Consider the following 57,437-nt stretch of genomic DNA (forward strand, 5'->3'; position numbering starts at 1 on the left):
AAGGAGTTTTACGTTCCGACTGCGTTGGAAGTGGTGCGCATTATAAGGGGATTCGAAACGGCGTCAACACCTATTTTCAAGAAAATCAGATATTTAGCCAAAACCCCAAAAAGCAAAGCGGGGAGGCCTGTCGGCCTCCCCGCTTCTTATATAGCTACGCAAGCGTAATCGTCACTCTGCCTTCAGCGTCACCCGAGCGAAGGCTTTCTTGCCAGCCTGACAAACGTGGGTGGCCCCGATTGCGAACATGAAGTCTCGCTCGACCACAGCGCCATCTACCTTCACCGCGCCACCGCTGAGCAGATCGCGCGCCTGCGCCGAGTTCTTCACCAGACCTGCACGATTCAGCACGGCAGCAATCGGCAGGCTTTCAGCGGCAACCACCTCGACCTCCGGCAGGTCTTCAGGAAGCTCACCCTCCTTCATGCGATTACCCGCCGCACGGTGCGCGTTGGCAGCAGCCTCCTCACCATGGAAGCGGGCAACGATCTCTTCCGCCAGCTTGATCTTGATGTCACGCGGGTTCGCACCATTGGCCACGTCAGCACGGAACTGGTCGATCTCTTCCATCGAGCGGAAGCTCAGCAGCTCGAAGTAACGCCACATCAGCGTATCCGGGATCGATACCAGCTTGCTGTACATCACCCCCGGCGCTTCCTGGATGCCGACATAGTTACCGAGCGACTTGGACATCTTCTTCACGCCATCCAGCCCTTCGAGCAGCGGCATGGTCACAATGTTCTGCGCCTCCTGGCCGTAGGCGCGCTGCAACTCGCGCCCCATCAGCAGGTTGAACTTCTGGTCGGTACCGCCAAGCTCGACGTCCGCCTTGAGCGCCACCGAGTCATAACCTTGCACGAGCGGGTAAAGAAACTCGTGGATGGCGATCGGCTGGTTGGTGGTATAGCGCTTGTCGAAATCATCACGCTCCAGCATGCGCGCCACGGTGTACTGCGATGCCAGGCGAATGAAGTCGGCCGGAGTCAGCTTGTCCATCCAGGTGGAGTTGAACGCCACCTCGGTCTTGGCCGGGTCGAGGATCTTGAACACCTGCTGCTTATACGTCTCGGCATTCTCCAGCACCTGCTCGCGCGTCAGCGGCGGGCGGGTGGCACTCTTACCGCTCGGATCGCCGATCATGCCGGTGAAGTCACCAATCAGGAAGATCACCTGGTGCCCCAGCTCCTGGAACTGGCGCAGCTTGTTGATCAGCACCGTGTGCCCCAGATGCAGATCGGGCGCCGTCGGGTCGAAGCCTGCCTTGATACGCAGAGGCTGGCCGCGCTTGAGCTTCTCAACCAGTTCCGACTCGACCAACACTTCTTCCGCACCGCGCTTGATAAGCGCCAGCTGCTCTTCAACCGACTTCATAGACAGACCCGCAAGGCTCAGATTCAAGGGGAGCCAACCATACAAGATCGGCCATCAAATACAAGTTTCGCAATGGAATGTGACCCGACAGGCGCCTTGCAGCGTCTACGCGCCCTTGCGCGAAAATGGATTTGGTTATATTTTATACAGTTATTTCATCTTCATCATGTCATTCATCTTTTCCATTTCACATTTTCAAAGTCTTTTTACCTATGACCAACGAAACGCCTAAAGCGCCTCCGCTTTATCCGAAAAGCCATCTGTTGGCCGCTAGCGGTATCGCCGCCCTGCTCAGCCTGGCCTTGCTGGTATTCCCTTCCAGTGAGGTGGAAGCCAAGAAAACCACCCTCAGCCTGGAGCTCGAAAGCCCGGCCGATCAACTCAAAGACCGCTCCGATGCAGCCGCGACGGACCAAGCCGAAGGTGATCAAGCTTCACCCTTCGCGCAGATCGAAGGTGCCGAGCCGGCCACCGAACAGGCGGACAGCCAAACGCAACCAGATGCCAAGCAGCCCGGCCACCGCGAAGTGACCGTCGCCAGCGGCGACACCCTGTCCACGCTGTTTGCCGAAGTCGGTCTGGCCCCCAGCGTCGTGCACGACGTGCTCGCCAGCAGCAAGCAGGCCAAGCAGTTCAGCCAGCTCAAGCACGGCCAGGTGCTGCAGTTCGAACTCGACAAGGATGGCCAACTGACCAGCCTGCAGAGCAAGGTCAGCAACCTTGAGACCATTCGCCTGAGCAAGACCGACAAGGGCTACAGCTTCGACCGCGAGATCAGCAAGCCCACTGTGCGCACTGCATATGCTCACGGCGTGATCAAGAGCTCGTTGTCGGCCTCCGCGCAGCGCGCCGGCCTGTCCCACAGCCTGACCATGGATATGGCCCGCGTGCTGGGCTACGACATCGACTTCGCTCAGGACATTCGCCAGGGCGACGAATTCGACGTGGTGTACGAACAGAAGGTCATGGACGGCAAGGTGGTCGGCACCGGCAACATTCTCTCTGCCCGCTTCACCAATCGCGGCAAGACCTACACGGCCGTGCGTTACACCAACAAGCAGGGCAATACCAGTTACTACACCGCCGACGGCAATAGTCTGCGCAAGGCCTTCATCCGCACACCGGTGGACTTCGCCCGCATCAGCTCGCGCTTCTCTGCTGGCCGCAAGCACCCCATTCTCAACAAGATCCGCGCCCACAAAGGTGTGGACTACGCTGCACCTCGCGGCACCCCGATCAAAGCCGCCGGCGATGGCCGCATCGAGCTGGCCGGCCGCCGTGGTGGCTATGGAAACACCGTGATCATTGCCCATGGTAACCGCTATAAAACCTTGTACGGCCACATGCAGGGCTTCGCCAAAGGCATCAAGACCGGCACCACCGTGAAGCAGGGCCAGATCATCGGCTATATCGGCACCACCGGCTTGTCCACCGGCCCACACCTGCACTACGAGTTCCAGGTCAACGGCGTGCATGTCGATCCGCTGAGCCAGAAGGTGCCAATGGCCGACCCGATTGCAAAAGCCGAACGTCAGCGTTTCCTGCAGCAGAGCAAACCGCTGATCGCACGCATGGATCAGGAAAAGGCCACGCTTCTCGCCGCGAACAAGCGCTGAAACCATGGCGCTCTATCTGGGGGTGATGTCCGGCACCAGCCTCGATGGTCTCGATATCGCCCTGATCGAACAGGGCGAGCAGCCCAGCCTGCTCGCCACCCACTACCTGCCGATGCCCAGCGAGCTCCGTCAGCGCCTGTTGAGCCTGTGCGCCAGCGGTCCTGACGAAATTGCCCGTGCGGCGTTGGCAGAAAACCACTGGGCTACCCTAGCCGCCGAAGGTATTCGGACACTCCTTGCAACCCAAGGTCTGGACTCGGGCGCCATTCGTGCCATTGGCAGTCACGGCCAAACCATCCGCCACGAGCCCGCCCAGGGCTTCACCGTCCAGATCGGCAACCCCGCCCTGCTCGCCGAGCTGACCGGCATCAGCGTGGTGGCCGACTTCCGTCGCCGCGACGTCGCCGCAGGTGGACAAGGCGCTCCCCTTGTACCCGCTTTCCACGAGACCTTGTTCGGTCATCTGGGGCAGCGCTTGGCGGTGCTCAATGTAGGTGGATTCAGCAACCTCAGTCTGATCGCCTGCGATGCGCCAGTGCATGGCTTCGATTGCGGCCCGGGCAATGTGCTGATGGATGCCTGGATCGAGCAGCAGCGCGGCCTGCGCTATGACGCCGACGGCGCTTGGGCGGCAACTGGGCAGGTGATCGATGAATTGCTCGCCGCGATGCTGGGCGACCCATTCTTTTCCGGCGCCGGGCCCAAGAGTACTGGCCGCGAGGTGTTCAATCTGCCCTGGCTGCAGAGTCACCTGTCCCGCCTGCCCAGCTATCGTGATGAGGACGTCCAGGCCACGCTGCTCGAGCTGACCGCACGCAGCATCATCGAATCCTTACGCAACGCTCAGCAGGACACCGAGGCGTTGTTGGTCTGCGGTGGCGGTGCGCGCAACGGCACCTTGATGGCCCGCCTGGCTGCGTTGCTGCCCGACGCTCAGGTTGCCAGCACCGCCGCCCATGGCGTGGACCCGGACTGGGTCGAAGGCATGGCGTTTGCCTGGCTCGCACATTGCTGCCTTGAAGGCATCCCCGCTAACCGCCCGAGCGTCACCGCCGCCAGAGGGTTGCGCATTCTCGGCGCGATCTACCCTGCCTAACCCAGCCGCCACAATGCAAAACGCCGCGCAAATGCGCGGCGTTTTGCTACCTGCTGTTCTCAGATCGAGAACGAGGAACCGCAACCGCAAGTGGTGGTGGCGTTCGGGTTCTTGATCACGAAACGCGACCCTTCCAGACCTTCCTGATAATCCACCTCGGCGCCAGCCAGGTACTGGAAGCTCATGGGGTCGACCACCAGCGATACGCCTTCGCGCTCGACGATGGTGTCGTCTTCGGCCACGTCCTCATCGAAGGTGAAGCCATACTGGAAGCCCGAGCAGCCGCCGCCTGTCACGAATACACGCAACTTCAGACGATCATTGCCTTCCTCGGTGACCAGGGTCTTCACCTTTTGTGCAGCCCCTTGGGTGAATTCAAGAACCGTGGGGGTGAAGGTTTCGACGCTCATGCTGATTCTCCCGGCGTTGGTGCCGCCATAAAACTCGATGACGCGCATTATCCGCTTCCCCGAGAAAAATGGTCAAGAATTGTGCGGCTTTAGTCTGTGCCAAGAAAAAGGCCCGCACGGGGCGGGCCTTGGTGACCACCAGACAATTACGGCAGCAGGCCGGCGTGGGAAAGGCCCATGCGTTCGTCCAGACCGAACAGGATGTTGAGGTTCTGCACCGCCTGCCCGGATGCACCCTTGACGAGGTTGTCGATGACCGACAGGACCACCACCAGGTCGCCGCCCTGCGGGCGATGCACGGCAATACGGCAAACGTTGGCACCGCGCACACTGCGGGTTTCCGGATGGCTGCCAGCGGGCATCACATCGACGAACGGTTCGTCAGCGTAGCGCTTCTCGAACAATGCCTGCAGGTCGACCGAGGTGTCGGCGACCGTCGCGTACAGAGTGGCATGGATACCACGAATCATGGGGGTCAGGTGTGGCACGAAGGTCAGGCCGATGTCCTTGCCTGCAGCCAGGCGCAGGCCCTGGCTGATCTCCGGCAGGTGGCGGTGGCCCTTGACGGCATAGGCCTTCATGCTCTCGCCTGCTTCACAGAACAGCGAACCGACGGCTGCGCCCCGACCTGCACCACTGACACCCGACTTGCAGTCGGCGATCAGGCGCGAAGCATCCGCCAGCCCAGCTTCGAGCAAAGGCAGGAAGCCCAGCTGGGTAGCGGTGGGGTAGCAACCCGGCACGGCAATCAGGCGCGCCTGGCGAATTTTTTCGCGGTTCACCTCCGGCAGACCATACACGGCATCCTTGAGCAACTCCGGTGCACCATGGGGCTGACCGTACCATTTGCCCCACTCGGTGGCATCCTGCAGACGGAAATCTGCCGACAGGTCGATCACCTTGGTGCCCGCCGCCAGCAACTCGCCGGCCAAAGCGTGGGCGACACCGTGCGGGGTGGCGAAGAACACCACGTCGCAGGCCGCCAGGGTCTTGCTGTCCGGGACGCTGAAGGCCAGGCCGTCGTAGTGGCCGCGCAGGTTCGGGTACATGTCGGCTACCGCCACGCCCGCCTCGGAGCGCGAGGTGATGACCGCAACTTCTGCCTGCGGATGCTGTGCCAGCAGACGCAACAGTTCGACACCGGTGTAACCCGTGCCGCCGACGATACCGACCTTGATCATGACGCTTGCCCCTTTTTGACGAACCCACTGGAAAGCGCACGATAATAGGGGGCCGTGGCTCCTGTAACAACTCTTCAGGTGTCCCTTGGCACGCTTGACCACTACTATCTGACGACCGTGAATCCTGAAGGAACTCCCTCCATGCTCTATCTGTGGATAAAAGCCCTGCACATCGTCAGTGTCGTCTGCTGGTTCGCCGGCCTGTTCTACCTGCCGCGCCTGTTCGTCTACCACGCACAGAGCGAGGACAAGGTCAGCCAGGAGCGCTTCATGGTCATGGAGCGCAAGTTGCTGCGTGGCATCATGAATCCGGCCATGGTCGCCACTTATGTGTTCGGCGCCTGGATGCTCTACCTCACTCCTGGCTGGCTGAGTCAGGGCTGGCTGCACGCCAAGTTGACCCTGGTGATCCTGCTGACCGGCTATCACCACATGTGCAGTGCCCAGCGCAAACGCTTCGCCGCCGGCACCAATACCCGCAGTCACGTGTACTACCGCTGGTTCAACGAGGTGCCGGTAGTGTTCCTGCTGGCAATCGTCATCCTGGTGGTGGTCAAACCGTTCTAGCCCCTGCGAAGGCTGAAACGAAAGGCAACACTTCGGTCTGTCACGCGCTGTACACTACCTGCCCTCATCCGCCGCCAGGAGCCTTGCATGACCCGTTACGCCATGATCACCGGTGCTTCCAGCGGCTTGGGCCTGGCACTGGCGGAAGCCTTGGCGCGGCGCGGGCGCAACCTGATCCTGGTGGCACGCCATCGGGAAACCCTGGAGCCGGTGGCCATCGAGCTCAGCCAACGCTTCGGCGTAGAAGTGCTGCTGCGCGCCTGCGACCTCAGTCAACCGCTGCGGCTTTCCGGATTCGTACTGGAGCTTGAGGAAGGCGAGCGGCGCATCGACTTGCTGGTCAATTGCGCGGGGCAGCGCACCTATGGGCCGTTCCTGGCCCATGAGTGGGCTGATGAGCAGGACTTGCTGGAGGTCGATATCCTGGCCCTGAGCCGCCTATGCCACGCCATCGGCAACCTGATGGCGATCCAGGGGGGCGGGCAGATTCTCAACGTCGCCGGTCTCGCCGCCGTGGCGCCGGGTCCCTGGATGGCCACCTATGCGGCCAGCAAAGCTTATGTGATGAGTTTCTCCCAGGCCTTGCGCGAAGAGCTCAAGCGCACAGGCATCAAGGTCTCGGTACTGTGCCCCGGCCCGGTGCGCTCGGCACGGCGACCGATCCCACGGCTCGATGGCGGCAGCCGCTGCCTGAGCCCCGAGGAAGTCGCACTGCACGCTGTGCGCGCACTGGACCGCAACCGTGCGGTGATCATCCCCGGCCGGCGTAACCGCTGGCTGGCGTTCGCTCCGCGCCTGCTGCCGGCGTGGCTGGTGCGCAAGCTGGCCGGCGTCATCCATCGCCGCTATTGCCCGGTTGGAATGGAATAGCCACTGGGCGAGCGGCACCGGGCTGAGTACACTCGGCCCGGACCCTCACCATGGAGCAAGTGCTGTGGACGATTTATTCATCAAGATCATCAACCGGGAAATCCCGGCGAAGATCATCTACGAGGACGACCAGGTTCTGGCCTTCCACGACATCGCCCCCCAGGCGCCGGTGCACTTTCTGGTCATCCCGAAAAAGCACATCCGCACCCTCAACGACCTGACCGAAGACGACAAGGGGCTGGCGGGCCACATCCTGTTCACCGCCCAACGCCTGGCCAAGGAACTCGGCTGCGAGGACGGTTTCCGTGTGGTCATGAACTGCAACGAACAAGGTGGGCAAACCGTCTACCACATTCACATGCATGTGCTCGGCCAACGTCAAATGCACTGGCCGCCGGGCTGATCCAGAGCAGGCGACCCCGCATCGATTGCGTTAAACTGTCGGGCACATTCTTGCGGAGGTGCCCGATGGCTACCGAACGTCACTACTCGCCGCTCGACCGCTTGTTGCTGCAGGCCGATACCGCCATGCGCACCTTGCTGCCCTTCAGCGGCCAACCTTCCCGCCCTTCCCCCGCCGTCATCCAGCCGGACACCGATTTGGACGAGGCGCAGGCCCGTCATATTGCCGGTCTGATGCGCATCAACCATACCGGCGAAGTCTGTGCCCAGGCGCTGTATCAGGGCCAGGCCCTGACCGCCAAGCTGCCCGAGGTGCGCAAAGCCATGGAGCATGCCGCCGAAGAAGAAATCGACCACCTGGCCTGGTGCGAGCAGCGTATCCGTCAGCTCAACAGCCACCCGAGCGTGCTCAATCCGCTGTTTTACGGTATGTCGTTCGGTATCGGTGCCTTGGCCGGACTGGTCAGCGACAAGGTCAGCCTGGGCTTCGTCGCCGCCACCGAACACCAGGTGTGCAAACACCTGGACGAGCACCTCGAGCAGATCCCGCACGAGGACGAGAAGTCCCGGGCGATCCTCGAGCAGATGCGAGTGGACGAAGAGCAACACGCCGAGTCGGCCCTCGAAGCCGGTGGATACCGTTTTCCGGCCCCAGTGCGCTTTGGCATGAGCCTGCTGGCCAAGGTCATGACCAAGAGCACTTACCGCATCTGAGGACGTCATGACGGATCGCTTCGACGCCAAGGACCTGGCGCGCGCGGTGCAGGCCGGGATTCTCCAGCCCGGCCAGGATCATGCCCTGCTCGCGTTCCTGCGCCAACAACCGGCGGCACGTGGCAGCCTGCAACTGGCCCACGCCGCTTTCTACTTCGGCGCCTTGCTGATCATGGGTGCCATGGGCTGGCTGCTCACCGAAGCCTGGATGCGCGTCGGCGACTGGGCACTGCTGGCGATCGCCGTACTCTATATCTTCTTACTCACAGGCTTCGCCCTGAACCTGCAGCGGCGCGGCCAGGCCGTCGCCGCTGGCGTACTGGCGGCCGTAGCCGTCAGCATCGTGCCGCTGGCCGTGTTCGCGGTCGAACGGCTGCTGGGCTGGTGGCCACTGGAAGATGCACAGTCGAGCTACCACGATTACTACGCTTACATCCGTGGCGCCTGGCTGCTGATGGAGGCGGCGACCGTGGTGGCCGGGCTGCTCATGCTGAGACTGGTTCCCTATCCGTTCATCGCCATGCCGATCGCCGTGGCCTTGTGGTTCATGTCGATGGACTTGAGTGAGTGGATCTACGGCGCGCCTTTCACCTGGGAGCAGCGGCGCACGGTGTCATTGTGGTTTGGCCTGGGCCTGCTGGCCGTCATGCTGCTGGTGGATGGCCGCACGCGCCAGGACTATGCGCACTGGGGCTATCTGGCCGGGTTGATGGCGTTCTGGGGTGGCTTGACCTTGATGGACAGCGACAGCGAGTTGGGCAAAGCCTTCTACTGCCTGATCAACCTCGGCTTGATGGCGATGGCCATCGTGTTGCGCCGCCCGGTATTCATGGTCTTCGGCGCGTTAGGGATCGCTGCGTACCTGGGCTACCTGGCTTACGAGGTATTCGCCGACTCGCTGTTGTTCCCCGTGGTGCTGACCTTGATCGGCCTGGGGGTGATCGGTCTTGGACTGGCATATCAGAAACGCCGCGACCACCTGAGTCGCTCGGCCCGAGAGCGCCTGCCCCGGTGGTTGCTGACGGCACTACCGGCGTTACGCGACTGAGCACCGTCTGGGCGACGAGGCCGCCCAGGCGTGTTGAGTTCAACCCAGTTCGACGATCTCGTAGCCGTGGGTGATTTCCACCCCGGCGCGCTCGAGCATGATCGACGCCGAGCAGTACTTCTCCGCCGACAGTTCCACTGCGCGCTTGACCTGGGCTTCTTTGAGCCCGCGCCCTTTCACCACGAAATTCATGTGGATCTTGGTGAATACCTTCGGATCCTCGCTGGCACGCTCCGCTTCGAGGAAGGCCTCGCAGCTTTCCACCGCCTGGCGCGACTTCTTCAGGATACTGACGACGTCGAAACTGCTGCAGCCACCCAGGCCGAGCAGCAGCATTTCCATCGGACGCACGCCCAGGTTACGACCACCGGATTCGGGTGGGCCATCCATCACGACGACATGGCCGCTCCCCGACTCGCCGAGGAACATCGCTTCGCCGGCCCACTGGATGCGTGCCTTCATCTATCCATACTCCTGAAATTCGGAAAAGGGTGTCAGCTTACGGCTTGTGCAGCCGTCGGAAAAGCTCAAGACGCTGCGCTTTTGTGCTTAAACACCCACAGTGTCTGATAAGCTGGCGCCAATCGACTGGCGCGTTCCTGCCAGATAGCTGCTAACAAGACTCCCCGTCGCATCGAACAGGATTTCGTGATGGTTGCCTCTGCCCTTCCCGCCAAGATCAAGAATATCGACAAGCTGCTGGTGCACTGCCAGCGTCGGCGCTATGTCGCCAAGAGCAACATCATCTGCGCCGGTGACCGGGCCGATACATTGTCGTTCATCCTCAAGGGTTCGGTGACCATCCTCATCGAGGACGACGAAGGTCATGAAATGATCATCGCCTACCTCAACAGCGGCGACTTCTTCGGCGAACTGGGCTTGTTCGAGCCAGCCGGCAGCGACCAGCAGCGTAGCGCCTGGGTACGCGCCAAGACCGAGTGCGAAGTGGCCGAGATCAGCTACGACAAGTTTCGCGAACTGGCGCGCCAGGACCCGGAGATTCTCTACGCACTTGGCAGCCAGATGGCCCAGCGCCTGCGCAACACCACGCGCAAGGTCGGCGATCTGGCGTTCTTCGATGTCACTGGCCGCGTCGCCCGCTGCTTGCTCGACCTGTGCAAGCAGCCCGATGCCATGACTCACCCCGACGGCATGCAGATCAAGATCACCCGTCAGGAAATCGGCCGTATCGTTGGCTGTTCGCGGGAAATGGTCGGTCGCGTCCTCAAGGATCTCGAGGAGCGCAGCCTGGTGCAGGTCAAGGGCAAGACCATGGTGGTCTACGGCACCCGCTAATCCCTGGGCAGCGCCGCCAATACCTCGCCGTAGGCGCGGGACAAACGCTCGAACCACGGTACTTGGGGCGCCACCTCATGCAGGGCAATATGGCTGTCGGCGCGGCATCGCTGTTCAAGGCCACAGCATTCGTTGAAGCGATTGACCGCCGCCACCATCGACTCACGCTCGTTGTCCAGCAACAACGCGCCATGCACCAGCACCACCGGACGCTTGCCTCCCAGACCCTGACGCCAGCGCTGAGCCGTACCCACCAGCTTGCGACCATTGAGATTGACGTTGTAGCGGCCATCGCAGAAAGCACCGTCGATCTCACCTACCGACGCCACCCCACCCCATTCGCGCAATACATCGCACAGCGGCAGACACAGCCGTTCGTAGGCGTTCTCGATACGACCATGGTCCCCTTCGCTGCGTGGTGCCACATACACCAGTGCCACGTTCACCGTCGCATGCGACTGAGGCACCGGTTCGCCACCGGTTTCGCGCAGCAGGACCGGCCAGCCGGCGATTGCCAACTCCGCGCAGGCGGTTTCGAAGTTGTCCAGGCGGCTCATACGCCGGGGCATGACCAGGGCATGGTCGATGGGACGCCAGAACAGCACGCCGGCTTCGCGTTCGCCACGGCAGACGGCGGCGAGCAGCTCCTGTTCGGCGTGCAAGCCTTGTTCGACGGTCAGGGCCAGGGGTTGATCGGTCATTGATTGGGCCACCTATGATGTTGGCGCCACCGGCCACTTTCGCGGGCAAGCCCGCTCCTACAGGGACGGTGCTGGAATCCAGAGGTATGAAAAAGCCGGCACAAGGCCGGCTTCGGTTCGATCAGTCCAAGGACTGAACGGTCTTCTTCACCAGTTCCGGGAAGAACAACCGCTGCAGTTCCAGCCCCGGCTGTTCGGCCCGCATGAACGCCTCACCGACCAGGAACGAGTAAACGTCATTGATTGCCATCAGCTCGACATCGGCGCGGTTGAGAATACCGCTTTCGGTGATGGCCAAACGGTCGCGCGGGATACGAGGCAGCAGATCGAGGGTGGTTTCCAGGCTGACGTCGAAGGTGTGCAGGTTGCGGTTGTTGACTCCGACCAATGGCGTGTCGAGGGTCTTCAAGGCCCGCTCCAGCTCATCGCCATCGTGCACTTCGACCAGCACGTCGAGGCCGACGTCCTTGGCCGTGGCGGCCAGCTCGGCCATTTTCACATCGTCCAGGGCCGAAACGATCAGCAACACGCAGTCGGCGCCCAAGGCCCGGGCCTCGACGATCTGGTAGGGGTCGACCATGAAGTCCTTGCGGATCACCGGCAGCGCAACCGCAGCGCGCGCCTGCTGCAGGTACTCGTCAGCACCCTGGAAGTAGTCCACATCGGTCAACACCGACAGGCAGGTCGCCCCGCCTTTTTCGTAACTGACGGCAATCTCCGCGGGTACGAAGTTCTCGCGAATGACACCCTTGCTCGGCGACGCCTTCTTGATCTCGGCGATGACCGCAGGCTGCTTGCGCTTGGCCTGTTCGATCAGGGCATTGGCGAAGCCTCGTGGCGCATCGGCCGCTTTGGCCAGACGCTCCAGCTCGGCCAGGCTGACCCGTGCACTGCGCTCGGCCACTTCCTGGAACTTGCGGGCAATGATCCTCTCCAGCACCGTCGGTACACTCATGCTTCGTTCTCCACCTTGAATACCGCGGTAAATGCACCCAGCTCCTGCAGCTTTTCCCAGGCCAACCCGGTGTGCAACACGTCGTGCGCCAGTTCGACACCCCCCTTGAGGCTCATCGCGTGGTCAGCGGCGTACAACGCAGCACCGGCATTGAGCACGATCATTTCGGCGGCTTTCTGGCCATTCTCGGTCTTGCGTCGGCCCAACGCATCGCGAATCAACTCCAGCGACGCCTGCGGGCCCTCGACCGCCAGGCCGTGCAGGCTCTGGCTCTTGATGCCGAGATCTTCCGGCTCGACCCAGTACTCGAGGATCTCACCGTTCTTCAGTTCGGCTACATAGGTCGGCGCGGCCAGGCTGAACTCGTCCAGACCATCCTTGGAGTGCACCACCAGCACGTGCTTGCTGCCCAGGCGCTGCAGCACCTCCGCCAGAGGCCGGCACAGCGCCTGGGTGAACACGCCGACCACCTGATGTTTCACACCGGCCGGGTTCGTAAGCGGGCCGAGCATGTTGAACAGGGTACGCAGGCCCAGGTCACGGCGCGGGCCTGCGGCATGTTTCATCGCCGAGTGATGGCTCTGGGCGAACATGAAGCCGATACCCAGGCTGTCGATGCAGCGGGCGACCTGGGTTGGCGTCAGGTTCAGGTAGATACCGGCGGCTTCCAGCAGGTCGGCGCTGCCGCTTTTGCCGGACACCGCACGGTTGCCATGCTTGGCCACGGTGCAACCGGCAGCGGCGAGGACGAACGATGAAGCGGTGGAGACATTGAAGATGTTGGCGCCATCGCCACCGGTGCCGACGATGTCGACCACCCCATCGAGGGTGTTCAGCTCGACCTTGTCGGCCAGCTCACGCATCACCGACACCGCACCGACGATCTCATCGATGCTCTCGCTCTTCATGCGCATACCCATCAGGAAGGCGCCGATCTGCGCCTCGCTGCACTGGCCGGTCATGATCTGACGCATGACATCGCGCATTTCCTCGGTAGACAGGTCCAGGTGGCCGACGATTCGACTCAACGCGGTCTTGATATCCATGTTCGATCCTTAGCGGAGGCCGCCGGTCTGTTTGAGGAAATTGGCGAACAGCTCGTGGCCCTGTTCGGTGAGGATCGATTCTGGGTGGAACTGCACCCCTTCGATGTTCAAGGTCTTGTGACGCAGGCCCATGATCTCGTCGACCGAGCCGTCTTCCAGGGCTGTCCAGGCGGTGACTTCCAGGCAGTCGGGCAGGGTCTCGCGCTTGACCACCAGCGAATGATAGCGGGTCACGGTCAGCGGGTTGTTCAGGCCGCTGAAGACACCCAGGTCGCGGTGATGCACCGGACTGGTCTTGCCATGCATCACCTGGCGGGCACGGACCACGTCACCACCGAAGGCCTGGCCGATGGACTGATGGCCCAGGCACACACCCAGAATCGGCAACTTGCCGGCGAAGTGCAGGATGGCTTCGATGGAAACGCCCGCTTCGCTCGGCGTGCACGGGCCCGGCGAGACGACGATGCGCTCGGGATTAAGGGCTTCGATTTGGGCGATGGTCATTTCGTCGTTGCGAATGACCTTGACCTCGGCACCCAGCTCGCCCAGGTACTGGACGACGTTGTAAGTGAATGAGTCGTAATTGTCGATCATCAGTAACATCGGGTTAAACCTCTTGAATCTACTGACTTCAGAATTCGAACCTTCCTGCACCCGCCACAGGCGCGGCTTTGCCACAAAAGCGTGGTAGACAGAAAGGCAAACGGGGGCGGGCCGGACGGGCCGGCAGGGGATAAAGTCAGGCGCGCCAACGCCAACGGGCGTGGGCCTTGATTACGCGCATCAAGAGTTTACTGACGATCAACACAGGATAGGTCTCGCTCATACGTCGTGGCACAGTAGCCTACCGGGGCGGCGGGCGCAATATGCCTGCAAACACGGGGAAACGAATGGACTTGGGAGGGATGCACGGCGATTTGTTAAGGTCGATCGGGCAGTCCTTCATAAAAACAAAGAAAAGGATGTTCTCCGATGCGAAAAGCCCCGTTTTTGCGCTTTACCCTCGCCTCATTGGCCTTGGCCTGCAGCCAGGTATTCGCCGCACCCTCGCCCTACTCCACGCTGATCGTGTTTGGCGACAGCCTCAGCGACGCCGGGCAGTTTCCCAACGTGCTAGGCAGCTCACCGGCCATGCGATTCACCAACCGCGATGCCAATGGCAACTATGCGCCGGTGTCGCCGATGATCCTGGGTGGGCGACTGGGGGTAAGTCCGAATGACTTGAACCCTTCCACCTCAGTGGCCATTCAGCCCGACGGCAACAACTGGGCAGTAGGCGGTTACACCACTCAGCAGATCCTGGATTCGATCACCGATACCTCCAAGACGGTCATCCCGCCAGGGCGCCTCGGTGCCGGGCTGGTACTGCGTGAAAAACCGGGCTACCTGGCCAATAGCCTGCGTGCTGATCCGAACGCACTGTACTATCTGACCGGCGGCGGCAATGCCTTTCTGCAAGGCCTGGTGAATAGCCCAGCCGACGCTGTGGCCGCAGGTGCCCGTCTGGCCGCCAGCGCCCAGGCCCTGCAGCAAGGCGGCGCCCGCTATATCATGGTCTGGCTGCTGCCCGACCTTGGCCAAACGCCCAATTTCAGCGGTACACCACAGCAGAATCCGCTGTCGTTGCTGTCCGGTGCGTTCAACCAGTCGTTGCTCGGCCAATTGGGGCAGATCGATGCCGAAATCATCCCACTGAACATCCCTTTGCTGCTGAGCGAAGCGCTGGCCAGCCCGAGCCAGTTCGGCCTGGCCAGCGACCAGAACCAGGTCGGTAGCTGTTACAGCGGCGAAGGCTGCGTGGAAAACCCGGTGTATGGCATCAACGGCCCCACGCCTGACCCGACCAAACTGCTGTTCAACGACTCGGTGCACCCAACCATCGCTGGCCAGCAACTGATCGCCGATTACGCTTATTCGATCATCGCGGCCCCCTGGGAACTGACCCTGCTACCCGAAATGGCCCACGCCAGCCTGCGCGCCCACCAGGACGAACTGCGCAACCAGTGGCAAACCCCCTGGCAAGCGGTTGGCCAATGGCAGGCCTTCGTCGCCACCGGCGCCCAGGACCTGGACTTCGACGGCCAGCGCAGCGCAGCCAGCGGCGATGGCCGTGGCTACAACCTGACCCTGGGCGGCAGCTACCGCTTGAACGATGCCTGGCGCGTAGGCCTGGCCGGTGGCGCCTACCGACAGAAGTTGGAAGCCGGCGAAAATGACTCGGACTACAAGCTGAACAGTTACTTGGCCAGCGCATTCGCCCAATACCGCCAGGACCGCTGGTGGGCCGATGCCGCACTGACGGCTGGGCACTTGGACTACAGCAACCTCAAACGCACCTTTGCTCTGGGCGTGAATGAGCGCAGCGAAAAGGGCGATACCGATGGCGAGGCCTGGGCGATGTCGGGACGACTGGGCTACAACCTGGCGAGCGAAGGCAGCACTTGGCAGTTGGCACCGTTCATCAGCGCCGACTATGCACGGGTGAAGGTCGACGGCTATGACGAGAAAAGCGCGCGCTCTACGGCGCTAGGCTTCGATGACCAGGAGCGTACCTCACGCCGCCTGGGGGTAGGGTTGCTGGGCAGTGTGCAGGTGCTGCCGAGTACCCGGCTGTTCGCCGAGATCGCGCAGGAACATGAGTTCGAGGATGACCAGCAGGATGTGACGATGCACCTGACAAGCTTGCCGGCGAATGACTTCACTCTGACCGGCTACACGCCACACAGCGACTTGACCCGGGCAAGCCTGGGGGTGAGCCATGAAGTGGTAGCGGGGGTGCACTTGCGCGGGAATTATAACTGGCGCAAGAGCGATGAGTTGACGCAGCAAGGGGTGAGTTTGGGGGTTAGTGTCGACTTCTGAATTGCGGGGCTGCAAAGCAGCCCCAATCCATTTATTTGGCCGAAGTCTGCTCAGCCAGCGCCACAGCCCGGAACATCGCCCGACGTTTGTTGATGGTCTCTTCCCACTCCGCTGCGGGCACCGAATCGGCGACGATGCCGCCACCGGCCTGCACGTGCAGTTCGCCGTCCTTGATAACCGCGGTACGGATGGCAATCGCCGTGTCCATGTTGCCGTTCCAGGCGAAATAACCGACTGCGCCCCCGTAAACGCCGCGCTTGACTGGCTCGAGCTCGTCGATGATCTCCATGGCGCGAATCTTCGGAGCCCCCGACAAAGTGCCGGCCGGCAGGATCGCCCGCAGGGCGTCCATGGCGGTCAGGCCTTCGCGCAGTTGGCCAGTGACGTTGGAAACGATGTGCATCACGTTCGAGTAACGCTCGATGACCATCTTCTCGGTCAGGCGCACGCTACCGGTGGACGAGACCCGGCCAACGTCGTTGCGACCCAGGTCGATCAGCATCAGGTGCTCGGCGATCTCCTTGTCGTCCGACAGCAGGTCGTCCTCCAACGCCCGGTCTGCTTCCTCGTTGGCGCCGCGCGGGCGGGTGCCGGCGATCGGGCGCACGGTGACCAGGTTGTCTTCCACCCGTACCAGCACCTCCGGCGAGCTGCCGACCACATGGAAGTCGCCGAAGTTGAAGAAGTACATGTAGGGTGTGGGGTTGAAGCAGCGCAGTGCCCGATACAGGTCGATCGGCGCAGCCTTGAAGTCGATCGACATACGTTGCGACGGCACCACCTGCATGCAGTCGCCGGCCAGGATGTATTCCTTGATACGCCCTACCGCATTCTCGTAATCGTCGCGGGTATAGCTGGAGCGGAATTCCGGCTCGGCGGCCATCGGGCCGCTCAGGTCCAGGCCACGGCGCGGGGTGATCGGCTGGCGGAGTTTCTCCAGCAGGCCCTGCAGGCGCGCTTGACCGTTCTCGAAGGCCTGCTCCTCGGCGGGATCGACGAGGACGATGGCGTGCATCTTACCGGCCAGATTATCGAACACCACCACCGCGTCGGAAACCATCAACAGGATGTCCGGCACGCCCAAAGGGTCCGGATTCGGGCTGGCGCCCAAGCGTTTTTCCACGTAGCGCACACAGTCATAGCCGAAGTAACCGACCAAACCGCCGTTGAAGCGTGGCAAGCCAGGAATATCTGCGACCTCGTAGCGATCTTTGAAGGTTTCGACGAACGCGAGCGGGTCCTCGACGTCGTGGCTTTCCACCTCGACGCCATCCTGCAGGATGCTGACGTGATAGCCGTGGACACGCATCACGGTGCGCGACGGCAGGCCGATCATCGAATAACGCCCCCACTTCTCGCCGCCCTGGACGGACTCGAGGAGATAGGAATTGGCTTGATCGGCCAGCTTCAGGTAGATCGACAGCGGGGTATCGAAGTCGGCCAGGGTTTCGCAGGCCAGGGGAATGCGGTTATAGCCGGCAGCGGCCAGGCGCAGGAATTCTTCGCGGGTCATGGGTAGCCTCGTGGCAAGCAGCAATAGAGTCGGGCAAGCGGACGGGCCGGCGGGCGCCGGCGGGCAAAAGTCAGGCGCGCCAGCGCCAACGGGCCAGGGCCTTGATGACTTTCATCCAGAACTTGCCAGTTACCGCCACGGTGGACTCTCTGTCTTGTGAGGCTTGAAGATCCGCCAACGTTATCCCAGTGGCGGCATCTAAGCAACCAGGCAACAGCGCCCGCAGATCGTCGACCACCAGGCTCGGCGCTTCGTCGCTGATCGGCCGGCCATGGTTATAGCCGTAGCTCAGGCCCACACACTGTACGCCTGCGGCTTTGGCAGCCAGTACATCGCTGCGCGAATCGCCGACGAACAGCGATTGTGTGGGGCTCACGCCGGCCATCTGCATGACGAACAACAATGCAGCGGGATCGGGTTTTTTTTGTGGCAGCGTGTCTCCGCCAATGATCCAGCGGAAATAGCGACCAAGCTTCATCTGATCGAGCAGCGGGCCGACGAATCGTTCCGGCTTGTTGGTGATCAGCGCCATCTCTACGCCTCGCTTGCGCAGCCACGCCAAGGTGTCCTTGACCCCAGGGTAGACCTGGGTCAGTTCGTGGCTCTCGGCATAGGCCTCCATGAACAAGGCCAGGCCCTGTTCAGCCAGGGCATCGTCCACATCATCATGCTCGATGGCGCCGGCCAGGGCTCGGCGCACCAGGACCTGGGCGCCATTGCCTACCCAATGGCGCACGGCCTCGAGGCCAGCAGGCGGTCGCCCCAGTTCGAGCAGCATGCGGTCCACGGCGGCGGCAAGGTCCGGTACCGAGTCGATCAGGGTACCGTCCAGATCGAACATCACCAGCCTGGGCAGCGTCCCCGGGAACAGCTGCTCGAAGCCGCTCATGGGCGGGCCTGGGCCAGTTCGGCGCGCATCTTGGCGATCACCTCCTGGTAGTCCGGGGCGTTGAAGATGGCCGAGCCGGCGACGAAGGTGTCGGCACCGGCGGCGGCGATCTCACGGATATTGTTGACGTTGACGCCACCGTCGATCTCCAGACGGATGTCGCGCCCGCTGGCGTCGATCAGAGCCCGCGCCTCGCGCAGCTTGTCGAGAGTCCCGGGGATGAATTTCTGTCCACCGAAGCCAGGGTTGACGCTCATCAGCAGGACCATGTCGACCTTGTCCATCACGTACTTCAGCGCATCCAGACTGGTTGCCGGGTTGAATACCAGGCCGGCCTTGCAGCCGCCGTCGCGGATCAACTGCAGCGAGCGGTCGATGTGCTGCGAGGCTTCCGGGTGAAAGGTGATGTAGGTGGCACCGGCTTCGATGAAATCGCCGATGATGCGATCAACCGGACTGACCATCAGGTGCACATCGATCGGTGCGGTGACGCCGTACTTGCGCAGCGCGCTGCAGACCATCGGACCAATGGTCAGGTTGGGTACGTAGTGGTTGTCCATCACGTCGAAGTGCACGATGTCGGCGCCGGCGGCCAGCACCTTGTCGACGTCCTCACCCAAGCGGGCGAAGTCGGCAGAGAGAATGGAGGGGGCAATAGCGTAGGGCTGCATGGCGCACCTGTTGGGCAAGAATCACGGTGGCGCGCATTGTAACTCAGGGAAACCGATCAGGGCTGATTGGCATCAATGGGTGTCTACCAACGGACGATACCTGCCCCGCCAAGGGGCTGGGGCAGGCAGCAGGTCGTCACCCCGGCTGCTGGGTGCGCAACTTCTCGCTACGCCCGCGCAACCACTCCAGGGTCAGCAACAACACCACCGAGAACGCGATCAGCAAGGTCGCGGCTGCGGCAATCGTCGGGCTCAGGTTCTCGCGAATGCCGCTGAACATCTGCCGCGGCAGGGTCGCCTGCTCCGGGCCGGCGAGGAACAGCGTCACCACCACCTCATCGAAGGAAGTGGCGAAGGCGAACAGCGCACCGGAAATCACCCCAGGCGCGATCAATGGCAACGTCACCCGACGGAAGGTCAGCAGCGGTGAAGCGCCCAGGCTTGCCGCGGCTCGCACCAGGTTGTAATTGAAGCCCTGCAGGGTGGCCGAGACGGTGATGATGACGAACGGCACGCCCAGCACCGCATGCACCAGAATCAACGAGATGAAACTGTTGCCCAGCCCCAGCGGGGCGAAGAACAGGTAGCTGGCAACGCCAATGATCACCACCGGCACCACCATCGGCGAAATGACCAGCGCCATCACCAGCGACTTGCCGGGAAAATCGCCTCGGGTCAGGCCGATCGCCGCGAGCGTACCGAACACCATGGCCAACGCAGTGGCCGCCGGGGCGACGATGATGCTGTTCCTCAGCGCCCGCATCCATTCGGCCGAGGCGAAGAAGTCGTGGTACCACTGCATCGAAAAGCCCTGCAGCGGATAGACCAGGAAGCTGCCGCCATTGAACGACAACGGCACGATGACCAGGACCGGCAATACCAGGAATAGCAGGATCAGGCCGCAGAGGATGCGCAGGCTGTAATACCAGACTCGCTCCACAGGCGACATGTATGGGCTCAGCATGACGAGGCTCCTCAGCTCAGGCGCAGGCGGCTGGCGCCGACCAGCCAGCTATAGATCAGGTACAGCAGCACGGTGGCCAACAGCAACAGGCCGCCCAGCGCAGTGGCCATGCCCCAGTTGATGCTGGTGTTGGTGTAGAAAGCCACGAAGTAACTGACCATCTGGTCGTTCGGGCTGCCCAGCAGCGCCGGCGTGATGTAGTAGCCGATGGCCAGGATGAACACCAGCAGGCATCCGGCACCGACCCCGGCGTAAGTCTGCGGGAAGTACACCCGCCAGAAGCTGGCGAAGGGATGGCAGCCCAGGGAAATCGCCGCACGCATATAGGTGGGCGAAATGCCCTTCATCACGCTGTACAGCGGCAGGATCATGAACGGCAGGAGAATGTGCACCATCGAGATGTACACCCCGGTACGGTTGAACACCAGTTCCAGCGGCTGGTCGATGATGCCCAACGCCATCAGCGCACTGTTGATCAGGCCGCCCGACTGCAGCAGCACGATCCACGCGGCGACCCGCACAAGGATGGAGGTCCAGAACGGCAACAGCACGAGGATCATCAGCAGGTTGCTCTGCCGGGTCGGCAAGTTGGCCAGCAGGTAGGCCAATGGGTAGGCCAGGACCAGGCAGATGACGGTGATCACCACGCCCATCCACAAGGTCCGGGTGAAGATATCCAGGTAGATGGCCTGGTCGGGCGTGGCCTTGGCCAACTCGCCCAGGTCGTCGATGCGGTGGTCGAGCGCGGCCAGCAGGTAGAACGGCGTGACTTGGCTGGTATTACGACGAATCGCCTGCCAGTAGGCAGGATCTCCCCAGCGCTCGTCGAAGGCCTGCAAGGCATCCTTGTAGGAAGCGGGCTCGCTTTTGAATGGCAACGCCCGCGCGGTCTTGGCCAGCAGGCTGCGGTAGCCGGCAAGCTCCATGTTCAGGCGCTTGGAAAGATCGCCCAGGGTCTGGTTCTTGCGCGACTCGGCAAGGTCCTGGCCGAGCGCCCGGTAGGCCGCTTCATCAGGCAGCCCTTTGCCATCCCACTGCGACACCACCTCGACAGTGCGCGGCAGACCAGCGACCACCTCGGGATTGCCGACGCTCTTGTACAACAGCGCGGCGATCGGCACCAGAAACACCAGCAGGAGAAACAGCGCCAACGGCGCGATCAACGCCTGCGCCTTCCAGCGGTTGACCCGCTCGGCGTGCTTGAGGCGCTGCTTGAGGCTAGGACCTGCGCCTTCATTAAGTGGCACTGAAATGGCCATGGCGAACTCCGTGAACAAGGTAACGAGGGGCGCCAGCCCGCTGGCCGACGCCCTGACCAGACGCCTTACTTCTTGGCCGCCCAGGCGTTGAAGCGTTGCTCCAGCTGCTCGCTGTTGTCGGCCCAGAAGGCGACGTCGATCTGCACCTGGTTGGCGATGTTCTCAGGCGTGGTCGGCATGTCCTTCTTCACCTCGTCCGAGAGTTTGTCTACCGCCTTGGTGTTGGCCGGGCCATAGGCGATGTTCTCGGAATAGGTCTTTTGCTGCTCAGGCTGCACGCTGAAGGCGATGAACTTCTTCGCTTCTTCCACATCCTTGGCGCCTTTCGGAATGGCCCAGGCGTCGAAGTCGTAGATGCCGCCGTTCCACACCACCTTGAGGTTGCTCTCCTTCTGTACGGCAGCGATGCGGCCGTTGTAGGCAGAGCTCATGACCACGTCACCCGAAGCCAGGTACTGCGGCGGCTGGGCACCGGCTTCCCACCACTGGATGCTCGGCTTGAGTTCGTCGAGTTTCTTGAAGGCGCGATCCACGCCTTCCTTGGTGGCCAGTACCTGGTAGACGTCCTTGGGCGCGACGCCGTCGGCCATCAGAGCGAACTCCAGGGTGTACTTCGCGCCCTTGCGCAGGCCACGCTTGCCCGGGAATTTCTTGGTATCCCAGAAATCGGCCCAGCTGGTAGGCGCGGTCTTGAGTTTGTCGGCGTTGTAAGCCAGGACCGTCGACCAAACGAAGAAGCCTACGCCGCATGGCTGGATGGCGCCCTTGACGTAGTCGGCTTCATTGCCGAACAACGACGGATCGAGCTCCTCGAACATGCCCTCGTCACAGCCTCGGGCCAGTTCCGGCGACTCGACCTCGACCAGGTTCCAGGACACGCTCTTGGTGTCGACCATGGCCTTGACCTTGGCCATTTCACCGTTGTACTCCCCGGCGATGATCTTGCCTTTGCCTGCCTTTTCCCAGGGTTCGTAGAACGCCTTGACCTGGGCCGCCTTGTTGGCACCGCCGAAGGACACCACGGTGAGTTCCGCCGCCAGGGTCTGGCCGGCTACGCACAGCCCCAGAGCCAGGGCGGTCATCTTCAACTGCTTGCGCATTATTATTCTCTCCACAGTACAGGGTTGGTGAAGCGGTCCATCAATGAGCGTCAGCCATCGGGTCCAACGCACGAGCATGCTCGATTGCCCAGCCCAGCGGCACCACATCGCCCACAGCCAGGTCCGGGTCGAGTTCGGCGATCGGCTGCTTGACGAAGAAATCGGCCTTGCCGCAGACCTCCAGGCGGACCCGCACGTGGTCGCCCAAATAGATGAACTCGGCGACCCGACCGGAGAAGCGGTTGACGCACCGCTCGCTGTGGCCATTGAGGCGTACGCGTTCGGGGCGGATCGACAATGTCACCGGCTCGCCGGCCTGACCGACATTCACCGCCAGCGCCTCGACGCGCTCCCCACGCGCCAACTGGACTTGGCAGCGCTCGCCGTCACTGGCCAGCAGAATGCCGTTGATGCGGTTGTTCTCACCGATGAAGTTGGCGACGAAGGTATTGCAGGGCTCTTCGTAGAGGGTCCGGGGGTCGGCGATCTGCTGGATCTGGCCTTGGTGGAACACCGCCACCCGGTCGGACATGGTCAACGCCTCGCCCTGATCGTGGGTCACGTAGACCACGGTCACGCCCAGACGCTGATGAATGTGCTTGATCTCCATCTGCATGTGTTCGCGCAACTGCTTGTCGAGCGCGCCGAGCGGTTCGTCCATCAGCACCAGCTGCGGTTCGAAGACCAGGGCCCGGGCCAGTGCCACCCGCTGCTGCTGCCCACCCGAAAGCTGCCCGGGGTAACGCTGGGCGAAGGCATCGAGCTGGACCATGCCGAGCACGCGCTTGACCCGCTCGCTGATATCGGGCTTGCTCAGGTTGCGCACACTCAATGGAAAAGCCAGGTTCTCGGCCACGGTCATATGCGGGAACAACGCGTAGTTCTGGAACACCATGCCGATGTCGCGCTTGTGCGGCGGCACGTTGTTGATCGAGCGACCTGCCAGCTGGATTTCACCCGCCGTTGGCGTTTCGAAGCCGGCGAGCATCATCAAGCTGGTGGTCTTGCCCGAACCGGACGGCCCGAGCAAGGTCAGGAACTCGCCTTTGCGGATGTCCAGGTTGAGGTTCTTGACGATCAGCGATTCGCCGTCGTAGCTCTTCTGCACCCCTCGGAAGCTGACCAGCGTCTCGCCGCTGACGGCGTTCGAATTCGCCTCGCTCATGCCTGCACCTTTTTCTTGGATGACTGCGTGGGCCACAGCGTAGAAGAGCCGCGCGTGCCCGGAAATCGGGGCTACTGAGAGAATCTCATCATCCTGATGGAGATTTCACTGTAGGGATCGCCCTACAGGCATGTCGTATTCAGATCAGCTTGTGGGCCATGGCGTACTTCACCAATTCGGCCAGCGAGTTGACTCGCAGCTTCTGCATCAGGCGCGCCTTGTGGGTGCTGATGGTCTTGCTCGACAGCGCCAGTTGCTGAGCGATGTCGTTGACGTTGGCGCCCCGGGCCAAGCGCTCGAATACCGAGAACTCGCGCTCCGACAAGAGCGTATGCAGGGGTCGCGTTTCGGTAAGGCCCACCTCGAAGACCATCCGGTCGGCCAGGGCCGGATCGATGTAACGCCCGCCACCGGCCACCCGGCGAATGGCGGTGAGCAGCAACGCCGGATCGCTATCCTTGGTGGCATAGCCGGCGGCACCCGCCTTGAGCGCTCGAGCGGCCATCTGTGCTTCGTCGTGCATCGACAGCATGAGGATCGCCGGCGCCTCGGCCAGGGCACGAATCCGTGGGATCGCCTCGAGGCCATTGACCCCCGGCATCGAAATATCCAGCAGTACCACCTCGCACGGCGTGTGACGCAGGGCCTCGAGCAGCTGCTCGCCATTGCCCGCTTCGCCGACCACCTGCATGTCCTTGGCCAGGCTGATCAGTTGCTTGATGCCTTCACGGACGATGGTGTGGTCTTCGGCCACCAGCACTCGAATCACGCTCGCTCTCCTGTTTCCAACGGAATCGTCACGCTCAGGCTGGTGCCCTCGCCGGGTTTGCTGTCCAACGTCATGCTGCCTCCGAGCATCAACACCCGCTCGCGCACGCCCACCAGGCCGAACGACGAAGGTCGCGCCTGGTCGCGGCAGAAACCGATGCCATCGTCGCTGATCGCCATGCGCAGCTGAGCACGCTCATGCACCAGTTCGATCTCCACGCTATGCGCCTGGGCATGGCGCATGACGTTGGTCAGCGCCTCCTGGAGAATGCGAAACAGGCCAATGGCCTTGGCATCGCTCAATGCTGGCAGATTATCCGGCACTTGCACCAGACAGGGGATCTGCGTGCGCGACTCGAAACGCCGCGCCTGCCACTCGATGGCCGAGGCGATGCCCGCGTCGAGAATCGGCGGACGCAATGCGCTGGCCACATCCCGGGCGAGCTGGAACAACTGCGCGATCAGTCGCTTCATGCTCGCCATGCGCTCGCCCAATCCAGGATCCAGGTCGGCATAGGCCAGCTCGCACATCGACACCTCGAGCTTGAGCACAGTGAGCATCTGGCCCAGCTCATCGTGCACTTCACGGGCGATGCGTGCCTTCTCCTCCTCGCGCACGCTTTCCAGGTGCGCCGACAGCTCGCGCAACTGTTCCTGCGAGCGCGCCAACTGCAGTTCGGCACGCTTGCCCTGGGTGATGTCCCAGACGATGCCATCCCAGACCACCCGGCCGTTGGCCAGACGCCGCGTACTGGCCTTGATGTCGGCCCAGCGTTGCTCGCCGTGGCGGGTGAGGATGCGCCCTTGCCAGGACCAGTCCTGCTCGCTGGCCAGGGCCAGGTCCTGGACCCGGTGATAGTCGGCACGGTCGTCAGGATGGACCAGATTGCGCAGGCCCATCTGCGGATGCTGAATCTCACTGGGCAGGTAGCCGACCAGCGCCTCGCTGCCCTCACTGATGTAGGGAAACTCCAGGTCGCCTTCGGCAGGGTCGCGCTCCAGCCTGAACACCAGCCCCGGGACGTTGGCAGCGATGCCCTTGAGCCGAGCCTCGCTCTCGCGCAGTGCCGCCATTGCCCGTTGGCGCTCGGTAACGTCGGTGAGGTACACCACCAGGTATTCGGCGTCGCGAAAGCGCAGAAAACTCAGCGACAACGCCACCGGCATCAGAGTGCCATCGGCCCGCAGGCAGTGGGTCTCGAACTCTGCCAGGGTGGGGTCGCCGCCACGCGCGCCCTTCCACAGTTCCAGCCAGCGATCCATGGTCAGCTGTGGCTCGAAGTTCACCAACGGGCGCTCCAGCAGCTCGTCCTCGGCATACCCCAGCATGTGCTGGACGGCCCGGTTGGCATAGCGGACATGGCTGTCCCAGTTGACCCAGAGAATGCCCACCGTACTCTGGTCGCTGGCAAATTGACTCAGGCGCAAAGCCTCTTCGCGGACCTGCCGCTCGGCGAGGTGCTCGCGCGCCGCCAGCAGGTCACGCTCCAGGCGCTGTTGCTGGCGACGCTGCCAGATCAAGGTGGCAATGGCGCACAACAGCGCCATGCCGAACAGCCAGGCAAGGTTTTGCCAAAACCCTGGCGACTCGCTCAAACGTGTGTAGCGCGGCTGCAACCACCGACTGTGTAGCTGTTCCAGTGCCTTTGCCGGCATGGCCTGCAGACCTTTTTCCAAAACCTCGGCCAACATCGGCCAATCGCGCCGGGAGCCGATCCGCAGCAGTTGCGGCAAGCCGATGTCGCCCACCACCACCAACTCGCCGAACTCGCTCTCGCGGGACAAGCGGCTGAGCTGCGCCTCGTCGAGCACGGCGTAGCTGACCTGGCCACCGATCACCCATTGCAGCGCCTCGCGCTCGCCGGGAACCCCTTGCAGGTTGAGATGGCCGTAGTTGGCGCGCAGATAGTCGGCAAGAGCGCTGGGCATGCGCACCGCCACCCGCTCATCGGCGCCGAGCTTCTCCAACTCCACCGCCGTCTGGCTGGTGCCGCGCAACCCCACCAGCAGTTGCGGCACACGCATGTAGGGGTCGCTGAAAGACCACAGGCGCAGGCTGGCGGGCGTCTGGGTCAGGCCGGGAGCGAAATCGATCTGGCCGGCCTGCAGAGCCTGTTCGAGACTGGCCTGATCGGCGAATGTGCGCCAGGTGAGGTCCAACCGCAGCGCCTGAGCAAGTTCGTTGACCAGCTCCACGTTGGCCCCGTAAAGCTGCTGCAAGCGCCGGTCGAACTGGGCATACGGCGCTTGCAGGACGACACCGACACGCAGGTTGCGGTGATCCTCGAGCCATTGCTGCTGCGCAGGCTCGAGCACCACCACCGAGGACACTTCCGGGATGGCCCAGGCCATCAAGGGCAGCCACAGGCAGCCGATAAGCAACAGGCGACGCACTCGCTTCATCTACACGCTCGTCCTGGCAAGGACGGCCATGCAGCATGGCCGTCGCGGGCAAATACTATTAGGCTGCCGGTATCATTCTGGCCTTGGGTTGATTCATGTCCACACTTTATCGCACGACGCTGGCAATGTGCTGCCTGGCCTCGTTCTTTCCACTTGCGGCCCACGCCGCCGACGCCGAACCCGCACAACCGGCAGCCGAGGCCGCTACCGCCGTGACCCGTGCCCCCCTGCTGGAGCGCAGTCGGGAAGATGCCTTGGCACTGGAGGCCAGCGTGCCGAAGGCCGAACAACAGACTCTGCAGGCAGGTGATGAACGTTTCCTGGCTTTATGGAAACCCGCCAACGATGCCGACCCGCAGGGTGCGGTGATCATCGTGCCCGGTGCCGGCGAGAGCGCCGACTGGCCCGACGTCGTCGGCCCGTTGCGGCGCAAATTCCCCGATATCGGCTGGCACAGTCTGAGTGTCAGCCTGCCGGACCTGTTGGCCGACCGCCCTCAGGCAAGGGTCGAGACCAAGCCAACCCCATCCAAGGAGCAGGGCCAGGGCGAAAGTGCGCCGGCCAAGGACACTCCGGACGACGCCAACGCCAACGTCGCCCAGGCGACCGCCGCCGATGCCGACACCGCCGAGGCCACCGATGCAGAGGAGGCCACCGAGCACAATGACCCAGCCGATGCCGAGCGCATCTTCGCCCGCCTCGACGCAGCAGTCGCCTACGCCCAGCAGCAGAACTCGCGCAGCATCGTGCTGATCGGCCATGGTAGTGGTGCCTACTGGGCCGCACGTTACCTGAGCGAGAAGCAGCCCCCGCAGGTGCAAAAGCTGGTGATGGTGGCCGCACAAACCCCGGCCAGGGTCGAGCAGGACCTCGAGGCCCTGGCGCCGACGCTCAAGGTACCGACCGCCGATTTCTATTTCGCGACGCGCAGCGCGGACCGCAACGCTGCCAGGTTGCGCTTGCAGGCCAGCAAGCGGCAGAAGGACAGCCAGTACAAACAACTGTCGCTGATCGCCATGCCGGGAAATCCCAAGTCCGAGCAGGAACAACTGTTCCGCCGGGTCAGGGGGTGGATCATGCCGCAGGATTAGCCCTGTAGCAGCCTCTGCAGGCTGGCGCGCGAAGGGGGATCACAGCCCCCGACGCTTGCGGACCAGGGCATAGGCCTGGTGCAGCTCGCGCGTGCGCTCGGTCGCCTCGCGCACCTGCACCTCACTGGCCTCGCTACCGGCGAGTTTGTCCGGGTGATGTTTGCTCACCAAACGCCGATACGCCTGCTTGACCCGATCACCTTCGGTATCGGCCTCGACGCCCAGCAGCCGTAGCGCTGCGGCGTAGGTCATCACGCCACTGCTGGCCGCAGCCTGGCGCGGCTCGTACTCCAGCGACATCGCCTGCACCTGGCGCCGACTCAGTCCCAGCTTCTGCCCCCAGTCCAGCAACAGGTCGCGCTCATGCTGTCCGGCTTTGCCGTCGGCCCAGGCCATCCGCCAACAGGCGCGTAGGGTGCCCTCGGCAGCATGGGGCTGCAGGCGAATACGGCGCAAGTGGCTGGCCAGTCGATCCTTGCCGGCCTTGCCACGGTTGAATGCGGCAATCGCACGCAGGCGCGCCGCATCGGCCATGTGCAGGCGTTGCATCTCCTGGCGGGCCTGCTGGATATGCTGCTCGAGCACCCGCCCATCGCTCTTGGCCAGACGCCCAAGCAGCACGAAGAGCAACTCCTCGTCGCGCAGGGCCGGGCGCCCGCCCAGACGCTCGCGCATGTCGTCCCAGCCCTGCACGCGCAGGCGCCGATCCATGGCCTGGCCGAGCAATCCGCCCAATAGCGCCCCAGGGATGCTGGCGACCGCGAAACCGGCGCCCAATCCGATCACCGTGCCTGGCCACCACATTTCAGGCGCGCTCGCCGATCAGCCGCTCGACTTCCGCCAGACGCTCCTGGGTGCCGACATCGACCCAGCGGCCCTGGTAGTGCTCGCCGCTCACCTGGCCTGCGGCCATCGCCTGGCGCAGCAGTGGCGCCAGCTTGAAGGCGCCAGGCCGGCAACCCTCGAACAAGGCCGGGTGCAGCACCGAGAGACCACTGAACGTCAGGGTGCCGGGGGCATCGTCACCATCGACTACCTGGGCACCTTGCAGACGGAAATCGCCGCGCCCGTGATGGCCGGGGTTGTCGACCAGCACCAGGTGCGCCAAGCCTTGCAAGGGAGCACGCAGGCGGCCAAGGTCGTAGTCGGTCCAGACATCGCCGTTGACCAGCAGGAACGGCGCCTCACCAAGCAACGGCAAGGCCTTGAAGATCCCACCGCCGGTTTCCAGCGGTTCGCCTTCCGGCGAGTAGCGGATACTCAGGCCGAAACGGCTGCCATCACCCAGATGGTCTTCGATCTGCTGACCAAGCCAGGCATGGTTGATCACCACCTCGGTGAAGCCTGCAGCGGCCAGCGCACGCAGGTGGTACTCGATCAAAGGCTGGCCGGCGACCGGCAATAGGGGTTTTGGCGTGTGCAGGGTCAGCGGACGCATCCGCTCACCTTTACCTGCTGCCAGGATCATCGCCTTCATGAATGCGCCTCGGCCTTCAGTTCGGCAATCAGCTCGCCCAGTTCGGACAATTGTCCACGGCGGCCGATCACCTCATCTATATAGGCGAAGAAGCGCGGCACGTCGGCCAGATAACGCGGCTTGCCATCACGGTGGCAGATGCGCGCAAAGATACCAATCACCTTGAGGTGGCGCTGTACGCCCATCAGGTCGCTGGCGAGGTGGAATGCATCGAAATCGGCCTGGACCGGAATGCCTGCGGCGCGGGCCTGCTCCCAATAGTCACGCAACCAACCCTCGACACGGGCCTGGGGCCAGCTGAGGAAGGCATCCTTGAACAGACAGGTGATGTCGTAAGTGACAGGGCCGTAAACGGCGTCCTGAAAATCCAGCACACCAGGGTTTGGGGCACTCTGCATCAAGTTGCGCGGCATGTAGTCACGGTGCACCAGCACCTTGGGCTGGGCCAGGGCACTGTCGATCAGCAACTGGCTGACTCGCTGCCAACGCGCTTGCTGGGCTGGCGTGAGCTCACGGCCCAACTCCCGCGCCACGTACCACTGCGGGAACAGCTCGACCTCGCGGCGCAGCAACGCGTCGTCGTAACTTGGCAGCGGCGCAGTCATCGGCAGGCGCTGGAATTTCAGCAGCGCCGCGATGGCATCGCTGAACAGGCTGTCGGCGTTGTCGGCATCAATGATGTCCAGATAGGTCTGGTGCCCCAGATCACCGAGCAGCAGGAAGCCACGCTCAAGGTCCTGCGCATGGATGACCGGCACGTGCACACCAGCGCTGGCCAGCAAATGATCGATTTCGACGAAAGGTCGGCAGTTCTCTTGGGGAGGCGGCGCATCCATGATCACGAACGTGCGTTCCTCGCCCTGCCAGCGAAAGTAACGACGGAAGCTCGCGTCGCTGCTGGCGGCGGTCAGGGTACCTTCGGGCATGCTGCCCCAGGCATTGTCGCGGTACAGATTCTCGAGCTGTTCGGCGAGCCAGACAGTCAGTTGTTGCAGGCGTACATCGTGTTCAGGCATTACAAGGGTCTCCGACGGCCCTAGCCGTCAAGCGGGTCATGCTTTATTATCCAGCATCTTTTTCAGACCATCGAGAGGCGTGCGGCCCCCACACGCGGGCAGATGGCACGCAGGAAGCCCGGACTAATAAGATGGCATTGAAATCCCCCGCGTTTCGTAGAAAGTTTCCGTTGCTGGTCACCGGCGGTCTGCTGGCCCTTCAACCACTGGCCACCTCGTACGTAGTGGCTGCCGAGCAGTTCGACTGCCAAGTGTCCGCCTCCGGTGGTTGGGACTGCAAGCCCAAGACCCCGACCAGCAACCTGCCACCGCGCCCCGTGCACGATGGCGCCGCGCTGACCTCCGGTACCGAGGCGAGCGAAGCCGAGTCCGAAAAGCCGATGCTGGTCACCGAGGCCAAGGGCCGTGGCCTGAAGTCACGCAGCGAGGACTACAGCCACCTGGACTGGGTGCCACGTGACAAGCTCACGGCTGCGCAGCTGGCCGAGACCGGCCCGTACTGCGGTGGCGCCTATATCGAGCCGCAACGCCCAGGCATGGCTGACACCACGCCGAAGGACGAATCGCCGACCTACATCAACGCCAAGGTCTCCAAATACCAACAGGAGCAGCAGATCGCCACCCTCGCCGGTGACGTGATCATGCGCCAGGGCAGCATGCAGGCCGAGGCCGATGAGGCCAACCTGTACCAGGCCGAGAACCGTGGCGAGCTCAAGGGCAACGTCAAGATCCGCGACAACGGCTCGCTGGTCGTCGGCGATGAGGCACAGATTCAGCTGGACACCGGCGAAGCCCAGGTCGACAACGCCGAATACGTGATGCACAAGTCGCACATCCGCGGCAACGCCCTGTACGCCAAGCGTGGCGAAAACGCCATCATCCGTCTCAAGGACGGTACGTACACCACCTGCGAACCGGGCAGCAACGCCTGGCAGCTGAAGGGCAACAACATCACCCTGAACCCAGCCACCGGTTTCGGCACCGCGACCAACGTCACCCTGCGGGTCAAGGATTTCCCGGTGTTCTACACACCGTACATCTACTTCCCGATCGACGACCGTCGCCAGTCCGGTTTCCTGCCGCCTTCGTTCAGCACCAGCAGCGACACCGGCTTCATGCTGGTCACGCCGTACTACTTCAACCTGGCGCCGAACTACGACGCCACGCTGTACCCGCGCTACATGACCAAGCGTGGCCTGCTGATGGAAGGTGAGTTCCGCTACCTGACCAAGTCCAGCGAAGGCCAGTTCGGTGGCGCGTACCTGAACGACAAGAACGACGATCGCAAGGAACAGACTGATTACAAAGATCAGCGCTGGATGATCAACTGGCAGCATAAAGGTGGCCTGGACGAGCGCCTGATGACCGAGGTTGATTACACCGATATCAGCGATCCGTTCTACTTCCAGGATTTGGAAACCGACCAGATTGGCGTAGAGAGCCGTGATGCGGTTAACCAGCAGGGTGCCTTGACCTATCGTGGTGACGATTACACCGCGCGGTTCAACATGCATGCCTACGAGATGACCACCATCTCGAGGGTTACGCCGTATGACAAGCTGCCGCAGATCACCTTCAATGGAATGCTGCCGTACCATCCAGGTGGTTTGGACTTCAGCTACAAGACGGAAGCTGTGCGCTTCGAACGCGACCTGCGGACAGGCCCTGTCTTCAACGAAGATGGCCAGTTAGATACCACAGCTGGTAGCCAAGGTCAGCGTCTGGACGAAAACGTCTTCGGCCTGGCACGCGCCAACGGCACCCGTCTGAACGTAGCTCCGGCCATAAGCCTGCCGATGGAGGCCAGCTATGGCTTTGTCAAGCCTAAGCTGACCTACATGTATACCCACTACGATCTGGACCTGGACAGCGAGGGCAAGGGCGACTTGGCCCGGGCCAGCGACGCCACGCGCGATCTGCAAGGCGACTTCTCCAGCACCCAGAGCCGTAGCGTACCGATCTTCAGCGTCGACAGCGGCCTGTACTTCGACCGCAACACCCAGTGGTTCGGCGAGAACTACCGCCAGACCCTCGAACCGCGCCTGTTCTACCTCTACGTGCCGTACGAAGACCAGAAAGACATTCCAGTCTTCGACACCAGCGAAACGTACTTCAACTATGGCTCGCTGTTCCGCGAAAACCGCTTCTCCGGCTCCGACCGCGTCGGTGACGAGAACAAGCTGTCGCTGGGCGTGACCAACCGCTGGATCCAGGACGACGGCTTCGAGCGCCAGCGCATCAGCGTCGGCCAAGCACTGTACTTCAAGGATCGCAAAGTCCAGCTGCCAGGCATCGACTGGCGTACCCGCGACAGCTCGCAGTCCGATGTATCGCCATACGCGCTGGAGTACATGCTCGCCTTCAACCGCGACTGGCGCCTGAACGCGGACTACAACTGGGACCCGGACAGCCACAAGCCACGCTCGGGTAGCGCGATGTTCCACTACCAGCCGCAAGAGAACCCGAACAAGATCGTCAACGTCGGTTATCGCTATCGCAACGACACCGTTCGGTACGACCCGCTGACCGGCCGTTGGGGCGAGGGTGGCGACTATGGGACTCCGGGCGATCCGAACTACATCAAGGACTACTACAAGATCCAGCAGCACGACTTCTCGGTCATCTGGCCAATCGTGCCTCAATGGAGCGTCATCGCCCGCTGGCAGCACGACTACAACCGCAACCGTACCCTGGAAGCCATGGGCGGTTTCGAGTATGACAACTGCTGCTGGAAGCTGCGCCTGATCAACCGTTACTGGCTCGACTACGACGACTTCAGCCAAGCCGCGCCTCAGAACGAAAAAGGCGACCACGGCGTGTTCCTGCAAATCGTCCTCAAGGGCCTCGGCGGTGTCGTAGGCAATAAGGTCGAGTCTTTCCTCGACGAAGGCATTCAAGGTTATCGTACACGTGAAGACCAAGCTTATTGATCGACTGCGCCCACTGCTGTTGGGCGCTGCATTGCTGAGCGGCGCGGTGCATGCCGCGGTGCAACCTCTGGACCGCGTGGTGGCCATCGTCGATAACGATGTGGTCATGCAAAGCCAGCTGGACCAGCGCGTACGTGAAGTACAGCAGACCATCGCCAAGCGCGGCGGCGGCGTACCGCCTGCCGGCGCCCTGGAGCAGCAGGTCCTCGAGCGCTTGATCGTCGAGAACCTGCAACTGCAGATCGGCGAGCGTTCCGGCATCCGCATCACCGACGAAGAACTGAACCAGGCCATCGGCACCATCGCGCAGCGAAACGGCATGTCCCTGGATCAGTTCCGCGCCGCCCTGGCCCACGACGGCCTGTCGTTCGACGACGCCCGCGACCAGGTCAAGCGCGAGATGATCATCAGCCGCGTGCGCCAGCGCCGCGTCGCCGAGCGCATCCAGGTATCCGAGCAGGAAGTGAAGAACTTCCTCAACTCGGACCTGGGCAAGATGCAGATGTCGGAAGAGTACCGCCTGGCCAACATCCTCATTCCGACCCCGGAATCGGCCAACTCGGAGGCTATCCAGGCCGCCGCGCGCCAGGTCGGCGATGTTTACCAGCAACTCAAGCAAGGCGCCGACTTCGGCCAGTTGGCGATTGCCCGCTCGGCCAGCGAGAACGCCCTGGAAGGCGGCGAGATGGGCTGGCGCAAAGCCGGTCAACTGCCACCTGACTTCGCCAAGATGCTCAGCAGCATGGCTGTCGGCGACATCACCCAGCCGATCCGCATCCCCAATGGCTTCATCATTCTCAAGCTCGAGGAGAAACGCGGCGGCAGCGAGAACGTCCTGCGCGACGAAGTCCACGTGCGCCACATCCTGATCAAGCCAAGCGAAATCCGCAGCGACGCGGCCACCGAGCAACTGGCCGAACGCCTGTACGAGCGCATCCAGAATGGCGAAGATTTCGCCGAGCTGGCCAAGAGCTTCTCGGAAGACCCGGGCTCCGCTCTGAACGGCGGCGACCTCAATTGGGTCGACCCGAACAGCCTGGTACCGGAGTTCCGCGAACAGATGGCCAATGCCGCCCAGGGTCAAGTGACCCGTCCGTTCCGTACCCAGTACGGCTGGCATATCCTCGAAGTGCTGGGCCGTCGCGCCACCGACAGCACCGAACAGGCGCGCGAGCAACAGGCACTGAACGTCCTGCGTAACCGTAAGTACGATGAAGAGCTGCAGACCTGGCTGCGCCAGATCCGCGACGAAGCCTACGTCGAAATCAAGCTGCCTGGCGCTGACCAGGCCGCCCAGTGAAACCCCTGCGCTTCGCCGTCACGCCCGGCGAGCCGGCCGGCATAGGTCCCGACCTTTGCCTGCTGCTCGCCGCCGAGCACCAGCCATACCCCCTGATCGCCATCACCAGCCGTGACCTGCTCGCCGAGCGGGCCACCCAGCTGGGGTTGGCTGTCGACCTGATGCCGGTCATGCCGGGCCACTGGCCCGAGCAACCGGCACCCGCCGGCAGCCTGTATGTATGGGATACACCGCTGGCGGCACCCGTGGTCTCCGGACAGCTGGACAAGGCCAACGCCGCCTTCGTCCTTGAAACCCTGACCCGTGCGGCCACCGGCTGCCTGGATGGCGATTTCGCCGGGATGATCACCGCGCCCGTACACAAAGGGGTGATCAACGAAAGCGGGATTGGCTTTTCCGGGCATACGGAGTTTCTTGCCGACCTGACCCACACGCCGCAAGTGGTGATGATGCTCGCTACGCACGGTCTGCGTGTCGCCCTGGTGACCACGCACCTGCCACTGCGTGAGATCGCCGACGCCATCACCGCCGAGCGCGTTGAGCGCGTCACCCGCATCCTGCATGCCGACCTGCAGGGCAAGTTCGGCATTGCCAATCCGAGAATACTGGTGTGCGGGCTCAACCCGCATGCCGGAGAAAGCGGCCATCTGGGCCGCGAAGAAATCGACATCATTGAACCGACATTGGCCCGCTTGCGCACCGAAGGCATGGACCTGCGCGGCCCGCTGCCGGCCGATACCCTGTTTACCCCCAAATATCTGGAGCACTGCGACGCAGTGCTGGCGATGTACCACGACCAAGGCCTGCCCGTACTCAAGTACAAAGGCTTCGGCGCGGCGGTCAACGTGACCCTGGGCCTGCCGATCATCCGCACGTCGGTCGATCATGGCACCGCCCTGGACCTGGCCGGCAGCGGCAAGGTCGACACCGGCAGCCTGCGGGTCGCCCTGCAAACCGCCTACCAGATGGCCGAGAACCGACCATGAACGAGCACTACCAACACCGGGCGCGCAAGCGCTTCGGCCAGAATTTCCTGCACGACGCAGGGATCATCGACCGCATCTTGCGGGCGATCAACGCCAAGGCCGGCGAGCACCTGCTGGAAATCGGCCCTGGCCAGGGCGCCTTGACCGAAGGCCTGCTGGGCAGCGGCGCGCAACTGGATGTCGTGGAGCTGGACAAGGACCTGGTTCCGATCCTGCAGCACAAGTTCGCCGAAGCCGGCAACTTCCGCCTGCACCAGGGCGACGCCCTGAAGTTCGACTTCAACCAGCTCGGCGTGCCACCGCGCAGCCTGAAAGTCGTCGGCAACCTGCCCTACAACATCTCCACCCCGCTGATCTTCCACCTGCTCAGCCACGCCGACCTGATCCGCGACATGCACTTCATGTTGCAGAAGGAAGTGGTCGAGCGCATGGCCGCCGGCCCGGGCGGCGGCGATTGGGGCCGCCTGTCGATCATGGTGCAATACCACTGCCGGGTCGAACATCTGTTCAACGTCGGCCCAGGGGCCTTCAATCCGCCACCGAAGGTCGATTCGGCCATCGTCCGCCTGGTGCCGCACGAAGTGCTGCCTCATCCCGCCAAGGACCCGGCACTGCTCGAACGCGTGGTTCGCGAGGCCTTCAACCAGCGGCGCAAAACCCTGCGCAACACCCTCAAAGGTCTGCTCGACAGCCAAGCCATCGAAGCAGCTGGCGTGGACGGCAGCCTGCGCCCCGAACAGCTCGACCTGGCCGCATTCGTACGCCTGGCCGATCAGTTGGCCAACCAGCAAGGCTGATCAGCCGCGCCGACCGCTTCGCGGCACATGCCCGCGAAGCGGTCGGCACACACAGCAGCATTCCCTCCCGCTGGCCCTCCCCCCTCCCAATGGCCTAGACTGCAAGCACTGCAGTATTTTGCGTCCGCTCGCTCAAGGCCCTTGCATGTCCGACCCCCGCTATCAAATCGACGTCAGCGTCGTGACCCGCTATCTAAAAGAACAATCCGACCCGGAAAACGGTCGTTTCGCTTTCGCCTATACCATTACCGTGCAAAACAACGGCTCGACAAGGGCCAAGCTCATGTCCCGTCACTGGCTGATCACCAACGGTGATGGCGAAGTCGAGGAAGTGCGCGGCGATGGTGTCGTCGGCCAACAGCCGACCCTGGATCCGGGCAAGAGTCATACCTACAGCAGTGGCGCGGTGATCACCACCCGCGTAGGCACCATGCAGGGCAGTTACCAGATGCTCAGCGAAGACGGCAAACGCTTCGATGCCCAGATCGCGCCCTTCCGCCTCGCGGTGCCCGGGGCTCTGCACTGATGGCTACTTACGCCGTCGGCGACCTGCAAGGTTGCCTGCAACCACTCAAATGCCTGCTCGAGCGGGTCCGCTTCGATCCTGCCGTCGATCGCCTGTGGCTGGTCGGCGACCTGGTCAACCGCGGTCCAGAATCACTGGAAACCCTGCGCTACCTCTATTCGATACGCCAATCGCTGGTGTGCGTGCTAGGCAACCATGATCTGCACCTGCTGGCAGCTTGGAACAATGTCGAGCGGCTGAAAAAGAACGACACCCTGCGCGAGATCCTCGAAGCCCCCGATGCCGATCAACTGCTCGACTGGCTGCGCCAGCAGAAGCTGCTGCATTACGACGAGCCGCGCGGCATCGCCATGGTGCACGCCGGCATTCCGCCCCAGTGGACCCTGGGCAAGGCGCTCGAACTGGCGGCGGAGGTCGAGCAGGTGCTGCGCGACGACACCCGCCTGCAGCTGTTCCTGGAGGGCATGTACGGCAATGAGCCGAGCAAGTGGAGCAACAAGCTTACCGGCATCGAGCGCCTGCGCGTCATCACCAACTGCCTCACCCGTATGCGCTTTTGCACCGAGGCAGGCAAACTTGACCTCAAGAGCAAGGAAGGCCTGGGCACCGCTCCGAAAGGCTACAAGCCGTGGTTCGCCCACAAAGGCCGCCGTTCGCGCCACGTCAAGATCATCTTCGGTCACTGGGCGGCGCTGCAGGGCAAGGTCGACGCCCCTGACCTGATCGCCCTGGATACCGGTTGCGTCTGGGGCGGCGCCATGACCTTGTACAACGTCGACAGCGGCGAATATCACCGCTGCGAGTGCGCCGACGACGGGCACCCACGGCAGCCCGCACCATCGACTAACATCAACGATCAAACCTGAAGGAAAGTCCCCCCATGAGCGAATTCAAGCGCATCCCTCCCGAGCAGGCCCTGGCCCTTCGGGCGCAAGGTGCGGTCGTCGTCGACATTCGCGACCCACAGGCTTTCGCCGCCGGACACATCACCGGCGCCAAGCACCTGGACAACCACTCGGTCGCCGACTTCATCCGCAACGCCGACCTCGACGCGCCCACTCTGGTGGTCTGCTACCACGGAAACTCCAGCCAGAGCGCAGCCGCCTATCTCGCGGGCCAAGGCTTCTCGGACGTCTACAGCGTCGATGGGGGCTTCGAACTGTGGCGTAGCACTTACCCGGCAGAAACGGCCCAAGGCGATACCGAATAATTTTTTCATTTTTACTGCAGCCCGCGTCCCACGCGGGTTAGCGCCGCACCTGACGAACGGTCGTGCGCAACTTCTGCATCCCTCGCCCTTGACCTTGCGGATTACCAACTATCCTTAAGCCCAGGCCATCCAAAAAAGGGGAGAGCCGGTACACCGGCGTGCGGGTCATCGGTAGCGTTTCAGGGTGTTCTGGGGGGTATACAGCAGTCGGCGAAACCGGCTGCGTGCCAGCATCAGCTGACTGATCCGGCGTCGTCTCCACGTATCGAGCGAGGTGACGTCATGAGCATTTTTAGCCACTTCCAACAACGTTTCGAATCAACCCGCCAGGAAGAGTTTTCGCTGCAGGAGTACCTCGAGCTGTGCAAGGAGGATCGTAGCGCCTATGCATCGGCGGCGGAAAGGCTGTTGCTGGCCATCGGTGAGCCGGAGCTGATCGACACCTCTACCAACTCCAGACTGTCGCGGATCTTCTCCAACAAGGTGATCCGCCGCTATCCGGCCTTCGCCGACTTCCATGGCATGGAAGAGTGCATCGACCAGATCGTTTCGTACTTCCGCCACGCCGCCCAAGGCTTGGAAGAGAAGAAACAGATCCTCTACCTGCTCGGCCCGGTCGGCGGCGGCAAGTCCTCGCTGGCCGAGAAACTCAAGCAACTGATGGAAAAGGTACCGTTCTACGCCATCAAGGACTCACCGGTGTTCGAGTCGCCGCTGGGGTTGTTCAACGCTACCGAAGACGGGGCCATTCTCGAGGAAGAGTACGGCATCCCGCGGCGCTACCTGAACACCATCATGTCGCCCTGGGCCACCAAGCGCCTGCAGGAGTTCGGCGGCGATATCAGCAAGTTCAAAGTGGTCAAGCTGTACCCCTCGATCCTCAATCAGGTGGCCATCGCCAAGACCGAACCGGGCGATGAGAACAACCAGGACATCTCTGCCCTGGTGGGCAAGGTGGATATCCGCAAGCTGGAAGAGTTCCCGCAGAACGACGCCGACGCCTACAGCTATTCGGGGGCACTGTGCCGGGCCAACCAGGGCCTGATGGAATTCGTCGAGATGTTCAAAGCGCCGATCAAGGTCCTGCACCCGCTGCTTACCGCTACCCAGGAAGGCAACTACAACAGCACCGAGGGTCTGGGCGCGATCCCCTATTCCGGGATTCTGCTGGCTCACTCCAACGAATCGGAATGGCATACCTTCCGTAACAACAAGAACAACGAGGCGTTCATCGACCGGATCTACATCGTCAAAGTACCGTATTGCCTGCGCGTCAGCGATGAAATCAAGATCTACGACAAACTGCTGATCAACAGCTCACTGGCCAAAGCCCATTGCGCGCCCGACACCCTGAAGATGCTGGCCCAGTTCACCGTGCTGTCGCGCCTGAAGGAGCCGGAAAACTCCAACATCTATTCGAAGATGCGCGTCTATGACGGCGAGAACCTCAAGGATACCGACCCCAAGGCCAAGTCGATCCAGGAATACCGCGACGCCGCGGGCGTCGACGAGGGCATGAATGGCCTGTCGACCCGCTTCGCCTTCAAGATTCTCTCCAAGGTCTTCAACTTCGACCCGCATGAGGTAGCCGCCAACCCGGTCCACCTGCTCTACGTGCTGGAACAACAGATCGAGCAGGAGCAATTCCCGGCCGAAGTGCGTGAGCGCTACCTGCGTTACCTGAAGGAGTACCTGGCACCGCGCTACATCGAGTTCATCGGCAAGGAAATCCAGACTGCCTACCTGGAGTCCTACAGCGAATACGGGCAGAACATCTTCGACCGCTACGTGCTGTACGCCGACTTCTGGATCCAGGACCAGGAATACCGCGACCCGGAAACGGGCGAAATCCTCAACCGCATCGCCCTCAACGAGGAGCTCGAAAAAATCGAGAAACCGGCCGGGATCAGCAATCCGAAGGACTTCCGCAACGAGATCGTCAATTTCGTTCTGCGTGCCCGCGCCAACAACAACGGCAAGAACCCGAGCTGGCTCAGCTACGAGAAGCTGCGGGTGGTGATCGAGAAGAAAATGTTCTCCAACACCGAAGACCTGCTGCCGGTCATCAGCTTCAACGCCAAGGCCAGCAAGGAGGACCAACAGAAACACAACGACTTCGTCACGCGGATGGTGGAGCGTGGCTATACCGACAAGCAGGTGCGCTTGCTGTCGGAATGGTACCTGCGGGTCAGGAAATCGCAATAAAGCGGCAAGCTTTTAGCCGCAAGCGGCAAGCTGCTCGGCGTCAGCGCTCCGGCCTGCGCCGCAGCTTGCAGCCCAGGTGGCTGCTCTCTCTTGCAGCTTGAAGCTTGTGGCTTGCAGCTGTTCCCAGCTACCGGAGGGGTCATGAGCTACGTTATCGACCGACGCCTGAACGGCAAGAACAAGAGCACGGTCAACCGCCAGCGCTTCTTGCGGCGTTACCGTGAACACATCAAGAAAGCTGTCGAGGAAGCCGTGAGCCGCCGCTCCATCATGGACATGGAGCATGGCGAGCAGATCAGCATTCCTGGACGGGACATCGACGAACCGGTGCTGCACCACGGTCGCGGCGGCAAACAGACCATCGTGCACCCTGGCAACAAGGAATTCACCGCCGGTGAACACATCGCCAGGCCGCAGGGCGGTGGGGGCGGCGGCGGGCGTGGCAAGGCCGGCAACTCTGGCGAAGGTATGGACGACTTCGTCTTCCAGATCACCCAGGAGGAGTTTCTCGAATTCATGTTCGAGGACCTCGAACTGCCCAATCTGGTCAAGCGTCACCTGACCGGCGCCGATACCTTCAAGACCGTCCGCGCGGGCATCGCCAATGAGGGCAACCCGTCGCGCATCAACATCGTCCGCACCCTGCGTTCGGCCCATGCCCGGCGCATCGCCCTGACCGGCAGCAGCCGAGCATTGCTGCGCGAGGCGCAGAAGGAATTGGCGCGGCTGAAGGTCGAAGAGCCTGCCAATTTCACCGATATCCAGGAAGTCGAACAGGAGATAGAACGCCTCAAGGCGCGCATCAACCGCCTACCGTTCCTCGATACCTTCGACCTCAAGTACAACCTGCTGGTCAAGCAGCCCAACCCCAGCTCGAAGGCGGTGATGTTCTGCCTGATGGACGTGTCCGGCTCCATGACCCAGGCCACCAAGGACATCGCCAAACGCTTCTTCATCCTTCTGTACCTGTTCCTCAAGCGTAATTACGATCGCATCGAAGTGGTGTTCATCCGCCATCACACCAGTGCTCGGGAAGTGGACGAGGAAGAATTCTTCTACTCCCGGGAAACCGGCGGCACCATCGTTTCCAGCGCGCTCAAGCTGATGCAGGAGATCATGGCCGAGCGTTACCCGGCCAGCGACTGGAACATCTACGCTGCCCAGGCCTCCGACGGCGACAACTGGAACGACGACTCGCCGATCTGCCGCGAGATTCTCTCCAAGCAGATCATGCCGCATGTGCAGTACTACACTTACGTTGAGATCACCCCACGCGAGCACCAAGCCCTCTGGTATGAGTACGAGCGTATCGGCGAGGCTTTCCCCGACACATTCGCCCAACAGCAGTTGGTATCGGCCGGCGATATCTACCCGGTCTTCCGTGAACTCTTCCAGCGCAGGTTAGCCACATGACCGCCAGAGCACAGAGACGCCAACCCATTTCCACCGGGTCCGAGTGGACGTTCGAGCTGATCCAGACCTACGATCGGGAAATCAGCCGGCTGGCCGAGCGTTACGCCCTGGACACCTACCCCAACCAGATCGAGGTGATCACCGCCGAGCAAATGATGGACGCCTACGCGTCGGTCGGCATGCCGCTCGGCTACCACCATTGGTCCTACGGCAAACAGTTCCTCAGCACCGAAAAGTCGTATAGCCGGGGCCAGATGGGCCTGGCCTATGAAATCGTGATCAACTCCGATCCGTGCATCGCCTACCTGATGGAAGAGAACACCATGTGCATGCAGGCACTGGTGATTGCCCACGCCTGCTACGGCCACAACAGTTTCTTCAAGGGCAACTACCTGTTCCGCACCTGGACCGATGCTACCTCGATCATCGATTACCTGGTGTTCGCCAAGCAGTACATCGCCCAATGCGAGGAGCGTCACGGCATTGACGCTGTGGAGGACCTGATCGACTCTTGCCATGCCCTGATGAACTACGGCGTCGATCGCTATAAGCGCCCCTATCCGATATCCGCGGAGGAGGAGCGACGGCGGCAGAAAGACCGGGAAGAGCACCTGCAGCGGCAGATCAACGACCTGTGGCGGACCATCCCGAAAAGCGCCGAGAAAGGCGGCGAGCGGGACGATGCGCGCTTCCCCGCCGAGCCCCAGGAAAACATCCTCTACTTCATCGAGAAGAACGCCCCGCTGCTGGAACCCTGGCAACGTGAAGTGGTGCGGATCGTGCGCAAGATCGCCCAGTACTTCTACCCACAACGTCAGACCCAGGTGATGAACGAAGGCTGGGCCACCTTCTGGCACTACACGTTGATGAACGATCTGTACGATGAAGGCCTGATTACCGAAGGCTTCATGATGGAGTTTCTGCAATCGCACACCAGCGTGGTGTTCCAGCCTGGCTTCGACAGCCCTTATTACAGCGGCATCAACCCGTATGCGCTGGGCTTTGCCATGTATACCGACATCCGCCGCATGTGCGAGCACCCTACCGAGGAGGATCGCCGCTGGTTCCCCGACATTGCCGGCAGTGATTGGCTTTCTACCATCAAGTTCGCCATGAGCAGCTTCAAGGACGAGAGCTTCATCCTGCAGTATCTGTCGCCCAAGGTCATTCGCGACCTCAAACTGTTCAGCATCCTGGACGACGACCAGCGCGAAGACCTCCTGGTGCCGGCCATCCATGACGAGGACGGCTACCGTACCATCCGCGAACAGCTGGCCGCCCAATACAACCTGGGCAACCGTGAGCCCAACGTGCAGATCTGGAGCATCGATCGACGCGGCGACCGCTCGCTGACCTTGCGTCACCAACAGCACAACCGTAAACCTTTAGGCGACTCTACCGAGGAGGTCCTCAAGCATCTGCACCGTCTGTGGGGCTTCGACATTCACCTGGAGACCGTCCAGGGGGACCAGATCATCAAGACTCACCATATGCCCCCACGTGGCGAGCACGGTGAAAGCGGCGACTATGGCCGCATGGACCTGGCCGTCATCCATCATCTCTAGCATCGGCTCAACGCCATTACTGCCGACAGGGTATCCTGTCGGCAGTAATGGAGGCTGCACATGCATATCTACAAAGTTGGCGGCGCAGTGCGCGACCGTCTGCTGGGGCGCCCGGTCAGCGATATAGATTGGCTGGTGGTCGGCGCTACCGTCGAGGAAATGCACGCCAAGGGCTATCGCCCGGTAGGCGCTGACTTTCCGGTTTTCCTGCATCCGCAGACAGGCGAGGAATACGCCCTGGCCCGGACCGAGCGCAAGAGTGGCCGGGGTTATGGCGGGTTCACCTTCCATGCCAGCCCGGATGTGACCCTGGAACAGGACCTGATTCGCCGCGACCTGACGATCAATGCCATGGCCGAGGACGAACAGGGCGTGATTCACGACCCCTACCATGGCCAAGAAGACCTTAGTCAGCGCCTTTTACGTCATGTTTCCCCCGCGTTCGCCGAAGATCCCTTGCGGGTGCTGCGTGTCGCCCGCTTCGCTGCCCGCTATGCGCCCCTGGGTTTTCAGGTCGCGGACGAAACGCTGGAACTGATGCGCCAGATCAGCGCCTCGGGTGAGCTGCAGGCGCTGACCGCCGAGCGCAGTTGGAAGGAAATCGAGCGTGCCTTGATGGAAGACCAGCCCCAGGTGTTCATCCAGGTACTGAGTGCCTGCGGCGCCCTGCCAGAGTTGATGCCGGAGCTGGAGCGCGACATCGACACTCTGCCTGCACTGCAGCAGGCGGCTCTGCACAAGCAACCGATACATGTACGCTGGGCCTGCTTGCTGCGCGGGCTGGAGCCAGCGGCCATCAAGGCGCTCAACCAACGTTTCAAGGCGCCAAGGGAATGCCAGGAATTGGCCGTACTGGTGGCGGAATTCGCCGACCGGGCCGACGACGCCCTGACGTTGGCCCCTGCAGACCTGTTGCAGATGCTGCAGAAATTCGATGTGTACCGACGGCCGCAACGCTTCGAGGACTTTCTGGCGGCATGCGAGATGGCGGCGCGGGGGATCGATGACTCCATTTATCCACAGGCAGCGTATCTACGCAAAGCTGCAGCGGTAGCCCGAGCGGTAGACGTCAAACCGCTGCTAGAGGCCGGACTGACCGGCCAAGCGCTGGGCGACGCGCTCAAGGCGCAGCGGCTGGAAGCACTCGAGACCTACAAACTCGATTGAGGCTACCGTCCTCTTCGCGGGCAAGCCCGCTCCCACAGTGCACTGCAAGGCCTCTAAACGGCGCGGTACCTGTGGGAGCGGGCTTGCCCGCGAAGAGGACGGCACAAACTCAATCAGGCGTCAGCTGCAGCCCATTCCATTCGAAGACAACGGGTGCCAGCACCTGGTCGATCCGTGCTTCCTGCCACAACTGCGCCATGCTCTTGCCCACGCCTGGATGCACCAGCTCGGGCGCCAGTAGCGATAACGGCCACAGCACGAAGGCATTTTTCAGAATTTCGGCTCGAGGCAGTACCAGCCCGTCGAACGTGCCATGCAGGTCGTCATACATAAGTACGTCGATGTCCAGCGGCAACCCCTTGCGGTCCGGCGCATAACGGCCATTGTCGGCCTCGATGAACTTCAGCCGGCGATCCAGCTCGATCAAAGGCAGCTCGGTAGTACCGGTCACCACGAAGTTGATGAACGGCCCGCTCTTGATCCCCACCGCCTGGCTCTCGAACGCGGGAGAGCAACGCATGTCGCCCAGAATCGTCGCCAGCGCATCGAGCCCTGCACACAAGTGCGCATGGCGGTCGATATTGCTGCCAAGGCCCAGGTAAACCGTGCTCAGAGACATCCGCGCTCGATCTCCACGCCAACACCACCACGGGCCGCAGGCACGGCGCCTGGCTTGGTCAGCTTCAGCCGCACCCAGGGAATCTGGAATTCAGCCATCAGTACCGCGACCAGGCGCTCGGCGAAGGTTTCCACCAACTCGAAGCGGGCCTGCTCGGCGAATGCCTGGATCCGCGCCGAAACGCTGGCATAGTCCAATGCCAGGTTCAAGTCGTCACCGGCCGCCGCCGGGCGGTTATCCCAGGCGAAGCTCAGGTCCAGGCGCAGGCACTGGCGAATATCCCGCTCCCAGTCATAGGCACCGATGACGGTATCGACTTCCAGGCCTTCGATGAACACTCTGTCCAAGCACTTCTCTCCACAGCACGACAAGGGCGACGGGCGCCGTTAGAATCAGGGCGTCCTCGCCCGGAATAGTTAGCATGTTTTGGTTATTGGCGCTGCTCGCCTACCTGCTCGGCTCGCTGTCCTTCGCCATCGTCCTCAGCCGCCTTTCGGGCAGCCCGGACCCGCGTTCCAGCGGTTCGGGCAATGCCGGCGCCACCAACATGCTACGTCTGGCAGGCCGCAAATTGGCGATCCTGACCCTGCTTGGCGACCTGTGCAAGGGGCTGATGCCCGTTCTGCTCGCTCGCGCTGCCGGCCTCGACCTCCAGGAACAGGCTTGGATCGGCGTCTGCGCGGTGCTCGGTCACCTGTTCCCGCTGTATTTCCGCTTCAAGGGCGGCAAGGGCGTCGCCACCGCCGCCGGCATGCTCATGGGCCTGTACTTCCCGGCCGCCCTGCTGGCCATCGGCGCCTGGCTGCTGACCTTCTATCTGACCCGCACCAGCTCCCTCGCCGCATTGGTCGCAACGCCGTTGACCCTGCCACTGCTGGCCTGGCGTCAACCTGAAGCCCTGTTACCGATCGCCGTGCTCACCGTGATGATCGTCTGGCGCCATCGCAACAACCTGCGCGATCTGTTCGCCGGGCGCGAAAGGCATTTCTGACGCGCCCGTGGCCCCTCATACCGGCGGCAGTTGCTCCATCGGCCAACGCGCCTGCACGCTGATCGCGAGATCCTGGCGCTGCCCGGCCAACAGCCGCTGGCAACCGGCATACGCGATCATCGCGCCGTTATCGGTACAGAACTGCGGGCGGGCGTAATACACGTTGCCCTTGATACTGCCCAGCATGTCTTCCAGCGACGCGCGCAGGGCTTTGTTGGCGCTGACGCCACCCGCGATCACCAGGCGCTTGAGGCCGGTCTGCTTGAGGGCACGCTTGCACTTGATGGTCAGAGTCTCCACCACCGCCTGCTGGAACGCCAGGGACAGGTCGCAACGGGTTTGCTCGCTGTCGTCGCCAGCATTTCGGCACTGTTGCCAGGTGTTCAGCGCAAAGGTCTTGAGGCCGCTGAAGCTGAATTCCAGGCCCGGGCGATCGGTCATCGGGCGCGGGAACACGAATCGTCCCGGGACCCCGTGCTCGGCCAGGCGAGCGATTTCCGGCCCGCCAGGATAATTCAGGCCGATCAGCTTGGCGGTCTTGTCGAAGGCTTCGCCTGCAGCGTCGTCCAGGCTCTCGCCGAGCAGCTCGTACTGGCCGATGCCGTCGACGCGCACCAGCTGGGTATGACCGCCCGACACCAACAAAGCGACGAACGGAAACTCGGGCGGATTTTCCTCCAGCATCGGTGCCAGCAGGTGACCTTCCATGTGGTGCACACCGATGGCCGGGATATCCCAGGCAAAGGCTAGCGCCTGGGCGCACGAGGCGCCCACCAACAACGCCCCGACCAGCCCGGGGCCGGCCGTATAGGCGATGGCGTCGATCTCGGTGGCGACGCAGCCGGCCTCGTCCAGCACCTGGCGGATCAACGGCAGCATGCGCTTGACGTGATCGCGCGAGGCGAGTTCGGGCACTACCCCGCCGAACACGCGGTGCAGGTCGACCTGGCTGAACAGCGCGTCGGCCAACAGACCGCGCTCACTGTCGTATAATGCGACGCCGGTTTCGTCGCAGGATGTTTCCAATCCCAGTACTAGCATGGGCTCGTCCCTTGTGGGGGCTGAATTCGAAGCCGCGCATGATAGTCCCCGTGCCGGGTGCCGACCAGCGGTTTTCGATCAGAGGCTTTGCATTCCGGCGTGCTAAGGGTTAACATCCGCAACCCTTGAAAACCGACGTTCTCCAGCACACCTTTTGTTTTGCCAGGAGCACGTCTACCCCGGTAATGAATTAAGGTAGCCCTGGATGCCAGCCGTCAAAGTTAAAGAGAACGAACCCTTCGACGTAGCTCTGCGTCGTTTCAAGCGCTCCTGCGAAAAAGCCGGTGTACTGGCTGAAGTTCGTAGCCGCGAGTTTTACGAGAAGCCGACCGCCGAGCGTAAGCGCAAAGCAGCTGCAGCTGTTAAGCGTCACGCCAAGAAAGTTCAGCGCGAACAGCGCCGCGCCGTTCGTCTGTACTAATACAGACGTTCTACGCAAAGCTTCTGCCCAGCCCGGCTCAGCGCCGGGCCGATGGCAGCGGTTGCTTCAAAACGCTTCAAACCTTGAGCAGCTAGCCCAAGGCGCTTCTTGCCAGTGCTTCTGCACCAGCAAAGGAGCAAACGCCTGAAACGTCAGAGCTGGTCCCAGACCAGTCGTGCACGTCCTGTCTGACGAGCCCTTGCGGCTGGCGACGAGCACACACCCCCTCGCACTTCCCAGTTGCAGCACTCGCCCCTACCTTCGCGTTAGCGTTTAGACTTGCCAGTTGCCAGATGACGAGACTGCCATGGCCGGGCTGATTCCCCAAAGCTTCATCGATGACCTGATCAACCGCCTCGACATCGTCGACGTGGTGAGTTCGCGCGTCCAGCTGAAAAAGACCGGCAAGAACTACTCCGCCTGCTGTCCGTTCCACAAGGAGAAGACCCCCTCCTTCACGGTCAGCCCCGACAAGCAGTTCTACTACTGCTTCGGCTGCGGCGCTGGCGGCAATGCCCTCGGCTTCGTCATGGACCACGACAACCTGGACTTCCCCCAGGCGGTCGAGGAACTGGCACGCGCCGCCGGCATGGAAGTGCCTCGCGAAGAGGGGCGGCGCAATCAGAAGCCGCGCCAGCCGACCGATTCGCCGCTGTATCCGTTGCTCGAAGCAGCCGCGGAGTTCTACCGCCAGGCATTGCGCAGCCACCCGACCCGTAAATCCGCGGTCGACTACCTCAAAGGCCGCGGCCTGTCCGGAGAAATCGCCCGCGACTTCAGCCTCGGCTTCGCCCCACCGGGCTGGGACAACCTGCTCAAGCACCTGGGTGCCGACAGCTTGCAACAAAAGGTGATGATCGATGCCGGCCTGCTGATCGAGAACGCCGAGAGCGGCAAGCGCTACGACCGCTTCCGCGACCGCGTCATGTTCCCCATCCGCGACAGCCGCGGGCGCGTCATCGCCTTTGGCGGTCGGGTCCTGGGCGACGACAAGCCCAAGTACCTGAACAGCCCCGAAACCCCGGTGTTCCACAAGGGCCAGGAACTGTACGGGCTGTATGAAGCACGCAAGAATAACCGCAACCTCGACGAGATCATCGTGGTCGAGGGCTATATGGATGTCATCGCCCTCGCCCAGCAGGGCCTACGCAATGCAGTGGCCACGCTCGGCACGGCCACCAGCGAGGAGCATCTCAAACGCCTGTTCCGCGTGGTACCCAACGTATTGTTCTGCTTCGACGGCGACCAGGCCGGACGCAAAGCCGCCTGGCGCGCCCTGGAGTCGACCCTGTCGACCCTGCAGGATGGCCGCCGCGCGCGCTTTCTGTTCCTGCCCGAAGGCGAGGACCCGGACAGCCTGGTGCGCGCCGAAGGTACCGACGCTTTCAGAGCCCGCATCAACCAGCATGCCCAGCCGCTGGCCGACTACTTCTTCGAGCAATTGAGCGCCGAAGCAGACCCGCGCTCACTGGAAGGCAAGGCGCACATGGCGACCTTGGCAGCACCGTTGATCGAAAAGATTCCCGGCGCCAACCTGCGTCAGCTGATGCGCAATCGCCTGAAGGAAATCACCGGCCTCGATCCCCAGCAGGTCGAACAACTGGCGCAGCAGGTCCCGGCCACCAGTAGCGTGCCGGACTACGACCCCGGGTATGACTACGATGCCATGGCCAGCTACACCCCCGACTACGGCGACATGCCGCAGCCGGACTACGCGCCGATGCAACAGGAGCAACAGTGGAAACCCAAACAGGGTAGCGGCAAGAAGCCCTGGAGCGACAAGCCCTGGGACAAGGGCCGCAAGGGCGGCAAGCCTTGGCAGCAACGTGACGAAGCCCCGCCACGGGTGCCGGCCCCCGTGGAGCCGCCGACCCTGGCCGCGCTGCGCACCCTGCTGCACCACCCGCTGCTGGCCGGCAAGGTCGAGGATGCCAGTCATTTCGCCGACGAAGAACACCTGTACAGCCAGTTGCTGGTGGCGCTGATCGAGGCCGCACAGAAAAATCCTGGTCTAAGCTCTATGCAGTTGATCGCACGTTGGCACGGCACCGAGCAAGGCCGCCTGTTGCGGGCCTTGGCGGAAAAGGAATGGCTGATCGTCGCGGACAACCTTGAACAACAGTTTTTCGACACCATAACTAGCTTGTCCGCCCGCCAACGCGAGCGCAGCCTGGAACAACTGCTCAGGAAATCACGTCAAAGCGAATTGACCAGCGAGGAAAAATCCCAGCTCCTCGCCCTGCTGAGCCGGAATGTTCCCGCACAAACGCCGACCTCATCTGGCGCGTGAGGCCCATGCTCGGGTATAATCCTCGGCTTGTTTTTTGCCCGCCAAGACCTTCAGTGGATAGGGTGTTATGTCCGGAAAAGCGCAACAGCAGTCTCGTATCAAAGAGTTGATCACCCGCGGTCGTGAGCAGGGCTACCTGACTTACGCGGAGGTCAACGACCACCTGCCTGAGGATATTTCAGATCCGGAACAGGTGGAAGACATCATCCGCATGATCAACGACATGGGGATCAACGTATTCGAGAGTGCTCCGGATGCGGATGCCCTTCTGTTGGCGGAAGCCGACACCGACGAAGCCGCGGCCGAAGAAGCCGCTGCTGCGTTGGCGGCAGTTGAGACCGATATCGGCCGCACGACCGACCCGGTGCGCATGTACATGCGTGAAATGGGTACCGTCGAACTGCTGACCCGCGAAGGCGAGATCGAAATCGCCAAGCGTATCGAGGAAGGCATCCGTGAAGTCATGGGCGCCATCGCCCATTTCCCCGGAACTGTCGACTATATCCTCGGCGAATACGACCGCGTCACCACCGAAGGTGGCCGCCTGTCGGATGTTCTCAGCGGCTACATCGACCCTGACGACAACATCGCCGCCCCGACCGACGAAGTGCCTGTCCCAGGCGCCAAGGCCCCTGCGGCCAAGGAAGAGTCGGACGACGATGAAGAAGAGAGCGACGGCAGTGACGACGAAGAAGAGACCGAAAGCGGTCCTGACCCGGTCGTCGCAGCCCAGCGCTTCGGCGCCGTCGCCGATCAGCTTCAGGCTACTACCAAGGTCCTGAAGAAGAGCGGTCGTGACGCCAAGGAAAGCATCGAGGCCCTGCAGGCCCTGGCTGATCTGTTCATGCCGATCAAGCTGGTGCCCAAGCAGTTCGAGGTGCTGGTCGAGCGTGTCCGCGATGCCCTGAGCCGTCTGCGCCAGCAAGAGCGTGCGATCATGCAGCTGTGCGTACGTGACGCCCGCATGCCCCGTGCCGACTTCTTGCGTCTGTTCCCGAGCAACGAGACCGATCAGACCTGGAGCAGCGATCTGGCCAAGCGCAACACCAAGTGGGCTGCCGCCCTGGGTGAAAAGGACGCTGCCATCGTCGCCTGCCAGCAGAAGCTGATCGACCTCGAGACCGAGACCGGCCTGACCGTCGCCGAGATCAAGGAAATCAACCGTCGCATGTCCATCGGCGAAGCCAAGGCTCGCCGCGCCAAGAAAGAAATGGTCGAGGCGAACCTGCGTCTGGTGATCTCCATCGCCAAGAAATACACCAACCGTGGCCTGCAGTTCCTCGATCTGATCCAGGAAGGCAACATCGGTCTGATGAAGGCGGTGGACAAGTTCGAATACCGTCGTGGTTACAAGTTCTCGACCTATGCCACTTGGTGGATCCGCCAGGCGATCACCCGTTCGATCGCCGACCAGGCTCGCACCATCCGGATTCCGGTGCACATGATCGAGACGATCAACAAGCTCAACCGTATTTCCCGGCAGATGTTGCAGGAAATGGGCCGTGAACCGACCCCGGAAGAGCTGGGTGAACGCATGGAAATGCCTGAGGACAAGATCCGCAAGGTACTGAAGATCGCCAAAGAGCCGATCTCCATGGAAACCCCGATCGGTGACGACGAAGATTCGCATCTGGGCGACTTCATCGAGGACTCGACCATGCAGTCTCCGATCGACGTGGCCACGGTCGAAAGCCTCAAGGAAGCCACCCGTGACGTGCTTTCGGGCCTGACCGCACGTGAAGCCAAAGTGCTGCGCATGCGTTTCGGCATCGACATGAACACCGACCACACCCTCGAAGAGGTGGGCAAGCAGTTCGACGTGACCCGTGAGCGGATCCGTCAGATCGAGGCGAAGGCGTTGCGCAAACTGCGCCACCCGACGCGCAGCGAGCACCTGCGATCTTTCCTCGACGAGTGATGACGAACCCCGGCCCAGGCCGGGGTTTTTCTTTTCCGCGACAGGGCGATTTCGCCCCGACGCAGGGGCCGATGCGCGACTACACTCGATTTCAGACCACCTGAACGCGAGGCTGATATGCCGCCGATGCCGGCCATACTGTTGCTGATCCTGCTTCTGTGGAACACAACGGCCGGCGCCCTGACCCTGACCGACGAGGAAAAAGCCTGGCTCGCGGCGCATCCGCGGGTGAGTCTGGGCGTCGATGCCTCCTGGCCTCCGTTCGAGTTTCGCGACCAGGAGGGCCGATACCAGGGATTGGCCGCCGATTACATCGCCTTGCTACAGGAACGCCTCGGCGTTTCGCTCACGCCGGTGGAGCCAAAAAGCTGGACCGAAGTGCTGGAACTGGCGCGCAACCAGCGTATCGACCTGTTGCCAGGTATCATGTCGACCCCCGAACGCCAGGCCTACCTGTCCTTCACCCGCCCCTACCTGGACTTTCCCATCGTCATCCTCGCCCACGAGGGCGGCGCGGAACCTCGCACACTGAACGACCTGTATGGCCTGAAAGTGGCCGTGGTTGAGAATTACGCCCCCCACGAGCTGCTGCGCGCCCAGCACCCTGATCTCAATCTGGTGGCCATGCCCAATGTCAGCTCGACGCTGCAAGCGTTGGCTACCGATGCGGTGGACGCAGTGGTCGGCGATCTCGCCTCGAGCATCTGGAGCTTGCGCCAGCTCAAGCTCGACGGTTTGTACGTGAGCGGCGAGACGCCTTATCGCTACCAGCTGGCCATGGCCACCCCTCGGGACAACCCGATACTGGTCGGCATCCTCGACAAAGCAATGGCCGATCTTGGCGACAAAGAGATCAGCGCGATCCAGCAGCGCTGGGTGGGCAATGTGGTGGATAAACGAGCGCTCTGGCACGACCTGGTGCTGTATGGCCTGCCCGCCGTACTGGTACTGCTGGCCATGCTCGCTGCGGTCATGCGCATCAACCGTCGCCTGAGCTCGGAGATCTCCCGCCGCATATCCCTGGAGCAGGAACTGCGCAGCAGCGAGTACCACTACCGCAGTCTGATCGAAAGCCTGTCGGCCATCGCCTGGGAGGCAGACGCCAACGACTTCACCTACAGCTATGTCTCGCCGCACGCCGAGGACCTGCTTGGCTACCCAATCCAGAGCTGGCTCAACCCGGGTTTCTGGCGCAGTATCCTGCACCCCGAGGATGCCCTGTGGGCCCAGGCCTACTGTGAAAGTGAAACCGCTGCCGGCCGTGACCACAGCCTCGATTACCGGGTGATCCGTGCCGACGGCCAAGCGTTGTGGGTGCGTAACATCGTCAGCATGATCGAACACGGTCATCGCCCGGTGATGCGTGGCTTGATGATCGACATCAGCGAAACCAAGCGCACCGAAGATGCCTTGCGCCTGTCGGAGCAGAAGTTCGCTTCGGTGTTCCAGCAATGCCCGGACATTCTGCTGATCGCCCGGCACAGCGACGGCGTGCTGCTGGAGGTCAACGAAGCCTTTGAAGAGCAGATCGGCCTGAGTCCCACCCAGGTGATCGGGCGCACCGCGACCCAACTGGGCCTGTGGGGCGTCAGTGGCAGCGGCCCGGCATTGCTCGAACGTCTGCACCAGGGCGGCATCCGTAATCTCGAGATGACGTTTCGGCGCAGCAACGGCCAGTTGTTCACCGGCCTGACCTCGGCTGAAACCTTCGAACTCGATGGCATCCCGGCACTCGTCGTAGCGGTGCGTGACATCAGCCAGCTCAAGGAAACCCAGGAACAACTGCAAACCTCCGAGGAGAAATTCGCCAAGGCCTTCCACGCTTCACCCGATGGCCTGCTGCTGTCACGCCAGAGCGACGGCCTGTTGATGGAAGTAAACGAGGGCTTCTGCCGCCTGACCGGCTACGACCTCAACCCGTCCATCGACCAGACCTCTTTCGACCTGGGGATCTGGGTGGACCTTAACGAGCGCAAGCGCCTGATCGAGCAATTGACCCGCGATGGCTTCGTCCGTGATTTCAGTTGCCACCTGCGGCGCAGCGACGGGCAGATCCGCCTGTGCGAGCTCTCCGCACGGCCTCTGCCGATCGGCGGCATCGACTGCATGCTGACCATCGCCCGCGACATCACCGAACGCCACCTGATGCAGGAAAAGCTCCAACTGGCTGCTACCGTGTTCGAGAACACTGCCGAAGGAGTTTTGATCACCGACATCGACCAACGCATCAGCGCGGTCAACCGAGCCTTCAGCGAGATCACCGGCTACAGCGAGATCGAGGCTCTCGGCCAGACCCCTCGCCTGCTCGCCTCAGGCCAGCACGACAGCGCCTTTTATGCCGCGATGTGGCACCAACTGACCGCCGAGGGCCACTGGCAAGGCGAAATCTACAACAAACGCAAGAATGGCGAGCTATACCCCGGTTGGCTGACCATCAGCGCGGTGCGTAATCAAGAGCGCGAAATCACCCACTTCGTTGCCGTATTCGCCGACATTTCCAGCCTCAAGCACGCTCAAGCCAAGCTCGATTACCAGGCCCACCACGACCCGCTGACCGGCCTGCCCAACCGCGCCCTGTTCGAAAGCCGCTTGCAGACCGTGCTCACCTGCCCCCAAGTGTCGAGTCGCCAGGGCGCGGTGCTGTTTCTCGACCTCGACCGCTTCAAGCACATCAACGACAGCCTCGGGCACCCGGTCGGCGACCTGTTGCTCAAGGGTATCGCCCAGCGCTTGAAGGAGCAGGTGCGCGACGTCGACACCGTGGCCCGACTGGGTGGCGACGAGTTCATCATCCTGCTGCCCGGGCTGCACAGGCCCAGCGATGCGAGCGCCATCGCCAATAAGCTGCTGGCCTGCTTCAACGCCCCGTTCGAGGCTGGCGAACATGAGTTCTTCACCAGTGCCAGCATTGGCATCAGCCTCTACCCCCAGGACGGCACCGACGTCGCCTCGCTGATCCGCAACGCCGATGCCGCCATGTACCGCTCAAAGGCCAAGGGCCGCAACCGCGTCGAAGCCTACACCCGCGACCTGACCGCCCAAGCCAGCGAACGCATCGCCCTGGAGCACGAACTGCGCCGCGCCATCGAACGCAACGAAATGAGCCTGTGCTATCAACCCAAGCTCAGCCTGAAAACCCAGCAACTGGTCGGTGCCGAAGCCTTGATCCGTTGGTGCCACCCGACCCTCGGCGAAGTGCCCCCTGAGCATTTCATCCATCTGGCCGAAGAGAACGGCACCATCCTGCAACTGGGTGATTGGGTACTGGAACAAGCTTGCAAGCAGATGTCTCGCTGGAAGAAGCGTTACCAAAGTTTCGGCCCGCTTTCGATCAACCTTGCTGGCGCACAACTGCGCCACCCCAACCTTGCCAAGCGCATCGAACACCTGCTCAAGCACTACCAGCTCCAAGCCGGCGACCTGCAACTGGAGATCACCGAGAACTTCATCATGAGTCAAGCCGAAGAAGCGCTGGCAGTCCTGCATCAGCTCAAGGAGCTGGGCGTACAGCTGGCGATCGACGACTTCGGCACGGGATACTCATCGCTCAGCTACCTCAAGCGACTGCCCCTGGATATCCTCAAGATCGACAAGTCGTTCATCCGCGGCCTGCCCGACGACACCCACGATGCCGCCATCGCCCGGGCGATCATCGCTCTGGGCCGCAGTATGCAATTGACCATCATCGCCGAGGGCGTGGAGAACCAGGCGCAGCAACGCTTCCTGGCCCAGGAGGGCTGCGAGCAGATCCAGGGCTACATCGTCAGCCTGCCGCTGCCGGCAGATGAGTTCGCTGCATCCTTTCTTCGTATAGCACTGTCCGATCTTTCGGATGGCACCCGTTCAAAACCCTCGTTATAATCGCCTCCACCTCCTGAGGGCCTATAGCTCAGTCGGTTAGAGCAGAGGACTCATAATCCTTTGGTCCACGGTTCGAGTCCGTGTGGGCCCACCAATCTGAAAGCCGCGCAATTGCGCGGCTTTTGTCGTTTCGAGATGTGCTACCCGAACCTCGGCAAGCATGCAGATGCATAGGACGAATCTGCGTTCAGAATGAGAGGATGAGCCTCTCGTGCAATGATTGCACCGAACGGTATCATCAATGCCGACGTAGCTCGTTCAGAAGAATGTAAGCAGTACTTCCGAAATCGCCCATTTTGAACACTGCGGTTTCGAGCCTGTCGGCCCGGCCAATGCCTTGGCGCCTCTGGTTTGCCCTTGCCGCACATACCCCCGCTGGCTAGGCTAAGAGGCCTACTACCGAGACCCACCATGCCAGCCTCCCGCCCCATCACCCTCGACGAAGTCGATCGCCAGCTCATCGCCCTGCTGCAAATCAACGCGCGCGAAAGCGTCGCGACCTTGGCGCGTCAGCTCGGGATCGCCCGCACCACGGTCAACTCGCGCCTGGAGCGTCTGGAAAAGAACAAGGTCATCACCGGCTATGGCGTGCGCCTTGGCCAGCGCCTGATCGATGGGGGCCTGCAGGCCTACGTGGGCATCAAGGTGCAGCCGCGCTCGGGCAAGGATGTGGTCCGCCGACTGAGTGCCATGGGGCAGGTGCAGCAACTGTGCGCAGTGAGCGGTGAGTTCGACTATGTGGCCTGGCTGCGCAGCGAATCGCCAGAGCAACTCGACGAATTGCTCGACCAGATCGGCAACCTCGCAGGTGTGGAGAAAACCACGACGTCGATCATCCTCAGCAGCAAGGTCGACCGGGGGCAGCCGATCTGAGCGGATCAACGTGTGGCGCTTCATGCGCCGACATAATGTCGAAGTAGCCAGTCATTACGACGACAATAAATACATTACGTAGCTACTCTGCACCTTAATTACGAACACACCGCTCCATAAAATGACCTTCAGCCATCTCCTATACTCAGGCTCCGCCCTTCGCGCAGCCGCTCTGGCAAGGTCTCTTCATGAACAAGAACAACCGCCATCCCGCCGACGGCAAGAAACCGATCACCATCTTCGGTCCGGATTTTCCCTTCGCGTTCGACGACTGGCTGGAACACCCGGCCGGCCTGGGGAGCATTCCGGCTGAGCGGTACGGCGAGGAAGTCGCCATTGTCGGCGCAGGCATCGCAGGCCTGGTAGCGGCGTACGAGTTGATGAAACTGGGGCTCAAGCCCGTGGTGTACGAAGCGTCGAAGCTCGGTGGGCGCTTGCGCTCGCAAGCGTTCAACGGCACCGACGGCATCGTCGCCGAACTCGGCGGCATGCGTTTTCCGGTGTCCTCGACGGCGTTCTATCACTACGTCGACAAGCTCGGCCTGGAAACCAAGCCCTTTCCCAACCCGCTGACCCCGGCTTCGGCGAGCACGGTGATCGATCTCGAAGGCCAGACCTACTACGCCGAGAGCGCCCAGGACCTGCCCAGCCTGTTCCACGAAGTGGCCGAGGCCTGGGCCGATGCGCTGGAAAGCGGTGCCCAGTTCGCCGAAATCCAGCAGGCGATCCGCGATCGCGACGTGGTGCGCCTGAAAACCCTGTGGAACCAGCTGGTTCCACTGTGGGACGACCGCACCTTCTATGACTTCGTCGCCTCCTCGCACGCCTTCGCCAAGCTGACCTTCCGCCACCGTGAAGTGTTCGGCCAGGTCG

At 62.3% G+C, this 57,437-nt stretch carries 51 protein-coding genes and 1 tRNA gene (1 of these 52 running past the window's edge); 29 read left to right on the plus strand and 23 right to left on the minus strand.

From position 1 onward, the window contains the following. Positions 1-171: 171 nt before the first annotated feature. Positions 172-1,371, minus strand: coding sequence for a tyrosine--tRNA ligase (gene tyrS, locus E2H86_RS09975; protein WP_133327234.1), 1,200 nt, complete (start codon positions 1,369-1,371; stop codon positions 172-174). A gap of 212 nt (positions 1,372-1,583) precedes the next feature. Between tyrS and E2H86_RS09980 the strand changes: the two genes are divergently transcribed. Beyond that, positions 1,584-2,987, plus strand: a complete 1,404-nt coding sequence (locus tag E2H86_RS09980) for a peptidoglycan DD-metalloendopeptidase family protein (RefSeq protein ID WP_133327236.1) — start codon at positions 1,584-1,586, stop codon at positions 2,985-2,987. Between the two features lie 4 nt (positions 2,988-2,991). Further along, positions 2,992-4,083 carry an anhydro-N-acetylmuramic acid kinase gene (locus tag E2H86_RS09985; RefSeq protein ID WP_133327238.1) on the plus strand — a complete coding sequence of 364 codons (1,092 nt, stop codon included), beginning with the start codon at positions 2,992-2,994 and terminating at the stop codon, positions 4,081-4,083. A gap of 59 nt (positions 4,084-4,142) precedes the next feature. On the opposite strand, the gene erpA is transcribed toward E2H86_RS09985, so the two are convergent. After that, on the minus strand, positions 4,143-4,493 hold the full coding sequence (erpA, locus tag E2H86_RS09990) for an iron-sulfur cluster insertion protein ErpA (protein WP_133327240.1): 351 nt from the start codon (positions 4,491-4,493) through the stop codon (positions 4,143-4,145). Positions 4,494-4,639: 146 nt separating this feature from the next. Continuing rightward, positions 4,640-5,674, minus strand: coding sequence for an N-acetyl-gamma-glutamyl-phosphate reductase (argC, locus tag E2H86_RS09995; protein ID WP_133327242.1), 1,035 nt, complete (start codon positions 5,672-5,674; stop codon positions 4,640-4,642). 141 nt (positions 5,675-5,815) lie between these two features. Here argC and hemJ point away from each other — a divergent pair, with 141 nt between their 5' ends. From hemJ to E2H86_RS10020, 5 genes are all read left to right on the plus strand, one after another. Beyond that, a complete protein-coding gene (hemJ, locus tag E2H86_RS10000; RefSeq protein WP_133327243.1) occupies positions 5,816-6,241 on the plus strand; it encodes a protoporphyrinogen oxidase HemJ in 426 nt (141 codons plus the stop codon). An 87-nt stretch (positions 6,242-6,328) separates the two neighbouring features. Next, positions 6,329-7,111 (plus strand): SDR family NAD(P)-dependent oxidoreductase, encoded by a 783-nt coding sequence (locus E2H86_RS10005; RefSeq protein ID WP_133327245.1) that lies wholly within the window; start codon positions 6,329-6,331, stop codon positions 7,109-7,111. Positions 7,112-7,175: 64 nt separating this feature from the next. After that, positions 7,176-7,514 carry a histidine triad nucleotide-binding protein gene (locus tag E2H86_RS10010; protein ID WP_133327247.1) on the plus strand — a complete coding sequence of 113 codons (339 nt, stop codon included), beginning with the start codon at positions 7,176-7,178 and terminating at the stop codon, positions 7,512-7,514. 65 nt (positions 7,515-7,579) lie between these two features. Further along, positions 7,580-8,227 carry a 2-polyprenyl-3-methyl-6-methoxy-1,4-benzoquinone monooxygenase gene (gene coq7, locus E2H86_RS10015; RefSeq protein ID WP_133327249.1) on the plus strand — a complete coding sequence of 216 codons (648 nt, stop codon included), beginning with the start codon at positions 7,580-7,582 and terminating at the stop codon, positions 8,225-8,227. A 7-nt stretch (positions 8,228-8,234) separates the two neighbouring features. Continuing rightward, positions 8,235-9,275, plus strand: coding sequence for a DUF2157 domain-containing protein (locus E2H86_RS10020; RefSeq protein WP_133327251.1), 1,041 nt, complete (start codon positions 8,235-8,237; stop codon positions 9,273-9,275). Between the two features lie 39 nt (positions 9,276-9,314). Here the strand turns inward: E2H86_RS10020 and E2H86_RS10025 are convergent, their stop codons facing one another. Continuing rightward, entirely contained in the window at positions 9,315-9,737 is a 423-nt protein-coding gene (locus E2H86_RS10025; RefSeq protein WP_003255523.1) for an OsmC family protein, read from the minus strand. 189 nt (positions 9,738-9,926) lie between these two features. On the opposite strand from E2H86_RS10025, the gene crp reads away from it, so the two are divergent. Continuing rightward, on the plus strand, positions 9,927-10,571 hold the full coding sequence (crp, locus tag E2H86_RS10030) for a cAMP-activated global transcriptional regulator CRP (RefSeq protein ID WP_133327253.1): 645 nt from the start codon (positions 9,927-9,929) through the stop codon (positions 10,569-10,571). Here the strand turns inward: crp and E2H86_RS10035 are convergent. From E2H86_RS10035 to E2H86_RS10050, 4 genes are all read right to left on the minus strand, one after another. After that, a complete protein-coding gene (locus E2H86_RS10035; protein WP_133327255.1) occupies positions 10,568-11,272 on the minus strand; it encodes a lipoate--protein ligase family protein in 705 nt (234 codons plus the stop codon). The genes crp and E2H86_RS10035 overlap by 4 nt on opposite strands. A 121-nt stretch (positions 11,273-11,393) precedes the next feature. Then, positions 11,394-12,227 carry an indole-3-glycerol phosphate synthase TrpC gene (trpC, locus tag E2H86_RS10040; RefSeq protein WP_133327257.1) on the minus strand — a complete coding sequence of 278 codons (834 nt, stop codon included), beginning with the start codon at positions 12,225-12,227 and terminating at the stop codon, positions 11,394-11,396. Beyond that, positions 12,224-13,273, minus strand: a complete 1,050-nt coding sequence (trpD, locus tag E2H86_RS10045; protein ID WP_133327259.1) for an anthranilate phosphoribosyltransferase — start codon at positions 13,271-13,273, stop codon at positions 12,224-12,226. Before trpD ends, trpC begins: the two co-directional genes overlap by 4 nt. 9 nt (positions 13,274-13,282) lie before the next feature. Further along, positions 13,283-13,876 carry an aminodeoxychorismate/anthranilate synthase component II gene (locus E2H86_RS10050; RefSeq protein ID WP_133327261.1) on the minus strand — a complete coding sequence of 198 codons (594 nt, stop codon included), beginning with the start codon at positions 13,874-13,876 and terminating at the stop codon, positions 13,283-13,285. 369 nt (positions 13,877-14,245) lie between these two features. Here E2H86_RS10050 and estP point away from each other — a divergent pair, with 369 nt between their 5' ends. Then, positions 14,246-16,135, plus strand: coding sequence for an esterase EstP (estP, locus tag E2H86_RS10055; RefSeq protein ID WP_133327263.1), 1,890 nt, complete (start codon positions 14,246-14,248; stop codon positions 16,133-16,135). Between the two features lie 31 nt (positions 16,136-16,166). On the opposite strand, the gene trpE is transcribed toward estP, so the two are convergent. From trpE to E2H86_RS10100, 9 genes are all read right to left on the minus strand, one after another. Continuing rightward, complete coding sequence (trpE, locus tag E2H86_RS10060; RefSeq protein ID WP_133327265.1) at positions 16,167-17,648, minus strand: anthranilate synthase component I; 1,482 nt, start codon at positions 17,646-17,648, stop codon at positions 16,167-16,169. A 70-nt stretch (positions 17,649-17,718) separates the two neighbouring features. Next, the gene (locus E2H86_RS10065; protein WP_133327267.1) at positions 17,719-18,537 is read right to left on the minus strand and encodes a phosphoglycolate phosphatase; all 819 of its coding nucleotides are present in this window, start codon (positions 18,535-18,537) and stop codon (positions 17,719-17,721) included. Next, on the minus strand, positions 18,534-19,208 hold the full coding sequence (gene rpe, locus E2H86_RS10070) for a ribulose-phosphate 3-epimerase (protein WP_133327269.1): 675 nt from the start codon (positions 19,206-19,208) through the stop codon (positions 18,534-18,536). The genes E2H86_RS10065 and rpe overlap by 4 nt, the downstream gene beginning before the upstream one ends. Before the next feature lie 136 nt (positions 19,209-19,344). Then, positions 19,345-20,172 carry an ABC transporter permease gene (locus E2H86_RS10075; protein WP_133327271.1) on the minus strand — a complete coding sequence of 276 codons (828 nt, stop codon included), beginning with the start codon at positions 20,170-20,172 and terminating at the stop codon, positions 19,345-19,347. 11 nt (positions 20,173-20,183) lie between these two features. After that, entirely contained in the window at positions 20,184-21,431 is a 1,248-nt protein-coding gene (locus E2H86_RS10080; protein WP_133327273.1) for an ABC transporter permease, read from the minus strand. Positions 21,432-21,496: 65 nt separating this feature from the next. After that, on the minus strand, positions 21,497-22,531 hold the full coding sequence (locus tag E2H86_RS10085; protein WP_133327275.1) for an ABC transporter substrate-binding protein: 1,035 nt from the start codon (positions 22,529-22,531) through the stop codon (positions 21,497-21,499). A gap of 40 nt (positions 22,532-22,571) precedes the next feature. After that, complete coding sequence (locus E2H86_RS10090) at positions 22,572-23,696, minus strand: ABC transporter ATP-binding protein (protein ID WP_133327277.1); 1,125 nt, start codon at positions 23,694-23,696, stop codon at positions 22,572-22,574. A gap of 139 nt (positions 23,697-23,835) precedes the next feature. After that, positions 23,836-24,465: a response regulator gene (locus E2H86_RS10095; protein ID WP_133327279.1), complete on the minus strand. Its 630-nt coding sequence runs from the start codon at positions 24,463-24,465 to the stop codon at positions 23,836-23,838. Continuing rightward, complete coding sequence (locus E2H86_RS10100; protein WP_133327280.1) at positions 24,462-26,867, minus strand: PAS domain-containing sensor histidine kinase; 2,406 nt, start codon at positions 26,865-26,867, stop codon at positions 24,462-24,464. Before E2H86_RS10100 ends, E2H86_RS10095 begins: the two co-directional genes overlap by 4 nt. Before the next feature lie 95 nt (positions 26,868-26,962). On the opposite strand from E2H86_RS10100, the gene E2H86_RS10105 reads away from it, so the two are divergent. Further along, entirely contained in the window at positions 26,963-27,958 is a 996-nt protein-coding gene (locus E2H86_RS10105) for an alpha/beta hydrolase family protein (RefSeq protein ID WP_133327282.1), read from the plus strand. A gap of 39 nt (positions 27,959-27,997) precedes the next feature. On the opposite strand, the gene E2H86_RS10110 is transcribed toward E2H86_RS10105, so the two are convergent. From E2H86_RS10110 to E2H86_RS10120, 3 genes are read right to left on the minus strand one after another with little or no spacing between them, the layout of a single operon-like run. Beyond that, complete coding sequence (locus tag E2H86_RS10110) at positions 27,998-28,762, minus strand: TerB family tellurite resistance protein (protein ID WP_133327284.1); 765 nt, start codon at positions 28,760-28,762, stop codon at positions 27,998-28,000. Position 28,763: 1 nt separating this feature from the next. Beyond that, positions 28,764-29,435: an N-acetylmuramate alpha-1-phosphate uridylyltransferase MurU gene (murU, locus tag E2H86_RS10115; protein ID WP_133327286.1), complete on the minus strand. Its 672-nt coding sequence runs from the start codon at positions 29,433-29,435 to the stop codon at positions 28,764-28,766. Continuing rightward, positions 29,432-30,451, minus strand: coding sequence for an aminoglycoside phosphotransferase family protein (locus E2H86_RS10120; protein WP_133327288.1), 1,020 nt, complete (start codon positions 30,449-30,451; stop codon positions 29,432-29,434). The genes murU and E2H86_RS10120 overlap by 4 nt, the downstream gene beginning before the upstream one ends. A 131-nt stretch (positions 30,452-30,582) precedes the next feature. On the opposite strand from E2H86_RS10120, the gene E2H86_RS10125 reads away from it, so the two are divergent. From E2H86_RS10125 to E2H86_RS10175, 11 genes are all read left to right on the plus strand, one after another. After that, positions 30,583-33,381 carry an LPS-assembly protein LptD gene (locus tag E2H86_RS10125; protein ID WP_133327290.1) on the plus strand — a complete coding sequence of 933 codons (2,799 nt, stop codon included), beginning with the start codon at positions 30,583-30,585 and terminating at the stop codon, positions 33,379-33,381. Further along, positions 33,362-34,681: a peptidylprolyl isomerase SurA gene (gene surA / locus E2H86_RS10130; RefSeq protein WP_133327292.1), complete on the plus strand. Its 1,320-nt coding sequence runs from the start codon at positions 33,362-33,364 to the stop codon at positions 34,679-34,681. The genes E2H86_RS10125 and surA overlap by 20 nt, the downstream gene beginning before the upstream one ends. Then, positions 34,678-35,667, plus strand: a complete 990-nt coding sequence (gene pdxA / locus E2H86_RS10135; protein WP_133327294.1) for a 4-hydroxythreonine-4-phosphate dehydrogenase PdxA — start codon at positions 34,678-34,680, stop codon at positions 35,665-35,667. Before surA ends, pdxA begins: the two co-directional genes overlap by 4 nt. After that, on the plus strand, positions 35,664-36,464 hold the full coding sequence (gene rsmA, locus E2H86_RS10140; protein WP_133327296.1) for a 16S rRNA (adenine(1518)-N(6)/adenine(1519)-N(6))-dimethyltransferase RsmA: 801 nt from the start codon (positions 35,664-35,666) through the stop codon (positions 36,462-36,464). The genes pdxA and rsmA overlap by 4 nt, the downstream gene beginning before the upstream one ends. Before the next feature lie 145 nt (positions 36,465-36,609). Continuing rightward, complete coding sequence (gene apaG / locus E2H86_RS10145; protein ID WP_133327298.1) at positions 36,610-36,990, plus strand: Co2+/Mg2+ efflux protein ApaG; 381 nt, start codon at positions 36,610-36,612, stop codon at positions 36,988-36,990. Beyond that, positions 36,990-37,856: a symmetrical bis(5'-nucleosyl)-tetraphosphatase gene (locus E2H86_RS10150; RefSeq protein ID WP_133327300.1), complete on the plus strand. Its 867-nt coding sequence runs from the start codon at positions 36,990-36,992 to the stop codon at positions 37,854-37,856. Before apaG ends, E2H86_RS10150 begins: the two co-directional genes overlap by 1 nt. A gap of 14 nt (positions 37,857-37,870) precedes the next feature. Then, positions 37,871-38,200, plus strand: coding sequence for a thiosulfate sulfurtransferase GlpE (glpE, locus tag E2H86_RS10155; protein WP_133327302.1), 330 nt, complete (start codon positions 37,871-37,873; stop codon positions 38,198-38,200). Positions 38,201-38,482: 282 nt separating this feature from the next. Beyond that, the gene (locus E2H86_RS10160) at positions 38,483-40,405 is read left to right on the plus strand and encodes a PrkA family serine protein kinase (protein ID WP_133327304.1); all 1,923 of its coding nucleotides are present in this window, start codon (positions 38,483-38,485) and stop codon (positions 40,403-40,405) included. Positions 40,406-40,546: 141 nt separating this feature from the next. Further along, positions 40,547-41,818, plus strand: a complete 1,272-nt coding sequence (locus tag E2H86_RS10165; RefSeq protein WP_133327306.1) for a YeaH/YhbH family protein — start codon at positions 40,547-40,549, stop codon at positions 41,816-41,818. Continuing rightward, on the plus strand, positions 41,815-43,383 hold the full coding sequence (locus E2H86_RS10170; RefSeq protein ID WP_133327308.1) for a SpoVR family protein: 1,569 nt from the start codon (positions 41,815-41,817) through the stop codon (positions 43,381-43,383). The genes E2H86_RS10165 and E2H86_RS10170 overlap by 4 nt, the downstream gene beginning before the upstream one ends. A 60-nt stretch (positions 43,384-43,443) precedes the next feature. Then, the gene (locus E2H86_RS10175; RefSeq protein WP_133327310.1) at positions 43,444-44,550 is read left to right on the plus strand and encodes a multifunctional CCA tRNA nucleotidyl transferase/2'3'-cyclic phosphodiesterase/2'nucleotidase/phosphatase; all 1,107 of its coding nucleotides are present in this window, start codon (positions 43,444-43,446) and stop codon (positions 44,548-44,550) included. Between the two features lie 109 nt (positions 44,551-44,659). On the opposite strand, the gene folK is transcribed toward E2H86_RS10175, so the two are convergent. Both folK and folB read right to left on the minus strand, forming a co-directional pair. Beyond that, positions 44,660-45,169 (minus strand): 2-amino-4-hydroxy-6-hydroxymethyldihydropteridine diphosphokinase, encoded by a 510-nt coding sequence (gene folK / locus E2H86_RS10180; RefSeq protein ID WP_133327312.1) that lies wholly within the window; start codon positions 45,167-45,169, stop codon positions 44,660-44,662. Further along, entirely contained in the window at positions 45,160-45,516 is a 357-nt protein-coding gene (gene folB / locus E2H86_RS10185) for a dihydroneopterin aldolase (protein ID WP_133327314.1), read from the minus strand. Before folB ends, folK begins: the two co-directional genes overlap by 10 nt. A 74-nt stretch (positions 45,517-45,590) precedes the next feature. Between folB and plsY the strand changes: the two genes are divergently transcribed. Then, a complete protein-coding gene (plsY, locus tag E2H86_RS10190) occupies positions 45,591-46,160 on the plus strand; it encodes a glycerol-3-phosphate 1-O-acyltransferase PlsY (RefSeq protein WP_133327316.1) in 570 nt (189 codons plus the stop codon). A 15-nt stretch (positions 46,161-46,175) separates the two neighbouring features. Here plsY and tsaD read toward each other — a convergent pair whose 3' ends face one another. Then, positions 46,176-47,201 carry a tRNA (adenosine(37)-N6)-threonylcarbamoyltransferase complex transferase subunit TsaD gene (gene tsaD, locus E2H86_RS10195; RefSeq protein ID WP_133327318.1) on the minus strand — a complete coding sequence of 342 codons (1,026 nt, stop codon included), beginning with the start codon at positions 47,199-47,201 and terminating at the stop codon, positions 46,176-46,178. 205 nt (positions 47,202-47,406) lie between these two features. Between tsaD and rpsU the strand changes: the two genes are divergently transcribed. From rpsU to E2H86_RS10230, 7 genes are all read left to right on the plus strand, one after another. Continuing rightward, complete coding sequence (rpsU, locus tag E2H86_RS10200) at positions 47,407-47,622, plus strand: 30S ribosomal protein S21 (protein ID WP_003255575.1); 216 nt, start codon at positions 47,407-47,409, stop codon at positions 47,620-47,622. 307 nt (positions 47,623-47,929) lie between these two features. Further along, positions 47,930-49,912 (plus strand): DNA primase, encoded by a 1,983-nt coding sequence (gene dnaG, locus E2H86_RS10205; RefSeq protein ID WP_133327320.1) that lies wholly within the window; start codon positions 47,930-47,932, stop codon positions 49,910-49,912. A 67-nt stretch (positions 49,913-49,979) separates the two neighbouring features. Then, positions 49,980-51,830 (plus strand): RNA polymerase sigma factor RpoD, encoded by a 1,851-nt coding sequence (gene rpoD, locus E2H86_RS10210; protein ID WP_133327322.1) that lies wholly within the window; start codon positions 49,980-49,982, stop codon positions 51,828-51,830. Positions 51,831-51,947: 117 nt separating this feature from the next. Continuing rightward, positions 51,948-55,691: a bifunctional diguanylate cyclase/phosphodiesterase gene (locus E2H86_RS10215; protein ID WP_133327324.1), complete on the plus strand. Its 3,744-nt coding sequence runs from the start codon at positions 51,948-51,950 to the stop codon at positions 55,689-55,691. A gap of 17 nt (positions 55,692-55,708) precedes the next feature. Further along, positions 55,709-55,785: transfer RNA gene (locus tag E2H86_RS10220), tRNA-Ile, on the plus strand. A gap of 317 nt (positions 55,786-56,102) precedes the next feature. Further along, positions 56,103-56,564, plus strand: coding sequence for an Lrp/AsnC family transcriptional regulator (locus E2H86_RS10225; RefSeq protein WP_133327326.1), 462 nt, complete (start codon positions 56,103-56,105; stop codon positions 56,562-56,564). A gap of 188 nt (positions 56,565-56,752) precedes the next feature. Next, positions 56,753-57,437, plus strand: partial view of a flavin monoamine oxidase family protein gene (locus tag E2H86_RS10230; protein WP_133327328.1) — the 5' portion only. It continues 998 nt past the right edge of the window; only the first 685 of its 1,683 coding nucleotides appear in the window; its start codon is at positions 56,753-56,755; the stop codon falls past the right edge of the window.

Origin of the sequence: Pseudomonas putida (genome assembly GCF_004357765.1) — a bacterium.
GTDB classification, from domain to species: domain Bacteria; phylum Pseudomonadota; class Gammaproteobacteria; order Pseudomonadales; family Pseudomonadaceae; genus Aquipseudomonas; species Aquipseudomonas putida_U.

What these genes read in the sequence shown, in the direction of transcription:
- tyrS (WP_133327234.1), bottom strand. Translation starts at nt 1,371, where the DNA reads ATGAAGTCGGTTGAAGAGCAGCTGGCGCTTATCAAGCGCGGTGCGGAA.
- E2H86_RS09980 (WP_133327236.1), top strand. Translation starts at nt 1,584, where the DNA reads ATGACCAACGAAACGCCTAAAGCGCCTCCGCTTTATCCGAAAAGCCAT.
- E2H86_RS09985 (WP_133327238.1), top strand. Translation starts at nt 2,992, where the DNA reads ATGGCGCTCTATCTGGGGGTGATGTCCGGCACCAGCCTCGATGGTCTC.
- erpA (WP_133327240.1), bottom strand. Translation starts at nt 4,493, where the DNA reads ATGAGCGTCGAAACCTTCACCCCCACGGTTCTTGAATTCACCCAAGGG.
- argC (WP_133327242.1), bottom strand. Translation starts at nt 5,674, where the DNA reads ATGATCAAGGTCGGTATCGTCGGCGGCACGGGTTACACCGGTGTCGAA.
- hemJ (WP_133327243.1), top strand. Translation starts at nt 5,816, where the DNA reads ATGCTCTATCTGTGGATAAAAGCCCTGCACATCGTCAGTGTCGTCTGC.
- E2H86_RS10005 (WP_133327245.1), top strand. Translation starts at nt 6,329, where the DNA reads ATGACCCGTTACGCCATGATCACCGGTGCTTCCAGCGGCTTGGGCCTG.
- coq7 (WP_133327249.1), top strand. Translation starts at nt 7,580, where the DNA reads ATGGCTACCGAACGTCACTACTCGCCGCTCGACCGCTTGTTGCTGCAG.
- E2H86_RS10020 (WP_133327251.1), top strand. Translation starts at nt 8,235, where the DNA reads ATGACGGATCGCTTCGACGCCAAGGACCTGGCGCGCGCGGTGCAGGCC.
- E2H86_RS10025 (WP_003255523.1), bottom strand. Translation starts at nt 9,737, where the DNA reads ATGAAGGCACGCATCCAGTGGGCCGGCGAAGCGATGTTCCTCGGCGAG.
- crp (WP_133327253.1), top strand. Translation starts at nt 9,927, where the DNA reads ATGGTTGCCTCTGCCCTTCCCGCCAAGATCAAGAATATCGACAAGCTG.
- E2H86_RS10035 (WP_133327255.1), bottom strand. Translation starts at nt 11,272, where the DNA reads ATGACCGATCAACCCCTGGCCCTGACCGTCGAACAAGGCTTGCACGCC.
- trpC (WP_133327257.1), bottom strand. Translation starts at nt 12,227, where the DNA reads ATGAGTGTACCGACGGTGCTGGAGAGGATCATTGCCCGCAAGTTCCAG.
- trpD (WP_133327259.1), bottom strand. Translation starts at nt 13,273, where the DNA reads ATGGATATCAAGACCGCGTTGAGTCGAATCGTCGGCCACCTGGACCTG.
- E2H86_RS10050 (WP_133327261.1), bottom strand. Translation starts at nt 13,876, where the DNA reads ATGTTACTGATGATCGACAATTACGACTCATTCACTTACAACGTCGTC.
- estP (WP_133327263.1), top strand. Translation starts at nt 14,246, where the DNA reads ATGCGAAAAGCCCCGTTTTTGCGCTTTACCCTCGCCTCATTGGCCTTG.
- trpE (WP_133327265.1), bottom strand. Translation starts at nt 17,648, where the DNA reads ATGACCCGCGAAGAATTCCTGCGCCTGGCCGCTGCCGGCTATAACCGC.
- E2H86_RS10065 (WP_133327267.1), bottom strand. Translation starts at nt 18,537, where the DNA reads ATGAGCGGCTTCGAGCAGCTGTTCCCGGGGACGCTGCCCAGGCTGGTG.
- rpe (WP_133327269.1), bottom strand. Translation starts at nt 19,208, where the DNA reads ATGCAGCCCTACGCTATTGCCCCCTCCATTCTCTCTGCCGACTTCGCC.
- E2H86_RS10075 (WP_133327271.1), bottom strand. Translation starts at nt 20,172, where the DNA reads ATGCTGAGCCCATACATGTCGCCTGTGGAGCGAGTCTGGTATTACAGC.
- E2H86_RS10080 (WP_133327273.1), bottom strand. Translation starts at nt 21,431, where the DNA reads ATGGCCATTTCAGTGCCACTTAATGAAGGCGCAGGTCCTAGCCTCAAG.
- E2H86_RS10085 (WP_133327275.1), bottom strand. Translation starts at nt 22,531, where the DNA reads ATGCGCAAGCAGTTGAAGATGACCGCCCTGGCTCTGGGGCTGTGCGTA.
- E2H86_RS10090 (WP_133327277.1), bottom strand. Translation starts at nt 23,696, where the DNA reads ATGAGCGAGGCGAATTCGAACGCCGTCAGCGGCGAGACGCTGGTCAGC.
- E2H86_RS10100 (WP_133327280.1), bottom strand. Translation starts at nt 26,867, where the DNA reads ATGAAGCGAGTGCGTCGCCTGTTGCTTATCGGCTGCCTGTGGCTGCCC.
- E2H86_RS10105 (WP_133327282.1), top strand. Translation starts at nt 26,963, where the DNA reads ATGTCCACACTTTATCGCACGACGCTGGCAATGTGCTGCCTGGCCTCG.
- E2H86_RS10110 (WP_133327284.1), bottom strand. Translation starts at nt 28,762, where the DNA reads ATGTGGTGGCCAGGCACGGTGATCGGATTGGGCGCCGGTTTCGCGGTC.
- murU (WP_133327286.1), bottom strand. Translation starts at nt 29,435, where the DNA reads ATGAAGGCGATGATCCTGGCAGCAGGTAAAGGTGAGCGGATGCGTCCG.
- E2H86_RS10120 (WP_133327288.1), bottom strand. Translation starts at nt 30,451, where the DNA reads ATGCCTGAACACGATGTACGCCTGCAACAACTGACTGTCTGGCTCGCC.
- E2H86_RS10125 (WP_133327290.1), top strand. Translation starts at nt 30,583, where the DNA reads ATGGCATTGAAATCCCCCGCGTTTCGTAGAAAGTTTCCGTTGCTGGTC.
- rsmA (WP_133327296.1), top strand. Translation starts at nt 35,664, where the DNA reads ATGAACGAGCACTACCAACACCGGGCGCGCAAGCGCTTCGGCCAGAAT.
- apaG (WP_133327298.1), top strand. Translation starts at nt 36,610, where the DNA reads ATGTCCGACCCCCGCTATCAAATCGACGTCAGCGTCGTGACCCGCTAT.
- E2H86_RS10150 (WP_133327300.1), top strand. Translation starts at nt 36,990, where the DNA reads ATGGCTACTTACGCCGTCGGCGACCTGCAAGGTTGCCTGCAACCACTC.
- glpE (WP_133327302.1), top strand. Translation starts at nt 37,871, where the DNA reads ATGAGCGAATTCAAGCGCATCCCTCCCGAGCAGGCCCTGGCCCTTCGG.
- E2H86_RS10160 (WP_133327304.1), top strand. Translation starts at nt 38,483, where the DNA reads ATGAGCATTTTTAGCCACTTCCAACAACGTTTCGAATCAACCCGCCAG.
- E2H86_RS10165 (WP_133327306.1), top strand. Translation starts at nt 40,547, where the DNA reads ATGAGCTACGTTATCGACCGACGCCTGAACGGCAAGAACAAGAGCACG.
- E2H86_RS10170 (WP_133327308.1), top strand. Translation starts at nt 41,815, where the DNA reads ATGACCGCCAGAGCACAGAGACGCCAACCCATTTCCACCGGGTCCGAG.
- E2H86_RS10175 (WP_133327310.1), top strand. Translation starts at nt 43,444, where the DNA reads ATGCATATCTACAAAGTTGGCGGCGCAGTGCGCGACCGTCTGCTGGGG.
- folK (WP_133327312.1), bottom strand. Translation starts at nt 45,169, where the DNA reads ATGTCTCTGAGCACGGTTTACCTGGGCCTTGGCAGCAATATCGACCGC.
- plsY (WP_133327316.1), top strand. Translation starts at nt 45,591, where the DNA reads ATGTTTTGGTTATTGGCGCTGCTCGCCTACCTGCTCGGCTCGCTGTCC.
- tsaD (WP_133327318.1), bottom strand. Translation starts at nt 47,201, where the DNA reads ATGCTAGTACTGGGATTGGAAACATCCTGCGACGAAACCGGCGTCGCA.
- rpsU (WP_003255575.1), top strand. Translation starts at nt 47,407, where the DNA reads ATGCCAGCCGTCAAAGTTAAAGAGAACGAACCCTTCGACGTAGCTCTG.
- dnaG (WP_133327320.1), top strand. Translation starts at nt 47,930, where the DNA reads ATGGCCGGGCTGATTCCCCAAAGCTTCATCGATGACCTGATCAACCGC.
- rpoD (WP_133327322.1), top strand. Translation starts at nt 49,980, where the DNA reads ATGTCCGGAAAAGCGCAACAGCAGTCTCGTATCAAAGAGTTGATCACC.
- E2H86_RS10215 (WP_133327324.1), top strand. Translation starts at nt 51,948, where the DNA reads ATGCCGCCGATGCCGGCCATACTGTTGCTGATCCTGCTTCTGTGGAAC.
- E2H86_RS10225 (WP_133327326.1), top strand. Translation starts at nt 56,103, where the DNA reads ATGCCAGCCTCCCGCCCCATCACCCTCGACGAAGTCGATCGCCAGCTC.